53 protein-coding genes (1 of these 53 cut by a window edge) are annotated in these 56329 nt (G+C 66.7%); 36 read left to right on the top strand and 17 right to left on the bottom strand.

The window, feature by feature from the left end; all coding sequences use genetic code 11:
• From argJ to HG262_RS18195, 4 genes are all read right to left on the bottom strand, one after another.
• Positions 1–840 carry the 5' portion of a bifunctional glutamate N-acetyltransferase/amino-acid acetyltransferase ArgJ gene (argJ, locus tag HG262_RS18210; protein WP_169272346.1) on the bottom strand. Its footprint begins 387 nt before the window's first position, so only the first 840 of its 1227 coding nucleotides appear in the window; the start codon lies at positions 838–840; the stop codon falls past the left edge of the window.
• Between the two features lie 110 nt (positions 841–950).
• Positions 951–1991 (bottom strand): hypothetical protein, encoded by a 1041-nt coding sequence (locus HG262_RS18205; protein WP_169272345.1) that lies wholly within the window; start codon positions 1989–1991, stop codon positions 951–953.
• Between the two features lie 62 nt (positions 1992–2053).
• Positions 2054–2548 carry a MarR family transcriptional regulator gene (locus HG262_RS18200; protein ID WP_169272344.1) on the bottom strand — a complete coding sequence of 165 codons (495 nt, stop codon included), beginning with the start codon at positions 2546–2548 and terminating at the stop codon, positions 2054–2056.
• The gene (locus HG262_RS18195; protein ID WP_169272343.1) at positions 2541–3461 is read right to left on the bottom strand and encodes an alpha/beta hydrolase; all 921 of its coding nucleotides are present in this window, start codon (positions 3459–3461) and stop codon (positions 2541–2543) included. Before HG262_RS18195 ends, HG262_RS18200 begins: the two co-directional genes overlap by 8 nt.
• Before the next feature lie 375 nt (positions 3462–3836).
• On the opposite strand from HG262_RS18195, the gene HG262_RS18190 reads away from it, so the two are divergent.
• The 17 genes from HG262_RS18190 (at position 3837) to HG262_RS18110 (ending at position 24092) form a co-directional block, all read left to right on the top strand.
• Positions 3837–5000 carry an ABC transporter substrate-binding protein gene (locus tag HG262_RS18190; protein WP_169272342.1) on the top strand — a complete coding sequence of 388 codons (1164 nt, stop codon included), beginning with the start codon at positions 3837–3839 and terminating at the stop codon, positions 4998–5000.
• 203 nt (positions 5001–5203) lie between these two features.
• Positions 5204–6124, top strand: coding sequence for a branched-chain amino acid ABC transporter permease (locus HG262_RS18185; protein ID WP_105560344.1), 921 nt, complete (start codon positions 5204–5206; stop codon positions 6122–6124).
• A 2-nt stretch (positions 6125–6126) separates the two neighbouring features.
• A complete protein-coding gene (locus HG262_RS18180) occupies positions 6127–7089 on the top strand; it encodes a branched-chain amino acid ABC transporter permease (RefSeq protein ID WP_169272341.1) in 963 nt (320 codons plus the stop codon).
• Positions 7086–7862, top strand: coding sequence for an ABC transporter ATP-binding protein (locus HG262_RS18175; RefSeq protein WP_169272340.1), 777 nt, complete (start codon positions 7086–7088; stop codon positions 7860–7862). The genes HG262_RS18180 and HG262_RS18175 overlap by 4 nt, the downstream gene beginning before the upstream one ends.
• Complete coding sequence (locus tag HG262_RS18170) at positions 7862–8566, top strand: ABC transporter ATP-binding protein (RefSeq protein ID WP_169272339.1); 705 nt, start codon at positions 7862–7864, stop codon at positions 8564–8566. The genes HG262_RS18175 and HG262_RS18170 overlap by 1 nt, the downstream gene beginning before the upstream one ends.
• Positions 8567–8795: 229 nt before the next feature.
• Positions 8796–10784: a biofilm regulation protein phosphatase SiaA gene (gene siaA, locus HG262_RS18165; RefSeq protein ID WP_211187483.1), complete on the top strand. Its 1989-nt coding sequence runs from the start codon at positions 8796–8798 to the stop codon at positions 10782–10784.
• A gap of 23 nt (positions 10785–10807) precedes the next feature.
• Complete coding sequence (siaB, locus tag HG262_RS18160) at positions 10808–11347, top strand: biofilm regulation protein kinase SiaB (RefSeq protein WP_169272338.1); 540 nt, start codon at positions 10808–10810, stop codon at positions 11345–11347.
• A 40-nt stretch (positions 11348–11387) separates the two neighbouring features.
• Positions 11388–11765, top strand: coding sequence for a biofilm regulation phosphoprotein SiaC (gene siaC, locus HG262_RS18155; RefSeq protein ID WP_169272337.1), 378 nt, complete (start codon positions 11388–11390; stop codon positions 11763–11765).
• On the top strand, positions 11762–12559 hold the full coding sequence (gene siaD, locus HG262_RS18150) for a biofilm regulation diguanylate cyclase SiaD (protein WP_169272336.1): 798 nt from the start codon (positions 11762–11764) through the stop codon (positions 12557–12559). The genes siaC and siaD overlap by 4 nt, the downstream gene beginning before the upstream one ends.
• A gap of 39 nt (positions 12560–12598) precedes the next feature.
• Entirely contained in the window at positions 12599–15175 is a 2577-nt protein-coding gene (locus HG262_RS18145; RefSeq protein WP_169272335.1) for an EAL domain-containing protein, read from the top strand.
• Between the two features lie 1091 nt (positions 15176–16266).
• The gene (locus tag HG262_RS18140) at positions 16267–18618 is read left to right on the top strand and encodes a bifunctional salicylyl-CoA 5-hydroxylase/oxidoreductase (RefSeq protein WP_169272334.1); all 2352 of its coding nucleotides are present in this window, start codon (positions 16267–16269) and stop codon (positions 18616–18618) included.
• Positions 18615–19406: an SDR family NAD(P)-dependent oxidoreductase gene (locus HG262_RS18135; protein WP_169272333.1), complete on the top strand. Its 792-nt coding sequence runs from the start codon at positions 18615–18617 to the stop codon at positions 19404–19406. Before HG262_RS18140 ends, HG262_RS18135 begins: the two co-directional genes overlap by 4 nt.
• Before the next feature lie 43 nt (positions 19407–19449).
• A complete protein-coding gene (locus tag HG262_RS18130; protein ID WP_169272332.1) occupies positions 19450–20307 on the top strand; it encodes an enoyl-CoA hydratase family protein in 858 nt (285 codons plus the stop codon).
• A gap of 2 nt (positions 20308–20309) precedes the next feature.
• Positions 20310–21479, top strand: a complete 1170-nt coding sequence (locus tag HG262_RS18125) for an acyl-CoA dehydrogenase family protein (RefSeq protein ID WP_169272369.1) — start codon at positions 20310–20312, stop codon at positions 21477–21479.
• A 66-nt stretch (positions 21480–21545) separates the two neighbouring features.
• Entirely contained in the window at positions 21546–23186 is a 1641-nt protein-coding gene (locus HG262_RS18120) for an AMP-binding protein (protein ID WP_169272331.1), read from the top strand.
• A 21-nt stretch (positions 23187–23207) separates the two neighbouring features.
• Entirely contained in the window at positions 23208–23633 is a 426-nt protein-coding gene (locus tag HG262_RS18115; RefSeq protein ID WP_169272330.1) for a thioesterase family protein, read from the top strand.
• A 51-nt stretch (positions 23634–23684) separates the two neighbouring features.
• Positions 23685–24092, top strand: a complete 408-nt coding sequence (locus HG262_RS18110) for a RidA family protein (protein WP_050447060.1) — start codon at positions 23685–23687, stop codon at positions 24090–24092.
• A gap of 131 nt (positions 24093–24223) precedes the next feature.
• Here the strand turns inward: HG262_RS18110 and HG262_RS18105 are convergent, their stop codons facing one another.
• Positions 24224–25204, bottom strand: coding sequence for an AraC family transcriptional regulator (locus HG262_RS18105; RefSeq protein WP_169272329.1), 981 nt, complete (start codon positions 25202–25204; stop codon positions 24224–24226).
• 229 nt (positions 25205–25433) lie between these two features.
• Between HG262_RS18105 and HG262_RS18100 the strand changes: the two genes are divergently transcribed.
• The 6 genes from HG262_RS18100 to HG262_RS18075 are packed head-to-tail and all read left to right on the top strand — an operon-like array spanning position 25434 to position 31209.
• Positions 25434–26612, top strand: a complete 1179-nt coding sequence (locus tag HG262_RS18100; RefSeq protein WP_169272328.1) for an ABC transporter substrate-binding protein — start codon at positions 25434–25436, stop codon at positions 26610–26612.
• Between the two features lie 47 nt (positions 26613–26659).
• Complete coding sequence (locus HG262_RS18095; RefSeq protein WP_169272327.1) at positions 26660–27904, top strand: dienelactone hydrolase family protein; 1245 nt, start codon at positions 26660–26662, stop codon at positions 27902–27904.
• A 9-nt stretch (positions 27905–27913) separates the two neighbouring features.
• Complete coding sequence (locus HG262_RS18090) at positions 27914–29257, top strand: aromatic ring-hydroxylating dioxygenase subunit alpha (RefSeq protein ID WP_169272326.1); 1344 nt, start codon at positions 27914–27916, stop codon at positions 29255–29257.
• Entirely contained in the window at positions 29248–29781 is a 534-nt protein-coding gene (locus tag HG262_RS18085; RefSeq protein ID WP_169272325.1) for an aromatic-ring-hydroxylating dioxygenase subunit beta, read from the top strand. Before HG262_RS18090 ends, HG262_RS18085 begins: the two co-directional genes overlap by 10 nt.
• Positions 29781–30389 carry an isochorismatase family cysteine hydrolase gene (locus tag HG262_RS18080; RefSeq protein ID WP_169272324.1) on the top strand — a complete coding sequence of 203 codons (609 nt, stop codon included), beginning with the start codon at positions 29781–29783 and terminating at the stop codon, positions 30387–30389. Before HG262_RS18085 ends, HG262_RS18080 begins: the two co-directional genes overlap by 1 nt.
• A 13-nt stretch (positions 30390–30402) precedes the next feature.
• Complete coding sequence (locus HG262_RS18075; RefSeq protein WP_169272323.1) at positions 30403–31209, top strand: SDR family oxidoreductase; 807 nt, start codon at positions 30403–30405, stop codon at positions 31207–31209.
• A 67-nt stretch (positions 31210–31276) separates the two neighbouring features.
• On the opposite strand, the gene HG262_RS18070 is transcribed toward HG262_RS18075, so the two are convergent.
• Positions 31277–33040, bottom strand: a complete 1764-nt coding sequence (locus HG262_RS18070; protein ID WP_169272322.1) for a FapA family protein — start codon at positions 33038–33040, stop codon at positions 31277–31279.
• A gap of 241 nt (positions 33041–33281) precedes the next feature.
• On the opposite strand from HG262_RS18070, the gene HG262_RS18065 reads away from it, so the two are divergent.
• Positions 33282–34034 carry a lytic transglycosylase domain-containing protein gene (locus tag HG262_RS18065; RefSeq protein WP_169272321.1) on the top strand — a complete coding sequence of 251 codons (753 nt, stop codon included), beginning with the start codon at positions 33282–33284 and terminating at the stop codon, positions 34032–34034.
• 57 nt (positions 34035–34091) lie between these two features.
• On the opposite strand, the gene hemL is transcribed toward HG262_RS18065, so the two are convergent.
• From hemL to HG262_RS18050, 3 genes are read right to left on the bottom strand one after another with little or no spacing between them, the layout of a single operon-like run.
• On the bottom strand, positions 34092–35369 hold the full coding sequence (gene hemL, locus HG262_RS18060; RefSeq protein ID WP_169272320.1) for a glutamate-1-semialdehyde 2,1-aminomutase: 1278 nt from the start codon (positions 35367–35369) through the stop codon (positions 34092–34094).
• Between the two features lie 5 nt (positions 35370–35374).
• Positions 35375–36040, bottom strand: a complete 666-nt coding sequence (gene thiE / locus HG262_RS18055) for a thiamine phosphate synthase (RefSeq protein ID WP_169272319.1) — start codon at positions 36038–36040, stop codon at positions 35375–35377.
• Positions 36037–36846 (bottom strand): hydroxymethylpyrimidine/phosphomethylpyrimidine kinase, encoded by an 810-nt coding sequence (locus HG262_RS18050; protein WP_348984402.1) that lies wholly within the window; start codon positions 36844–36846, stop codon positions 36037–36039. Before HG262_RS18050 ends, thiE begins: the two co-directional genes overlap by 4 nt.
• 156 nt (positions 36847–37002) lie before the next feature.
• Between HG262_RS18050 and HG262_RS18045 the strand changes: the two genes are divergently transcribed.
• The 6 genes from HG262_RS18045 to HG262_RS18020 all read left to right on the top strand — a co-directional run bounded on the left by HG262_RS18045 (position 37003) and on the right by HG262_RS18020 (position 41295).
• On the top strand, positions 37003–37167 hold the full coding sequence (locus HG262_RS18045) for a rubredoxin (protein ID WP_003814980.1): 165 nt from the start codon (positions 37003–37005) through the stop codon (positions 37165–37167).
• A 154-nt stretch (positions 37168–37321) separates the two neighbouring features.
• Complete coding sequence (locus HG262_RS18040; protein ID WP_006226628.1) at positions 37322–37909, top strand: YqgE/AlgH family protein; 588 nt, start codon at positions 37322–37324, stop codon at positions 37907–37909.
• Positions 37902–38303, top strand: coding sequence for a Holliday junction resolvase RuvX (gene ruvX / locus HG262_RS18035; RefSeq protein ID WP_105560434.1), 402 nt, complete (start codon positions 37902–37904; stop codon positions 38301–38303). Before HG262_RS18040 ends, ruvX begins: the two co-directional genes overlap by 8 nt.
• A 21-nt stretch (positions 38304–38324) precedes the next feature.
• Positions 38325–39248 (top strand): aspartate carbamoyltransferase, encoded by a 924-nt coding sequence (locus tag HG262_RS18030; protein ID WP_169272318.1) that lies wholly within the window; start codon positions 38325–38327, stop codon positions 39246–39248.
• On the top strand, positions 39245–40555 hold the full coding sequence (locus HG262_RS18025; RefSeq protein ID WP_169272317.1) for a dihydroorotase: 1311 nt from the start codon (positions 39245–39247) through the stop codon (positions 40553–40555). The genes HG262_RS18030 and HG262_RS18025 overlap by 4 nt, the downstream gene beginning before the upstream one ends.
• A complete protein-coding gene (locus HG262_RS18020) occupies positions 40552–41295 on the top strand; it encodes a lysophospholipid acyltransferase family protein (RefSeq protein ID WP_169272316.1) in 744 nt (247 codons plus the stop codon). The genes HG262_RS18025 and HG262_RS18020 overlap by 4 nt, the downstream gene beginning before the upstream one ends.
• A gap of 741 nt (positions 41296–42036) precedes the next feature.
• Here HG262_RS18020 and HG262_RS18015 read toward each other — a convergent pair.
• Positions 42037–42930, bottom strand: a complete 894-nt coding sequence (locus tag HG262_RS18015; protein ID WP_169272315.1) for a LysR family transcriptional regulator — start codon at positions 42928–42930, stop codon at positions 42037–42039.
• Positions 42931–43143: 213 nt separating this feature from the next.
• Here HG262_RS18015 and HG262_RS18010 point away from each other — a divergent pair, with 213 nt between their 5' ends.
• From HG262_RS18010 to HG262_RS17985, 6 genes are all read left to right on the top strand, one after another.
• The gene (locus HG262_RS18010) at positions 43144–43818 is read left to right on the top strand and encodes an RraA family protein (protein ID WP_169272314.1); all 675 of its coding nucleotides are present in this window, start codon (positions 43144–43146) and stop codon (positions 43816–43818) included.
• The gene (locus tag HG262_RS18005) at positions 43815–45032 is read left to right on the top strand and encodes an aminotransferase class I/II-fold pyridoxal phosphate-dependent enzyme (protein WP_169272313.1); all 1218 of its coding nucleotides are present in this window, start codon (positions 43815–43817) and stop codon (positions 45030–45032) included. The genes HG262_RS18010 and HG262_RS18005 overlap by 4 nt, the downstream gene beginning before the upstream one ends.
• Before the next feature lie 65 nt (positions 45033–45097).
• The gene (locus HG262_RS18000; protein WP_169272312.1) at positions 45098–45925 is read left to right on the top strand and encodes an ABC transporter substrate-binding protein; all 828 of its coding nucleotides are present in this window, start codon (positions 45098–45100) and stop codon (positions 45923–45925) included.
• Positions 45926–45953: 28 nt separating this feature from the next.
• Positions 45954–46655: an amino acid ABC transporter permease gene (locus tag HG262_RS17995; RefSeq protein ID WP_169272311.1), complete on the top strand. Its 702-nt coding sequence runs from the start codon at positions 45954–45956 to the stop codon at positions 46653–46655.
• Between the two features lies 1 nt (position 46656).
• The gene (locus HG262_RS17990) at positions 46657–47373 is read left to right on the top strand and encodes an amino acid ABC transporter permease (protein WP_169272310.1); all 717 of its coding nucleotides are present in this window, start codon (positions 46657–46659) and stop codon (positions 47371–47373) included.
• Positions 47370–48095: an amino acid ABC transporter ATP-binding protein gene (locus tag HG262_RS17985; RefSeq protein WP_169272309.1), complete on the top strand. Its 726-nt coding sequence runs from the start codon at positions 47370–47372 to the stop codon at positions 48093–48095. The genes HG262_RS17990 and HG262_RS17985 overlap by 4 nt, the downstream gene beginning before the upstream one ends.
• A gap of 593 nt (positions 48096–48688) precedes the next feature.
• Here HG262_RS17985 and HG262_RS17980 read toward each other — a convergent pair.
• The 7 genes from HG262_RS17980 to HG262_RS17950 all read right to left on the bottom strand — a co-directional run bounded on the left by HG262_RS17980 (position 48689) and on the right by HG262_RS17950 (position 56286).
• On the bottom strand, positions 48689–49522 hold the full coding sequence (locus tag HG262_RS17980; RefSeq protein ID WP_169272308.1) for a symmetrical bis(5'-nucleosyl)-tetraphosphatase: 834 nt from the start codon (positions 49520–49522) through the stop codon (positions 48689–48691).
• Entirely contained in the window at positions 49519–50697 is a 1179-nt protein-coding gene (gene lptG / locus HG262_RS17975; protein ID WP_169272307.1) for an LPS export ABC transporter permease LptG, read from the bottom strand. Before lptG ends, HG262_RS17980 begins: the two co-directional genes overlap by 4 nt.
• Positions 50698–50788: 91 nt before the next feature.
• Positions 50789–51511 (bottom strand): monofunctional biosynthetic peptidoglycan transglycosylase, encoded by a 723-nt coding sequence (gene mtgA, locus HG262_RS17970; RefSeq protein ID WP_169272306.1) that lies wholly within the window; start codon positions 51509–51511, stop codon positions 50789–50791.
• Positions 51512–51516: 5 nt separating this feature from the next.
• Positions 51517–52380, bottom strand: coding sequence for a shikimate dehydrogenase (gene aroE, locus HG262_RS17965; RefSeq protein ID WP_169272305.1), 864 nt, complete (start codon positions 52378–52380; stop codon positions 51517–51519).
• Positions 52377–53309 carry a TonB family protein gene (locus tag HG262_RS17960; RefSeq protein WP_211187492.1) on the bottom strand — a complete coding sequence of 311 codons (933 nt, stop codon included), beginning with the start codon at positions 53307–53309 and terminating at the stop codon, positions 52377–52379. The genes aroE and HG262_RS17960 overlap by 4 nt, the downstream gene beginning before the upstream one ends.
• A 117-nt stretch (positions 53310–53426) precedes the next feature.
• Positions 53427–54515, bottom strand: coding sequence for an ABC transporter ATP-binding protein (locus tag HG262_RS17955; RefSeq protein ID WP_169272304.1), 1089 nt, complete (start codon positions 54513–54515; stop codon positions 53427–53429).
• Entirely contained in the window at positions 54508–56286 is a 1779-nt protein-coding gene (locus tag HG262_RS17950) for an iron ABC transporter permease (protein ID WP_169272303.1), read from the bottom strand. The genes HG262_RS17955 and HG262_RS17950 overlap by 8 nt, the downstream gene beginning before the upstream one ends.
• Positions 56287–56329: the final 43 nt, after the last annotated feature.

The raw sequence follows: 56329 nt of genomic DNA, 5'->3' as shown, positions 1-56329 counted from the left end.
GCCTTCGGCGTCGCGCACGATCTTCGTGGCCAGCTCCAGCGCGGCGGCGGTGAGCGCCGCGCGCACGGCGGCGTAGGCGGCGTCGGATTCGCTGTCGACGTTCACGCCCGACTTGCCGGTGGCCGCGATGATGAAGGAGTCATTGGTGGAGGTGTCGCCGTCGACCGTGATGCGGTTGAACGACGCATCCGCGATTTCCACGGCCAGGCGGCGCAGCAGCGGCTGGGCGATGCCGGCGTCGGTGGCCAGGAAGCTGAGCATCGTGGCCATGTTGGGGCGGATCATGCCCGCGCCCTTGCTGATGCCGGTGAAGGTGACGGTCTTGCCGTCGATCTGCACTTTGGCCGACGAGATCTTCGGCAGCGTGTCGGTCGTCATGATGCCGTGGGCGGCGCTGGACCAGTGGTCGGCGGCCAGGTCGGCGATGGCGCCCGGAAGGCCCGCGACCAGGCGGTCCAGCGGCAGCGGCTCCAGGATGACGCCGGTGGAGAACGGCAGGATCTGCGAGGCCGGCACGCCCAGCAGACGGCCCAGCGCGGCGCAGGTGTCGTTGGCTTTCTTCAGGCCTTCTTCGCCGGTGCCGGCGTTGGCGTTACCGGTGTTGATGACCAGCGCGCTGATGGGGCCGCCAGCGGCCAGGTGGGCCTGGCAGACCTGAACGGGCGCGGCGCAGAAGCGGTTGCGTGTGAACACGCCGGCCACGCTTGTGCCTTCGGCCAGGCGGAAGACGGTCAGGTCGCGCCGGTTGGCTTTGCGGATGCCGGCCTCGGTGACGCCGATTTCAATGCCGGCAACAGGAAAAATTTCGGACTCGGAGGGGATCTGCAAATTAACGGCCATGACTTCGTCTCTTGAATGGGCAGGACGGAATCGCCGCCAGGCAAGGCGGCGCGCGGGGGAAAGCTTCGTATTATCCCACCGGTTTGCGGCAGGCGCCTGTCAGGCGCCGGTCAGGGGGCCATCCGCATGGCGGCCACGTCCAGCACCCCGGCGTCGCGGTTGCTGAGCACGCTGCGCACCGTGCCGTCGGGGGCTTGCAGCACCGATTGCCCGGCCGCGACGTCTTCGCCGCCGTTGCGGCGCGCCGAGCGGCCGCGCGACGGTGAAAACAACAGGTCGCCCGGTTGGGCGCCGGGCAGGCGCGGGTTCGCGGCCAGCACGCGAGTGCCGGGCGGGTAGGTCATGGCGCCCAGCACGGTCTCGCGCGCCAGCAGGCCTTCGAAATCCAGCAGCCGGCGCTGGCCGTCCAGGCGCATGTCCACCTTCAACAGCGGCATCTGGCGCAGGGTCATCGCCTCGCTGCCTTCGGTGCGCAGCAGCCAGCGCGCCGTGGATCCGGCCGCGTCCAGCGCCGTGCCGCGCGCCGCCTCGTCGACCTTCAGCCAGGCGCCCGGCGGCACGGGCTGGTGGTCCAGCGTGTTGCCGATGGCCAGGTGACAACTGGCGAAACGGGGCTGGCCGCCCTGCATCGCGAATTCGATCCGGTGGCCATGCGCGCATAGCCAGCCTTCCAGCGCCTGGTCGCGCGCGATTTCCGCCGACAGGGTCTCGGGTTGCTTGGGCGTGGCGGCATAGCGGAACAGATGCGTCGCGGCCACCCCCTGGACGGGGGCGGGCTGGCTCTCGGGGAAGACGGCGCGGTCGAACGAGTCCAGCTCGCCGGGGCGGGTCAGGCTCAGCACGGTGCCCGCCGGCATGTCCACGCCCGCCAGCCGGGTGGCGTGGGCCAGCGTCGTCTTGCGGCCGGCGTCCGCCTGAGCGTCGCGCTGGGCCGAGAACCACAGGCTGAACTGCTGGTAGGGGAAGATGGCGCCGACCAGCGCCAGGAAGGCCATCAGGACGGTGCCGGTGCGCCGGTGGTCGCCCAGCCAGAGCCGGGCGCTGCGCGTGGTGGCCAGCACGGCCAGCCAGGTCAGCAACGTGGCCAGGCAGGCCAACGAGGCCGCCATCAGCACATAGAAATTACCGCCAGGAAGAGATACCGGAATCATGGCGGCAATTATGCGCCAAACCGGACTGGGATTTCAGCGCCCGCAGCCTCGGATGGCGCGCGCTAGCCCTTGGCGGATTCGGAGCGGGTGGCCACCACCTGAAGCTTGAGTTCGCCCAAGGCCTGGAACAGCGCGTTGCGCGTGGATTCGGGCAGGTCGCCGAACATGGACTTGACCCAGGACTCGTGGGCGCGCGCCATCCGGGCGAAGGTCTTCTTGCCCTGCGGCGTCAGCTTGATCAGCGAGCTGCGGCGGTCGGACTCCACTTTGGTGCGCACCACCAGGCCTTCCTTTTCCAGCTGGTCGGTGATGCCGGTGATGTTGCCGTTGGTGACCATCATGTGACGCGACAGGTCGCCCATCTTCATGCCCTTGGGGGCGCGCTGCAGTTGCGCCATCAGGTCGAAGCGGGGCAGCGTCGTGTCGAACTCGTTGCGCAGGCGGCTGCGGATCTCGCCTTCGATGAGATTGGCGCAGGTCAGCATGCGCAGCCACAGCCGAAGCGCGTGGTGGTCGTCGGGCGCGGCGCGGGATTCCAGGTCGGGAGCGTCAGTCATGGCTAGGGAGGATACCGGGAATGCGTGGGGAAGCGGGCGCCAGGCCCATCTGTTCAAAGATGGCGCGCGTCAGCGGGCTGGCGGGATCGTTGAGCGTCAACACGATGTCGTAATGGTTGGTGCCGGGCATCGGCACATAGCGTCCGGGAAAGCCGCGTTGCTGCCAGGCGGCCAGATAGTCGTCGCTTTGGCGCTTGAATTCGTCGGTTTCGGATTCGCCGTAGCTGATGACCAGCGGGCAGCCCGTGGGCGGCAGGTGCAGGGCGGGGCTGTTGCGGATGGCGTCGGCTTCGCTCATGCGCATCCATTCGTTGATATGGGTATGCACCAGCGGGCGCAGGTCGAACAGGCCGGACAGCGGCGCGGCCCCGCGGATCACGTCGGGAGGCACTTCGTAGCTGGCGTGCCAGCCGCCTGCCAGCAACGCGCCCACCAGGTGCCCGCCCGCGGAACTGCCGCAGACGTGGATGCGCCGGGGGTCGCCGCCGTAATCGGCGATGTGGCGGTGGATCCAGGCCAGCGCGCGCCGGTTCTGGTCCACGATGCGGTCCAGTGTCACGGCAGGCGCCAGTGAATAGTTCACCGACACGACCACCGCGCCCGCTTGCGTGAAGGCGGGCGCCATGCTGCTGGAATCGTTCTTGGACAAGAGGCGCCAGTAGCCGCCGTGGATGAACACGAACACGGGTGCGCCCGCGCCGCTGGACGCCTCCGGCGCGGGGCGGAAGATGTCCAGCAGCTCGTCGGGATGGTCGCCGAACGGCACGTCCAGCCCGCAATCCAGCGACTGGCGCGCCGCAGCGCTGTCTTCGGCGTATTTCTTGAGTATCGGACCGATGTCGGGTACTGTCGCGCGAGCGTTGTACTGGACATCCAGGCCTGCGCGGTCATAGTGGCGGTAGAGGGTGACCATGGCGGTAGATTGTCGGAAAACCCTATTGGAAAACCCGTTAGTAAGAAAAACCCGTTAGTCAGGAAAACCCGTTAGTAAAAAACCCGTTGGTAATCCTTGGGTAATTCTTGGGTAATTCTTGGGCATTGGTCCCTGGTAATAACCCTTTGGTAAAAACCCTAGTCTTGTTTTGACGAATACTTTAAACCTAAACTATGAACCACGCCAGTATTCCCTATGCTCTCACAACGGGATCCTGACGTAGCAAGCAATATCTTTGCAAGCGCCAGTTTGACGGCGGCGCAATGGCGCCGGCAGGCCGGGCACAGAAGTCATTCGAATCGCACCCTCAATAAGAACACCCTCTGCGCGGGCTCGCGCACGGAGCACACCACCATGCGTTTGATCACTTCCCTTATCGCCGTCGCCGCGCTGGTGCCGGCCGTGGCCATGGCAGATGCCGTCAAGGTCGGCATCGCCAACGACATCTCCGGCCCGTTCTCGGCGTTGGGCGCCGAAGCCCGTGACGGCTTCAACCTGGCCATCAAGCAATTGGGCAGCAAGCTGGGCGGGCAGCCCGCCGAATTCGTGCAGACCGACATGGGCGGCAACCCCGACCAGGCCCGCCAGTTGGTCACCCGCTACATCCAGCGCGACAAGATCGATTTCTTCACCGGCCCCATCGGCTCGAACGTGGCGCTGGCCGTCGGCCCCGCGCTGTTCGCGGCCAAGGTGCCCTACCTGTCGAACAATCCGGGCCCCAGCCAATTCGCCGGCGCCCAATGCAACAACTACTGGTTCGGCACGTCTTACCAGAACGACGCCTTCCACGAAGCGGCCGGCAAGGTCGCGGCGGACCGCGGCTTCAAGAAGATGTTCATCATGGCCCCGGACTACCCGGCCGGCAAGGATGCGCTGACCGGCTTCAAGCGCGGCTACAAGACCGCGCCGGGCGACGAGGTCTACACCAAGCTTGGCCAGATCGACTACGCCGCAGAGATCGCCCAGATCCGCGCCGCCAAGCCGGACGCCGTCTACATCTTCCTGCCGGGCGGCATGGGCATCAACTTCGTCAAGCAGTTCGTGTCGGCCGGCCTGTCGCAAAGCGTCAAGCTGATCGGCCCGGGTTTCTCGGCTGACGAAGACGTGATCCAGGCGGTGGGCGAGCCCATGCTGGGCATGTACAACACGGCGCAGTGGGCGCATGACCTGGACGTGCCGCAGAACAAGATCTTCGTGGACGCCTTCCGCAAGGAATACAACGGCCGCTACCCGTCCGTGTACGCCGCCCAGGCCTATGACGTCATCATGGCCATGGATGCCGCCGTCAAGCAGGCCGGCGGCAAGGCTTCCGACCGCGAGGCGGTCATCCGCGCCCTGGAAAAGGCCGACTACCCGTCGGTGCGTGGCAGCTTCACCTACGGCAAGAACCACTACCCCATCCAGTCCTACTACCTGCGCGTGGTCGACAAGGATGGCAGCGGCCGCATTACCAACAAGCTGGTGGGCAAGGTGTTCGACAAGTATCAGGACGTCTACGTCGGCGATTGCAAGCTATAGGTAAGGCCCACCCCCGACGCGCTGCGCGCTTCCCCCTCAAGGGGGCGTCGCTGCGGACCGGCGAAGCCGGCTCCGCGCGACCGCGCTCGGGCGGGCAGGTTTCGTGGGCTGCGCAGGGTGGGCCGCGTGAGGCATAACCAGGTGGTTTTGATGATTTGGCCGCGAGCGACGCCATCGGCGATTCGCGGCAAGGGGAAGTGTTCATGACGTTTACGCTGATCGTCGAGCAATTGCTGAACGGTCTCCAGTTTGGGTTGATGTTGTTTTTGATCGCGGCCGGGCTGACCCTGGTGTTCGGCATCATGGACATCATGAATCTGGCTCACGGCTCGCTCTACATGGCCGGCGCCTACGTCGCCGCCGAAACCATGCAGCGCACGGGTTCATTCACCGCCGCCGTCCTGGTGGCGGCCGTCGCGACCGGCCTGGTCGGCGTGGCGCTGGAACTGACGCTGATCCGCCGCCTGGCGCTGCGCGACCACCTGGCCCAGGTGCTGGGCACCTACGCCGTCATCCTGATCGCCAACGATCTCGTCAAGATGATCTGGGGCCCCGCGCCTGTCATGCTCAATATGCCGGCCGTGCTGTCCGGTCCGGTGCGGCTGCTGCCGGACCTGCTGTATCCCGCCTACCGCCTGATGATCATCGTGTTCGGCGTGGCCGCCGCCGCGGGCCTGTATTGGTTCGTGACGCGCACCCGCGCCGGTGTGCTGGTGCGGGCGGGCGCCTCCAACCGCCAGATGGCCACGCTGATGGGCGTGCGCGTGCCGCTGCTGTTCCTGGGCGTGTTCGTGCTGGGCGCGATGCTGGCCGCGGTGGCCGGCGCCCTGCTGGGGCCGATCACGTCGGTGCAGGTGGGCATGGGCGAAGAAATCCTGATCCTGGTGCTGGTGTGCATCGTGATCGGCGGCATCGGATCGATCCGCGGCGCCTTCGTGGGCGCCTTGCTGGTGGGCATGGTGGACACGGCGGGGCGGGCGTTCCTGCCGATGCTGCTGCGCCAGGTCTTTTCTCCGGCCGTGGCCTCCAGCGTCGGTCCGACGCTGGCCGCCATCGCCATTTACGTATTGATGGCGGCTGTGCTGGTGTTCCGGCCCTCCGGCCTGTTTCCGGCGCGGGGTTGACGATGAGAACCACAATCTGGACCGTGGTCCTCCTGGCGGCGCTGGCGGTGTTCCCGCTGGTGGCGCCGGCGCTGGGCCTGGACTTCTATATTTCCTTCGTGCGGCGCGTGCTGATCTACGCGCTGGCGGCGACCAGCCTGAACCTGATCCTGGGCTACGGCGGCATGGTGGCGCTGGGGCACGCGGCGTTCTTCGGCGCCGGCGCCTATGCGGTGGGCATCCTGGCGATGTCGGGCGTAACCTCGGCGTTGATCGTCTGGCCGGTGGCCATGCTGCTGGCGGGCGTGCTGGCCTGCATCACGGGGGCGATCTCGCTGCGCACCCGCGGCGTGTACTTCATCATGATCACGCTGGCATTCGCGCAGATGCTGTTCTACATCTTTATTTCGCTGCGCCAGTACGGCGGCGAAGACGGGCTGAACCTGCCCGGCTATTCCACGCTGCCGGGCATCGACCTGTCCCATGACGTCAGCTTCTATTACCTGGTGCTGGTGTTGTTCGCGCTGGTCATGTGGGGGTTCAGCCGGGTGGTGTCCTCGCGCTTCGGCACGGCCTTGCAGGGCATCCGCGAGAACGAGTCGCGCATGGAGTCCATGGGCTACCCGGTCTATCGCATCAAACTGGCGGCCTTCACGCTAAGCGGCGCGGCAGCCGGCCTGGCCGGCGCGCTGCTGGCCAACCACAACCTGTTCATCTCGCCCAGCCTGATGCATTGGACGCAATCGGCCAACCTGCTGATCATGGTGCTGGTGGGCGGCATCGGCCTGCGCTGGGGCGGCGTGGCCGGTGCGGTGGTGATGCTGACGCTGGAAGAAGTGCTGCGTCTGTGGACCGAATATTGGCACCTGCCCCTGGGGGTGCTGCTGCTGTGCGTGGTGTTCGGCGCGCCGCGCGGCCTGGTCGGCCTGTTCGGCCCGTTGTTCGGCGGACGCGCCACGCCCCAATCCGGCAAGGTGGGATCATGAATCCGTCTATCAACGCCACCGCGCCTGCCTTGCAGGCCTCCGGGCTGGTCCGCCGCTTCGGCGCGCTGGTCGCCACCGATAACGTGTCGCTGACCCTGAACCCGGGCGAAATCCACGCCCTGATCGGTCCCAACGGCGCGGGCAAGTCCACGCTGATCCACCTGCTGTCCGGCACGTTGGCGGCGGATTCCGGCACGTTGACGGTGGGCGGGCGCGACGTCACGAGCATGAACGCGCACCAGCGCGTGTCGGCCGGGCTGTCGCGGTCTTACCAGATCACCAATATCTTCAAGCAGTCCAGCGTGCTGGACAACCTGGTGCTGGCGGTGCAGGCCCATGCGGGCAGCAGTTTCCGGTTCTGGAAGCCGCGCGCCGCCGAATCCGCGCTGTATGAACAGGCGCGCGAGCTGGCCCGGGAATGCGCCATCGACGCGGCCCTGCTGGACCGGCCGGCGGGCACCTTGCCGCACGGCGAACAACGCAAAGTGGAGTTCGCGCTGGCGCTGGCCGCCCGGCCCAGCGTGCTGCTGCTGGACGAGCCCATGGCCGGCATGGGCCCCGACGAGACCGTCCGCCTGACCGAATTGATCGAAACCCTGCGGGGACGGGCCGCCATGCTGCTGGTCGAACACGATATGCAGGCGGTGTTCCGCCTGGCCGACCGTCTGTCGGTGCTGGTGTATGGCCGCGTCATCGCGACCGGCACCCCCGACGAGATCCGCGCCAACCCGGAAGTACGGCAAGCCTATCTGGGCGACGAGGAGACCGCGTGATGCTGACCATCGAATCGGCCCAGAGCGGCTACGGCGCCAGCCAGGTACTGTTCGGCGTGGACCTGCAGATCGGCGCCGGGCAGGTCGTGACCTTGCTGGGCCGCAACGGCATGGGCAAGACCACGCTGCTGCGCACCCTGTTCGGCCAGTTGCCGCTGCGGGGCGGCAAGATCCAGTTCGCGGGGCAGGACATCAGCGGCTGGAGCCCGGACCGCATTGCCCGGGCGGGCGTGGCCATCGTCCCCGAAGGACGCCAGTGCTTTCCGAATCTGACGGTGCGCGAACACCTGACCGCCTTCGTCGCCGCGCGTAATCCCGAAATCGGCGAGCCCTGGACGCCCGAACGCGTATTCGACCTGTTCCCCCGGCTGGCCGAACGCGCCCGCAACATGGGCAACCAGCTCTCGGGCGGCGAACAGCAGATGCTGGCCATCGGCCGGGCGCTGGTCACCAATCCCCGGTTGCTGATCCTGGACGAGGCCACGGAGGGCCTGGCGCCCAAGATCCGCGAGGAAATCTGGAATTGCCTGTCGCGGTTGCGCCAGGCGGGGCAGACCATCCTCGTCATCGATAAATATGTCGAAAGGTTGCTGAGCCTGGCGGACCAGCACGTCATCCTGGAGCGTGGCAAGGTCGTGTGGACGGGCGACTCGCGCGCGCTGGACGCCGACCGCGGCCTATGGGAACGCTATCTGGGCGTGTAGTAATAAAGCCGCATCGCCTGCGGGGGCGCTCGTAAAAAATACGATATAAAACGCAATAAACCCGCATTTACATTGCTGGGCTGAAACTTAAGGTGTCTGGAACGCATCCAGACGTTTGCGCCTGTTTCATTTGACCCCGCTGTTCTCTACACTTAGCGCGCCTGACCCTATCGTGCCTTCAGGGCGGGTACGCACGTCACGTCTTATCAAGTTGTCAGGATGACTTCGCATGGCGAAATGGGGTTTGCGCAAAAAATCATTGATGGCGCTGCTGTTGGCATGCGTGATCGCCTTGGCGTCCGCCGCCGTGATCGGTTGGCTGGTGCTGGATGGGGTCAGGGACCACTTCGGACGCGCCTTCGCCGATAACTTCACGCAACTCAACCGGCAACGCATCCTGGCGCCGGTGTCGCGCGAACTGGCCTTGTCGCTGCGACTGGCCGATAGCGAAGTCACCCGGCGCTGGCTGCGCAACGAAGGCGATCCGGCTGCCCGCGAGCTCTTCTTCCGCGAAGCCGACGGCTACCGCCGCGATCTGCTGGGCCGCGCCTACTTCATCGCCAGCGCCGCAAGCGGCCACTACTACTTCAACGACGACAAGCCGTTGTCCGAGGCGCCGCGCTATACGCTCAGCCCCGGCGCGGCGGACGACGGCTGGTTCTACGCCACGCTGAAGTCGCCGGCCAAGTACAACATCAACGTTAATCCCGACCTGAAGCTCCAGACTACGAAGGTGTGGATCAACGTCCAGGTGCGCGACGGCGACCGCGTCGTGGCCCTGACCGGCGCCGGCCTGGACGTGGGCGGCTTCCTGCGCGATTTCGTCAACAGCGGCCAGCCCGGCGTCACGCCCATCATCGTCGACGAGGAAGGCGCCATCCAGGCGCATATGGACGCCACCCTGATCGCCTACAACTCCGGCGCGGGCGGCGCCGCCGGCGGCCGGGGCAGGGTGTTCAACCTGCTGGACGACGGGCCGGGCCGGGACGAATTGCGGGCAGCCATGCGCGCGGCCCAGGCCGATCCGCAATCGGTGCAATCCGCCTGGGTGAAGATCGACGGCGCGCGCCAGTTGATGTCCGTGGCCTATATGCCCGAGTTGCATTGGCACGTGCTGACGGTTGTGGACCTGGGCGCCGCGCGCGTGCTGGATACCGGTTGGCTGTGGCCGGCGGCGATCGGCCTGGCGGTGCTGTTCGCCGCCATGCTGCTGGGCTTCGGCTACGCCATCGAGCGGCTGATGCTGCGTCCGCTGCGTCGCCTGCAGCAATCGGCCCGCGCCATCGCGGACGGCAGCTACGACGTGCGCCTGCCCCCGGGCGGGCAGGACGAGATCGGCGACCTGAGCCGCGCCTTCGGTGTCATGGCCGACAAGGTCCGCCAGCACACGGCCGAACTGGAGTCCAAGGTGCGCGAACGCACGTCCGAGTTGGAGGACGCCAACCGGGCCATGGCCGCCGCGCACAAGAAGATCGGCGACTCCATCGACTACGCCAGCCTGATCCAGCGCGCCATCCTGCCGGACCGCCAGCTGACGCAGTCCCTGGGCGCGCACCACTTCGTGCTGTGGAAGCCGCGCGACGTGGTGGGCGGCGATTTCTACGTCTTCCGATCGGACGGCGCCAACTGCCTGCTGGGTATCATGGACTGCGCGGGCCACGGCGTGCCGGGCGCGCTGATGACGATGCTGGCGCGTGCCGCCATCGATCTGGCGATCACCGAGGTCGGCCCCGGCGATCCTGCCGGGATCCTGACGCGCACCGACATGGCCATCCGCGCCATGCTTGCGGATGCGCAACTGCCCCGGGCGCTGGCCACCAATACCGATGCGGGCCTGGTATATATTGACCGCCAGACGGGACGGCTGCGGTATGCCGGCGCGAAGATCAGCCTGTACGCCAGCGATGGCGAGACCTTGCGCGAGATCCCCGGCGGCAGGCGCGCGTTGGGCGACAAGCGCACCGGGGTCTACGCGAATATCGATCTGCAGATGGAACCGGGCTGGACCTATTACCTGGCGACAGACGGGTTCCTGGACCAGGCGGGCGGCGAGCACGGGTTCGGGTTCGGCAACACGCGTTTCGCGGAAATGCTCAAGAGACACGCGCGGCAGCCGTTAACTGAACAGGCCGTCGCGTTTACGCAAGCGCTGGCCGAATACCAGGGTGGCCGTCCCCAGCGTGACGACATCACCTTGCTGTCTTTCCGTTTCGAATAATCGTTATCAGGGCGGTAACCGCTATGAATGCCTCCGATCTCTATGCGTTGGGTGAACGGTTCAATCAGAACCGCACCCTGCTGTGCTTTAACGGGCCGATCTCCCGCAGCTTGATCGAGGAAATCGGCAACGCGCTCAAGAATTACCTGAACGCGGAACATGTGCGGCCGGCTGAAGCGATGGACGTTTTCTCGGTGTACATCGAGATGATCCAGAACATTCGCCAGTACGCCGCCGCTCACGGCGACGCCGAGGCGTCGGCGACCGTCGTGATCGGCCGCCGCGACGAAAGCCGCTACGTGGTGTCGGCGGGCAACCTCGTCAAGTCCGACGACGGCCATGCCCTGGTCGCGCGGATCCGCGAACTGGCCGCGCTGGACAAGGCGGCCCTGAAGGCGGAATACAAGACGCAGCTTCACAAGCCGCGCACCCAAGGCGTGGCCTCGGGCGCGGGTCTGGGGTTGATCGATATCGCACGCCGCGCCGGCGCCCCGCTGGAAGCCAGCCTGACGCCCGCCGCCCAGGAAGGGCAGGCGTTCTTCAGCCTGAGCGTCGTGATCTGAAGGCTCCGCGCGCATCCAAGAATTATTTTCGGAGTATTTGATGAAAGATTTGAACATTCCCGGGACGCAGTCCACGCCCGCCATCACCGCTGATGCGGCTGCCGGCGTGCTGGCGATGCGCGGCGACTCCTACCCCGAGAATTCCTTTGAACTGTTCGGCCCGGTGATCGAATGGGTCGAGGCTTACCTGCTGGGCTCATCCGCCCCGTTGAGCCTGGAACTGGAACTGCTGTATCTCAACACCAGCAGCATCAAGTCCGTCATGGACATCTTCGACGTGATCGAAGCCGCGCACGGCAAGGGCCGACAGGTCAGCGTGACCTGGTTCTACGACAAACGCAATGAACGCGTCGGCGAGCTGGCCGAGGAATTCAAGGAAGACTGCACCTTTCCGTTTTCGGTGGTTGGCCGCGAATGAAACCCGGCGCCGCCGAACTGGATCGACGCATCACCGAACTGCTGGCAGACCCGGCCTATGACGGCCACCCTCTGCGCGACGCGCTTGAGGCGCTTTGGCAGCATACGGCCGAGCAGATGGCCCGCATCGAGCGCGTGACCCAGTTGTCGGACGCCTACCAATCCATGGCGCACGAGCGCGAACTGGGCCTGTGCGACCAATTCGACCGGCAGTTGCGCCGGTTGACGCGCATTGCGCGAATTTCCGACCACTACCAGAACATGATGCGCGACCTGAACGCCGCGCTGGAAGAGACCTCCAGCCGCGATCCGTTGACCAGCCTGCTGAACCGGCGCGCCCTGATGGAAATGATCAAGCAGGAAGTCGAGCGCGCCTCGCGCATCGGCGAGAGCCTTGTCGTGGCCATGCTGGACGTGGACCACTTCAAGTCGGTCAATGACCGCTACGGGCACGAAACCGGGGACCGCGCGCTGGTCGAGCTTGCCGGCGTAATGCGCGAAAGCCTGCGCGAGTACGACTTGTGCGGACGCTGGGGAGGCGAAGAATTCCTGGTGCTGCTGCCCAACACGCAGCCAGACGCCGCCCAAGGCGTCATGGACCGGCTGGTCGGCGCGGTGCGCGGGCTTGCGGTGGCGGCGGGCGAGGACGTATTGAGGTTGACGGTCAGTATCGGCATGGCGCATCACCAGTTGGGAGAGACCTTCTCGGAAACGCTCAGTCGCGCGGACCAGGCGCTGTACCTGGCCAAGCAGGACGGACGAGACCGCGTCGCGCTTGGCTTTCCAAAGCGCTGAATGAAACCGGAACAGCTGTATTCCGGTATGGAGCCCCTTATGCTTGATACTCATGTAGGCGTTTCGAGCGCGGGCCCCCAGGGCGCCGCGTGGCATGCGGGCAATTACCTGACGTCGATGGATCGGGCGCTGCTGCTGTTCGATTTCGACGCGAGCGGTTCGCTGACGAACGCCAACCCCAATTTCCTGGCCGCCTCGGGGTACTCCCTGGAGGAGGCCTTGACGCTGCGCCACGACATGCTGTGCGACAGCATGGACGAAGGCAAGGGCATCGCCAGCGGAGAGCGGATCTGGGCCCGCCTGCGCCAGGGCGATTATTTTTCGGGCACCTGCCGCTACCGTAAGAAAGATGGCGGTTCGCTCTGGATCGAGGCCACTTACCTGCCATTGAAGGATGATGACGGTGAGGTCGCGCGCATTTCGGTCATCTCGCGCAAGTCGATTGCGGATGCCGAGCGCCAGGAAGAGATCCGCCTGCTGCTGCTGGGCATCAACGAAACCGGCAACGCCGTCGCGGTGTCCGGCAGCGATGGCCGCATCGTCTATGTGAACGACGGCTTCCAGCGCATGCTGGGTTTCGGTCGGGGCGATGCCGTGCACCAGGAACTGGGCGAATTGCTGGCCGGCGGCCGGCCCGACGGCGGCACCCGTGAAGAGCTGGACCGCCGTATCGCCTGCCGCGAGGGCTACCACAAGGATGTGCTGGTCTATGACCGCTGCGGCAAGCCCCTATGGGTATCCGTCATGGCCAACTCGGTCTTCGACGACCGTGGAACGCTCGTCAATATCGTGGACGTGCTGACCGACATCACCCCCACCAAGGTGCACGAAGTGCTGCAGCGCCGCGTGCTGCAGGCGATGGTGAACGAGGCCTCGGTGGTCGAGGTCATGAACATGGTGTGCCGCGAGGTCGAGCGCTTGGCGCCGGAAGTGGCCGCCACCGTGCTGCGCGTGGACGACACCGGCCACCTGCGGCCGCTGGCGGCCCCGAGCATGCCGCCCGCCTACTCCGACGCGCTGGACGGCGTGAAGATCGGCCCGCAAGCGGGCGCGTGCGGCACCTCCGCGTTCCTGGGCCGTCCCGTCATCGTGCCCGACATCGCCACTGATCCCCTGTGGGACGATTACCGCCACCTGCCGCTGCCGGACGACATCAAGGCGTGCTGGTCGTCGCCCATCAAGTCCAGCGACGGCCGTGTGATCGGCACCTTCGGGTTCTACTTCCGCGAACGCCGTCTGCCCGACGATTTCCATCACCGCCTGGTGGACGTGTGCGTCTACCTGTGCGCGCTGGCGCTCGAGCGCGAAGAAGCCCGCGCCCGCATCCGCCAACTGGCGTTCTACGACGAACTGACCGGCCTGCCGAACCGCAACCTGCTGCTGGCCCAAGCCGAGCAGGCCCTGGCGCGCGCCGAACCGGAACGCAAGCGCGTGGCGGTGCTGTTCCTGGACCTGGACCGCTTCAAGCAGGTCAACGACACCCTGGGTCATCCTATCGGCGACGCCTTGCTGCGCGACGTGGCCCAGCGCCTGCGCCGCCTGGCGCGGGCGACCGACATTGTCGGACGGCTGTCCGGCGACGAGTTCGTGATGATGATGCCGGACTTCGAGCACGGCCGCCTGACCGCTGCCGCCGAACACATCCTGGTGGCGCTGGCCCAGCCGTTCTCGGTGGGCGGTATCACGCTGAATCCGTCGGTCAGCATCGGCATCAGCGTGTTCCCGGAAAACGGGCGCGACATGGATACGTTGCTGCGCCACGCCGACATGGCGATGTACCAGGCCAAGACCGCGGGCCGCAACCGGATCTCTTTCTTCAGTGCGGAAATGAACCGCCAGGCGCAAGAACGCCTGGCGCTCGAAGCCGCCTTGCGCGACGCGCTGGAAGCCAAGGCGCTGCGCCTGCACTACCAGCCGCAGGTGGGCCTTAAGAACGGCAGCCTGTACGGCGTGGAAGCGCTGGCCCGCTGGCGCCACCCGACGCTGGGCGACATTTCGCCCGTGCGTTTCGTGCCGTTGGCCGAAGAGTGCGGCCTGATCGGCGACCTGGGCGACTGGGCGCTGCGCGAGGCGTGCTCGCAATTGGCGACGTGGCGCAGCAACGGATTGAAGGTGCCGTCGGTATCGGTGAACCTGTCGGCCACGAACTTCCACAACCTGAACCTGCCCCGGATGATCGCGGCCACGCTGGCCGAATTCGGCCTGGCGCCCGCCGACCTGATGCTGGAGATCACCGAAGGCGTGGTCCTGGACGCCACCGCCGGCACGCTGCGGACGATCGCCGAATTGCATCGCCTGGGCGTGCGCTTGTCGATGGACGACTTCGGCACGGGGTATTCCAGCCTGGGGCACTTGCGGCGTCTGATCGTGGATGAACTGAAGCTGGATCGAAGCTTTGTCCAGGGATTGGAAAGCGACGACGCAGCGCGGGCGTTGACGAGCGCCGTGATCCGGATCGGAGAGAGCCTGAGCTTGCCGGTGGTAGCCGAAGGCGTCGAAAACGAGGAACAGCGGCGGTTCCTGATCGAACAGGGGTGCGCGGCGGGGCAGGGCTTTCTGTTTTCGCCACCGTTGCCGGCCAGGGAGTTAGAGGAGTGGCTTCGGGGGAGAGCTTGACGGCATTTTTTGTTGTCGCGGGAGGGGGTTCTTAAGACGCCCGCCATGTCGGTGGCCTGCGGGGCGCGGGTCAACGATTGCGGTCCGGAGCCTTCGCTCCGGACTGCCCCGTCGTCATCTTCGTCACTGCCTGCGGCAGCTCCTTCAGATTCCCTCGGGCTTATCGACTCCCCGCGCCCCGCAGGCCACCGACACGACGGGCTCTGTCAGTTGGACCCTGCCGTCAACTGGGGAGAACGGTTTTCTTGGGGCTCTCTCCACCGGTGTTGGGCTAGCGGATGATTTTGCGGGGCCCGCTCCCGGCCGGCCGCGCGGGCGGCCTTTGGGAGCTTACGCGCCGTCTTGCGATCCCCAATGCCGCTGCGCGCCTACGAAGCGAGCAACCCTCGCAATGCCGCAAATTTCAGCCGACGCTCGCAACAATCACCGCCCTCCCTTTTAGACGGGTGGCGCGCGTCCAGGTACGAAGAAGCAAGCCGCTATCCGCCGCGCGCCACCCGTCGCTCCACCTCCCCCCTGACGGCGGGGCGCAATAGAAAACCAATCACTATCAGCGCGCAAGCGCTCACCGCCTCGACGTCTCACAACGCGTATGCCGAATGCGGCCGCCCGCGCGGGCGCATGAGGCGGGCCCCGAAAATCTCGTCAGTAAACCGCGCTCTAGCAGCGCGCGAACCAAGACGGCGCAGCTCGTCGCCGGGGTCGGGTGGGTGGCGCGCAACCTTGATGCGCCCGAGGGAATCTGAAGGCCGCGGCCGCAGGCCGCAACGAAGATGACGAGAGGGCAGTCCGGAGCGAAGGCTCCGGACCGCAATCGCGGGCGCGCGCCACCCACCCGACCCCGGTGACGAGCGTCCCAAGAAAACTAAGGCCTCCCCAAGAAGACCAAGGCCTCCCCAAGAAGCACTCCCCCCACTCCGCCGTGCCCTAATACCGTCCCCATTTCCCCAAAGACCTAATAGATTTCCCCCATTTGCGATCCCCCCACTTCAGGTATATATTTCAAGCCTAAACTATCCAGACCTAAATATCCGCGGCGCCCCGCTCCCGATAAACGAGCGACTGTCGCGTACCTCGGAGCGTATACGGCAATGAAAATAGTCTGCATCGGCGGCGGTCCCGCCGGCCTGTATTTCGGTCTGCTGATGAAATTGCAGAATCCCGCGAACGAGATCACCGTCATCGAACGCAACCGGCCCTACGATACGTTTGGCTGGGGCGTGGTGTTTTCGGACGCCACCATGCAGAACCTGCGCGAAGCAGACCCCGTTTCCGCCCAGACCATCGGTGACGCGTTCAACCATTGGGACGACATCGACATCCACTTCAAGGGCCGCAGCATCCGCAGCAGCGGGCACGGCTTCATCGGCATCGGGCGCAAGAAACTGCTGAACATCCTGCAGGCGCGTTGCGAAGACGTCGGCGTCAAACTGGTGTTCGAGAACTTCGTCCAGGACGACCAGGCCATCGCTCGAGAGTACGACGCCGACCTCGTCATCGCCTCCGACGGCATCAACAGCCAGATCCGTACCCGTTACGCCGACACCTTCCATCCCGACATCGACCAGCGCCGCTGCCGCTTCGTCTGGCTGGGCACCAAAAAAGTGTTCGACGCCTTCACCTTCGCCTTCGTGCAGACTGAGCACGGCTGGTTCCAGGCCCACGCCTATCGCTACGAAGACGGCATGTCCACCTTCATCGTGGAAACGCCCGAAGAGACCTGGCAGGCCGCCGGCATCGAGCAGATGAGCCAGGAAGAGGGCATTGCCTATTGCGAAAAGCTGTTCGCGCCCTGGCTGGACGGCAATGCGCTGATCAGCAACGCCTCGCACTTGCGCGGCTCGGCCATCTGGATCCGCTTCCCGCGCGTCATCTGCAACACCTGGGTCCACTGGAACACGCTGGAAACCGCCCGCGGCCAGCGCCGCGTGCCCGTCGTACTGATGGGCGACGCCGCCCACACCGCCCACTTCTCTATCGGCTCTGGCACCAAATTGGCGCTGGAAGACTCCATCGAGCTTGCGCGTTGCTTGAGCGGCGCGGAAGGCAGCGTGGAAGCCGGCCTGAAGCACTACGAGGAAGTCCGCAGCGTGGAAGTGCTGAAGATCCAGAACGCTGCCCGCAACTCTACCGAATGGTTCGAGAACGTCGAACGCTACGCGGAACTGGAACCCGAGCAATTCGCCTATTCACTGCTGACCCGTTCGCAGCGCATCTCGCACGAGAACCTGCGCCTGCGCGACCCCGCCTGGCTGGAAGGCTTCGAACGCTGGATCGCGGAGCGCGCTGGCGCGCCGGCGGCGGCCGGCAAGCGTCCCGCCATCCCGATGTTGACGCCCTACCAGGTGCGCGGCGTGCGGCTGAAGAACCGCATCCTGGTGTCGCCGATGGCCATGTACTCCTGCGCGGACGGCGTGCCGGGCGACTTCCATCTGGTCCACCTGGGCGCGCGCGCCATGGGCGGGGCCGGCCTGGTCATGGTTGAAATGACCTGCGTGTCGCCCGATGGCCGCATCACCCCGGGCTGCCCGGGCCTGTGGAACGACGAGCAGACCCAGGCCTTCGCCCGCATCGTCAATTTTGTGCATGGCAACAGCGACGCCCGCATCGGCGTGCAGTTGGGCCACGCCGGCCGCAAGGGGTCCACCCAGCTCGGCTGGCAGAAGATCGACCACCCCTTGACCGAAGGCAACTGGCCGCTGCTGTCGGCCTCCGCCTTGCCCTACATCGACGGCGTGTCGCAGACGCCACGTGCCATGACGCGCGACGACATGGACCAGGTGCGCGACAACTTCGTCGCCGCCGCCCGCCGCGCCACCGAAGCCGGCTTCGACTGGCTGGAACTGCACTGCGCGCACGGCTACCTGCTGTCCAGCTTCATTTCGCCGCTGACCAACCACCGTGAAGACGAATACGGCGGCAGCCTTGAGAACCGCCTGCGCTTCCCGCTGGAGGTCTTCCACGCCGTGCGCGCCGTGTGGCCCGAAGACAAGCCGATGTCCGTGCGGATTTCCGCCAGCGACTGGGTCGAAGGCGGCATTACCGCCGACGATGCGGTGGAGATCGCGCGCCACTTCAAGGCTGCCGGCGCCGACATGATCGATTGCTCCTCGGGCCAGGTCAGCAAGGAAGAAAAGCCCGTCTACGGCCGCATGTTCCAGACCCCGTTCGCCGACCGCGTGCGCAACGAAGCCGGCATCCCCACCATCGCGGTGGGCGCCATCTTCGAGGCCGACCACGCCAACGGCATCATTGCTTCGGGCCGCGCCGACCTGTGCGCCCTGGCGCGTCCCCATCTGGCCGACGCCTCCTGGACGCTGCGCGAAGCGGCGCGAGTGGGCTACACCGACGTGGCATGGCCCAGCCAGTATTTCGCCGGCAAGCGCCAGCTGGAAACCAACTTTGAACGCGCCGCCGCGATGGCGCAACTGGATATCAAATGACGACAACCCCGCAACCCCTCGCCGGACGCCACGCGCTGGTGACGGGCGGCGCCCGCGGTATTGGCCTGGCCAGCGCGCGCGCGCTCTTGGCGCGCGGCGCGCGCGTCACGCTGCTGGGCCGCGACGGCGCGTCGCTGGACGCCGCCGCCGACAGCCTGGCCAGCCTGGGCCAGGTGCAGACCGTCAGCGCGGACATCGCCGACGAAGCATCGGTGCGCGCGGCCTTCGCGCAAGCCGAAGTGGAATTCGGCCCGGTGCTGGTGTTGGTGAACAACGCCGGCCAGGCCGTGAGCCAGCGTTTCGATCGCACCGATTCCGCGCTGTGGCAGCAGATGATCGCCGTCAACCTGACCGGCACCTTCCACTGCATCCAGGCGGCGTTGCCCGGCATGCTGCAGGAAAAGTGGGGGCGGGTGATCAACGTGGCCAGCACGGCGGGGCTGATCGGGTACGGCTATGTCAGCGCCTATTGCGCCGCCAAGCACGGCGTGATCGGGTTGACCCGGTCGCTGGCGCTGGAAACCGCGCAAAAGGGCGTCACCGTGAATGCGGTGTGCCCCGGCTACACCGAAACCGACATCGTGCGCGGCGCGGTGACGAACATTGTGGACAAGACCGGCATGACGCCGGAAGCCGCCCGGGCCAAGCTGGCCGAGCGCAACCCGCAGGGCCGCCTGGTGCAGCCCGAGGAAGTGGCCGAGACGGTGGCCTGGCTGGCGCTGCCGGCGTCCGCCTCCATCAACGGCCAGGCCATCGCCGTGGACGGCGGCGAAGTGATGACCGGCTGAGGCCGGCGCGTCCCACCCACCCAGGATAACGAACGGAGACACCATGAGCACCCAGTCCGAAGAGCACACCATGAAGCACCACAAGCGTCCGCTGGCCGGCTATCAGGCCAAGACGTTCCTGTGGCAGGTGTCGGCCGATGGCAAGATCGGAACGGTCACCTTGAACCGGCCGGAACGCAAGAACCCGTTGACGTTCGATTCCTACGCCGAACTGCGCGACCTGTTCCGTTCGCTGGTGTATGCCACCGACGTCAAGGTCGTGGTGGTGACGGGCGCGGGCGGCAACTTCTGCTCGGGCGGCGATGTACACGAGATCATCGGCCCCCTGACCAAGATGACCATGCCCGAACTGCTGGACTTCACCCGCATGACGGGCGATCTGGTCAAGGCCATGCGCGCCTGCCCGCAGCCCATCGTGGCCGCGGTGGACGGCGTTTGCGCCGGCGCCGGCGCGATGGTGGCGCTGGCCGCCGACATGCGCCTGGGCACACCGGCCGCGCGTACCGCCTTCCTGTTCACGCGGGTGGGCCTGGCGGGCGCCGACATGGGCGCGTGCACTTTGCTGCCGCGCATGATCGGCCAGGGACGCGCGTCCGAACTGCTGTACACCGGCCGCGCCATGACGGCCGACGAGGGCGCCAGCTGGGGCTTTTTCAATGCCCTGCACGACGCCGACAAGCTGGGCGAAGCCGCGCAGACACTGGCCGCGCAACTGGCCGCGGGCCCGACGTTCGCGCACGGCGTCACCAAGAAGCTGCTGCATCAGGAATGGAACATGGGCGTGGACGAAGCCATCGAGGCCGAAGCCGAGGCGCAGGCCATCTGCATGCAGACGCGCGACTTCCACCGCGCCTACGAGGCCTTCGTGGCCAAGCAGAAGCCGGTCTTCGAGGGGAACTGATGATGCGTGACGCTAGCTGGCTCGACTGGCCCTTTTTCGACGACGCGCACCGCAAGCTGGCCCGTGACGTCGACGCCTGGTGCGAAAAGTCGCTGGGCGACGTGGATCATCACGACGCGGATGCGGCGTGCAAGAAGCTGGTCAAGGCCATGGGCCAGGCCGGCTGGCTGCGCTACGCGGTCGCGGGCGGTCCCGGCGGCGCCTGGGGCGGCGCGTTGCCGGAGGTGGATTCCCGCGCCGTCTGCATCCTGCGCGAAACGTTTGCCCGCCATGAAGGGCTGGCCGATTTCGCGTTTGCGATGCAGGGCCTGGGCAGTGGTGCCATCTCGCTGATGGGCACAGACGAATTGCGTCAACGCTACCTGCCGCGCGTGGCAAGCGGCGAGAAGATCGCCGCCTTTGCGCTGTCCGAACCCGACGCCGGGTCGGACGTCGCCGCGTTGGCTTGCGAAGCGAAGCTGGACGGCGACCACTATGTGCTGAACGGCGCCAAGACCTGGATTTCCAACGGCGGCATCGCCGATTTCTACGTCGTCTTCGCCCGCACCGGCGAGGCGCCGGGCGCGCGCGGCATCAGTGCCTTCGTCGTGGATGCCGACACGCCGGGCTTCGAGGTCAGCGAACGCATCGAACTGATCGCGCCGCATCCGCTGGCCACGATCACGTTCGACAACTGCCGCATCCCGGTGTCGCATCGCCTGGGCGACGCGGGCCAGGGTTTCAAGCTGGCCATGATGACGCTGGATATTTTCCGCGCATCGGTGGCGGCGGCCGCGCTGGGTTTTGCCCGCCGGGCGCTGGATGAAGGTTTGGCGCGCGCCAAGTCGCGCCGCATGTTCGGCCAGACGCTGGCCGACCTGCAACTGACGCAAGCCGCGCTGGGCGACATGGCGACCGCCATCGACGCCTCGGCGCTGTTGACGTACCGCGCCGCGTGGATGCGCGACGTGCAAAAGCTGCGCACCACGCGTGAAGCGGCGATGGCCAAGATGATGGCCACGGAATCGGCGCAGACCGTGATCGACCGCGCGCTCCAGATGTTCGGGGGCGCGGGGGTGGTGTCGGGGATGCCGGTGGAGAAGCTTTACAGGGAAATCAGAGCGCTGCGTATCTACGAAGGCGCCACCGAAGTGCAGAAGTTGATCATCGCCCGTGAATTGCTGAAGGCATAAGGGGCCATCGAGCCCTGGCCATTTTGCAACGCCAACCACACCGCACCGCATCGCAAGGGGAATTACATGGAAAGCTCCGCCCACATCGACACTTTCGCCCGGGACAATCTGCCCCCGGGCGACCAATGGCCAGAATTCCTGCTGGACGGCCCCGACGTGGCCTATCCGAAGCGGTTCAATTGCGCCGTCGAACTCGTCGACGCCATGGTCGACCGCGGCTTCGGCGAGCGTGTCGCGCTGCGCTGGCGCCAGGACGGCAAGCCGGCCACGATGACCTACCGGGAACTGGCCGCGTTGACGAACCGCATCGCGCGCGTGCTGACCGAGGACATGAAGCTTGTCGCCGGCAACCGTCTGCTGTTGCGCGGGCCGAACAACCCGATGATGGCGGCATCCTGGCTGGCGGCGATCAAGGCGGGCCTGGTGACGGTGCCCACGATGCCGCTGCTGCGTGCCAAAGAGCTCAAGCAGATCATCGAGAAGGCGGAGATCCAGGCGGTGCTGTGCGATGCCCGTCTGAAGGACGAGGCCCTGTTCTGCGCGCAGCCTGGCCACGAGCACCATTGCGCCGGCTTGTCGCAGATCATGGTTTTCAATGACGCGGCGCCGGATGCGCTGGACGCGCTGGCCGCGGCCAAGCCGGACGATTACGCGGCCTGCGATACGGCGGCCGACGACGTGTGCCTGATTGCGTTCACCAGCGGCACGACGGGTTCGCCCAAGGGCTGCATGCACTTCCACCGCGATGTGCTGGCGATGTGCGACCTGTTCCCCAAGCACGTCATCAAGCCGGGGCCGGACGACATTTTCTGCGGCACGCCGCCGCTGGCTTTCACGTTTGGCCTGGGCGGCTTGCTGTGCTTCCCGCTGCGCGTGGGCGCCAGCACGGTGCTGGCCGAAAAACTGACGCCGGAAAGCCTGTTGGAACTGATCCAGGACTTTCGCGCCACCATCGTCTTCACCGCGCCCACGTTCTACCGCCAGATGGCGGCGCTGGTCGGCAAGTTCGACCTGTCGTCGTTGAAGAAAAGCGTGTCGGCCGGGGAAGCCTTGCCGGACGCCACCCGCCAACTGTGGAAGCAGGCCAGCGGCATCGAGATGATCGACGGCATTGGCGGCACGGAAATGATCCACGTGTTCGTGTCCAGCCCGCCGGAGTCGGTCAAACGGGGTGCCATTGGAAAGGTCGTCCCGGGCTATGTGGCGCAGGTGGTGGACGACGAGATGAATCCGGTGCCCAACGGCACGGTGGGCCGGCTGGCCGTCAAGGGGCCGACCGGCTGCCGCTACCTGGCCGACGAGCGCCAGCGCCGCTTCGTGCAGAGCGGCTGGAACCTGCCAGGCGACACCTTCATGCAGGACGACGAAGGCTATCTGTTCTACCAGGCGCGCAATGACGACATGATCGTGTCGGCGGGCTACAACATTGCCGGTCCGGAAGTCGAGGACGCGCTGCTGCGCCACGAGGCCGTGGCGGAGTGCGGCGTGGTGGGCGCGCCGTGCGACGAGCGCGGACAGCTGGTCAAGGCGTTTGTCGTGCTGAAACCGGGCTATGCGCCCAGCGATGAACTCGTGGCGGCGATGCAGACTTTCGTGAAGGCCAGCATCGCGCCTTACAAATACCCGCGCGCGATCGAATTCGTGGCGGCGCTGCCCCGTACCGAAACGGGCAAGCTGCAACGTTTCGCGCTGCGCAAGATGGCTTGAACTGGCAACCGGGAAATCATCATGGCCGCTCCTTTCATCAGCCAGGTAGAAGTCCGCTTCCGTCATTGTGACCCGGCGGGCATTGTCTTCTACCCGCGCTATTTCGAGATGATCAACGACTTTGTCGAAGAATGGTTCGACAAGGGCATGGGGCTGCCGTTCCACGCGCTGCATGTGGATCGTCACATCGGCACGCCGATGGCGTCGGTGACGTGCGATTTCAGTGCGCCCAGCCGCTGGCACGAACGCTTGCGCCAGACGCTGGAGGTGCAGCGCATCGGCGGGGCGTCGTTCAAGGCGCTGGTGCGTTTCGAAGGGCCTGACGGCCAGTTGCGGTTGTCGGCGACGCTGACGATCGTGACAGTGGATTTGCGGACGATGAAGTCGATGCCGCTGCCTGCGGACTTGCGGGAACGCATGCAGGATTATCTGGCCGGCGCGGCGTAAGCGGCGCGGGCCACCCTGTAGTTTGTTTTCTTAAAAATAGGATGAGACGTTATGAAGATTCTGCAACCGCCGGATTGGATGGCGCCCCGGGGCTATTCGAATGGCGTGCTGACCGAAATGACGGTGGGCAGCAAGCTCGTGTTCGTGGGCGGGCAGGTGGGGTGGAATGGCCAGCAGCAGTTCGAATCGGATGACTTGGCGGACCAGGTCCGCCAGACGCTGTCGAACATCGTGGCCATCCTGGCCGAGGGCGGCGCCAAGCCTGAGCATATCGTGCGGATGACTTGGTATGTCACGGACAAGGACGCGTACGTGGCGGCGTATCCGGCGATCGGAAAACACTACCGCGAGTTCATCGGCCGGCATTTTCCGGCGATGACGGCGGTGGAAGTGGCGGATCTGGTTGAGGATCGGGCCAAGGTGGAGATTGAAGTGACGGCTGTGGTGCCGGCGGCTTGATGCTTTGACGGGAGGCGGGGGGCGGGTTCTTTTGACGCCCGGCGCGGGGGCGGCCTCGTGGCGCTTACGCATCGTCTTGCGTCGTGGCGTTACGGGTCCGTCGTACGTGGCACCCCCGTACGGCGACCCCATCAACCGCGTCGCGTCTCCCTCGGCAATTCGCCGAAGCGTTCCCGGTAATACTCCGAAAACCTTCCCAGATGTCCAAACCCGACGCCCAGCGCAACCTCGGTCACGCTGGCGGTGGCGTTTGTCTTCAGCTTTTGCCTTGCCGTGTCCAGCCGCAGCGCGCGTAGCGCGTTCATGGGGGTGGTGTCGCGGTGTTCCTGGAACAGGCGGGTCAGGGCGGTGGCGCTGGCGCCGGCGTGGCGGGCGATGTCGGTCAGAGTGAGGGGGGCGGCCAGGTGGTCGCGCATGTAGGTTTCGGCCAGCGTCAGGCGGCGCGGGATGGCCGGGGTTTGGCCGGACTGGGTCTGCCAGGTGTTGGGCTGGTTGTAGAGCAGGTGCAGGATCAGGCTGTCTTCCATGTGTTCCAGCCACGCGGCGGGCGGGCGAGGGGCGCCGTCGTCCAGGGTGGGCAAGAGATGAATAAGGGCGCTCATCATGCTGCGCCAGACGGCGCCGATAGGGGTGTCCAGGCGTAGCGCGGGGCTGAAGTCCAGCGGGCGGGTGGCGGCGTCGCCGAAGGCGTGCCGGCCGATGGCTTCCAGTTTGCCGCGGGGGATCTTCAGCAGCAGTTGTTCGCAGCCTGCTTCCCAGTGCAGCCGCAGCGGGCGGTTGGGGGCGATGACGGCGGCGCAATCGGGGTTGGCGTTCACGCGCTCGTCGCCGCAGTCGATGCAGGCGCGGCCGCGCAGCGGCACTTGCACCAGCATGAAGTCCTGCAGGCGGTCGGGTTCGATGTGGACTTCGGCGCCGTAGCGCAACGTACAGACCGTCAAGGAGCCGAAGCGGCCCCGGTTCAGTTCGGCGTCCACGCGGCCGCCCTTCCAGGTCAGTCGGTGTTCCTTCAATGCTTCGGACACGAGCGTGCGGGTCTCGTCCTGCTGGGTGGAGCTGAACACGCGCCGTTTGAGCAAGGGCGCAAGCGTGAGTCGGGACCAGCCGTGCATGGATGCCTCCGGGACGGGAACGCTCCCGTATCTGCGGCCAGAGTAATTTAATCGTCCCGGCTTGGGAATTAAGTGAATCCCGGATAAAACCGACCATATTCGGATAGAGCGGAGCGCCTTGGCGGCATACGCTGGGAGGCGACGTGGATCGGCAGCACGCATGAACCGACGGCAGACGGGATCTGTCAGCTTTCCGCCAGCGCGGCTGGCGGTGGAAACGGGGTGGCTCATGAATCGAAATCTCTGGAGCCGGCGCGCGCTGGCCGCGTTGGTCTGCATGGCGGCGGCGGCGGGGGCCTCGGCGGCCGACAAGGTCAAGGTGGGGTTGCTGACCACGCTGTCCGGGCCGGGCTCGGCGCTGGGCAACGAGATCCGCGACGGCTTCAATCTGGCGCTGCAGCATACGGGCGGCAAGCTGGGCGGGCTGCCGGCGGAAGTGGTGGTGGCCGACGACCAGCAGAAGGCGGATACCGGCCGCCAGGCCGTAGAGCGCCTGCTCAAGCGCGACCGCGTGGACATCATGACGGGCATTGTGTTTTCGAACGTGCTGTTGCCGGTGATGCCGGCCATCCTGCAGTCGGGGACGATCTATCTCAGCACCAATACCGGGCCGGAAAACTATGCGGGCGCGGGCTGTAATCCGAATTTCTTCGCGGTGGCGTGGCAGAACGAGGACATTCCCGCCGCCATGGGCAAGTACGCCGCCGACCAAGGCTACAAAAGCGTGGCCCTGATCGCGCCCGACTATCCCGGTGGCCGCGAATCGTTGAACGGCTTCAAGCGCCTGTACAAGGGCGGCCTGTCTGAAGAGATCTACACCCAGCTCGGCCAATTGGACTACGGGGTCGAGATCACGCGGCTGCGCGCCAGCAAGCCGGACGCGGTGTTCTTCTTCCTGCCCGGCGGCATGGGCGTGAATTTCATCAAACAGTTCAACGGCGCGGGCCTGTCAAAGGACATCGCGCTGCTGGCGCCCGGCTTTTCGGGTGACGAGGACACGATCGCGGCGGTGGGTGCGCCCATCCAGGGGTTGCGCAATACCTCGCAGTGGGCCGTCGACCTGGACAACCCGGCCAACCGCAAGTTCGTCGAAGACTTCAAGAAGACCTATAACCGCAGCCCGACGCTGTATGCCTCGCAAGGCTACGACGCGGCCATGCTGCTGGACAGCGCCGTGCGCCAGACCGGCGGCAAACTGGAGGCGGACGCGTTGCGCCCGGCCTTGCGGCGTGCGGACTTCAAGTCGGTGCGAGGCGACTTCAAGTTCAACCGCAATCAGTATCCGATCCAGAACTACTACCTGCGCGTCGTCGAGGCGGGCGCGGATGGCAAGCTGGCCAACAAGCTGACGGGCACGGTGCTGACGCAGTACCAGGACCCCTTCGCCGCTTCGTGCCAGATGAAGTAGGCCGGCCCGATTCACGCGATACGCATCACGCCTTACAGGAGAACCGCATGACCCTGAACATCACGACGCGCGAGATCACGATCCCCTCGCACGATGGCAAGTCCTTCGGCGCCTACGTGGCCGTGCCGGCTGCGGGCCACGGCCCCGGCCTGGTGCTGTGCCAGGAGATCTTCGGCGTCAACGATTTCATGCGCCGCGCGGCGCAGTTGCTGGCGGAAGAGGGTTACGTGGTGGTGGTGCCCGACCTGTTCTGGCGCCAGCAGCCCGGCATCCAGCTCACCGATGGTCCGGCCGACATGCCGCGCGCGTTCGAGCTCTACCAGGGCTTTGACGTGGAGCTGGGCTTGAAAGACATCGCGTCCGCGATCGCCGTGCTGCGCGGCTTGCCCGAGCAGCAGGGCGGGGTGGGCGTGCTGGGCTATTGCCTGGGCGGCAAGCTGGCCTATCTGGCCGCCTGCCGCACCGATGTGGACGTGGCGGTGGGCTACTACGGCGTGGGCATCGAAAGCAGCCTGGAAGAAGCCGCCAACTTGCGCGGCCGCCTGGTGCTGCACATCGCCGAGCAGGACGGCTTCTGTCCGCCCGAGGCGCGCCAGCGCATCCTCGCGGCGCTGGGCGGCAAGCCGGGCGTGGAACTCTACGTGTACCCCGGCATGGATCACGCGTTCGCGCGCACCGGCGGCGACCACTACGACAAGCCGTCCGCCTTGATGGCGCATCAGCGCAGCATGGCGGCCCTGCAGCGCGCCATCGGTCCCGAGTTCGATTATTCGGCCTTGTGGGACAAGCACTGCGAATATGAATTCGGCACGCGCGATGTGGCGGCCACCATGGCCACGATGGTGGCCGAACCGTACGTGAACCATATCCCGACGATGACGGGCGGCGTGGGCCACAAGGAGCTGTCGCGCTTCTACCAGCACCATTTCGTCAACAGCAACCCGCCCGACACGCGGCTGGTGCCGCTGTCGCGCACGGTGGGCGCGACCCAGATCGTGGACGAACTGCTGTTCTGCTTCACGCACACGACCGAGATTGACTGGTTGCTGCCGGGCGTGGCGCCCACGGGCCGGCCGGTGGAGATCCCGCTGATCGCCATCGTGAAGTTCCGGGGCGACAAGCTCTATCACGAGCACATCTACTGGGACCAGGCCAGCGTGCTGGTGCAGGTGGGCCTGCTGGACCCCAAGGGCCTGCCCGTGGCGGGTCGTGAAACGGCGGCGAAGCTGCTGGACGAGACCTTGCCGTCCAACACGCTGATGGCGCGTTGGAAAGATAGCGAGAACAAGTAGGAGGCCGACATGTCTTATTCGCAAGAACAATTGGCCGCGATGGTGCGCGGCGACAGCGTGCACCGCGCCGTCTATACCGATCCGGCCATCTTCGACCTGGAGATGCAACGGATCTACGGCCACGCCTGGATCTACGTGGGCCACGAAAGCCAGGTGCCCAAGACGGGCGACTACCACACCACCCGGCTGGGCGACCAGGACGTGCTGATGGTGCGCGCCTCAGACGGCAATGTGCATGTGCTGTACAACCGCTGCCCGCACAAAGGCGCGAAGATCGTGGCCGACGGCGAGGGCTGCGTAGGCAAGTTCTTCCGCTGCCCCTACCACGCCTGGACCTTCAAGCTGGACGGCGGCCATCTGGGCGTGCCGCTCAAGCAGGGCCTGGAAGGCACGTCCTACGACCCGAAGGATCCGACGTTCTCGATGCGCCGGCTGGCCCGCGTGGAAAGCTACCGCGGCTTCGTCTTCGCCAGCCAGGCGAAGGACGGGCCGGCGCTGACGGACTTCCTGGGCGGCGTGCGCTCGTCCATCGACAACCTGTGCGATCGTTCGCCGGTGGGCGAGGTCGAAGTCGCGGGCGGCATCTTCCGAGTGATGCAGCGGTCGAACTGGAAGGTGTTCTACGAGAACCTGCACGACACGATGCATGCCCGCGTGACGCATGAATCGTCCTATGCCGCGGCCCGCGACGAGGCCAAGGAAATGGGCGAAATGCCGCTGGAGCTGCACATCATGGACGGCAACGGCGAGCCCTACGAGTTCTGGGAGAAGCTGGAGCTGCGCGCCTACGACAACGGCCACGGCTATATGGAAGGCATCTTCAACCCGGGCGCCGCCGAGCGCGATCCGGTGTCGCGCGCGCACTTCGAGACGCTGACGGCCGCTTACGGCGAGGAGCGCGCCCGCGAGATCCTGGGCATGAACCGCCACAACACGGTGATCTACGGCAGCGGTTCGCCGCATACGGTGTTCCAGCAGTTCCGCGTGATCCGTCCGGTCGCCGTGGACCGCACGCTGATCGAGATCCAGACCTTCCGTTGCAAGGGCGCGCCTGACGGAGTGTTCAAGCGCGCCATGCTGTATGCCAACGTCATCAACTCGCCGTCGTCCAACGTGATGCCGGACGATATCGAACTCTACAACCGCTGCCAGGAAGGTAACGCCACGCGCGGCGGCGAATGGGTCAGCATGCACCGCTACCACGGCAGCGACCGCAGCGACGCCGATGGCCTGGTGTCCGTCAACGGCACCAGCGAATTGCCCATGCGCAACCAGTTTCGCGCCTGGAAGACCTATATGGAAGCCGGCGCGGCGTCGACCGCGCCCGCCACGGGAGAAGGCGCATGTTGCTAGACCTGGATTTCGACGTCGCCACCACCGGCCTGGCGCCGGCCGACGTGCCGGCGGACGCCTACCACCGCATCGCCCAGTTCCTCTACCGCGAGGCGCGGCTGCTGGACGAACGGCGCTACGACGACTGGCAGTCGCTGTGGACGCCGGACGGCATGTACTGGATGCCGCGGGTGCCGGGCCAGCAAAGCCCGTACGATCACATTTCGCTGTTCTGGGAAGACCGGATGCTGCGCGACGTGCGCATCCGCCGGCTGGAGCACCCCCGCAACTGGTCGCAGCAGCCGCCTACGCGCAGCGTGCGGCTGGTGGGCGGCGTGCAGGTTGAAGGCGTGGACGCGGGTGGCAACCTGGTGGTGCATTCGGCGTTCCAGATGACGGAATGGCGCAAGCGCCAGCCGCGCCAGCTGGCGGGCCGGTACACCCACAAGCTGGCCGCCGAAGGCGACGGCTGGCGCATCCGCATGAAACGCGTGGATCTCGTCAACTGCGACGACGCGCACGACGTGTTCGAGGTGTTCGTGTGATGGGGGTTGACGCCGCGGTGCTGGCGCTGCACTACCAGAACGACGTGCTGCATCCCGACGGCAAGATCCGCGTCGGGCTGGACGCCGACCGCGGCGCGCGCCAGCGCCTGCTGGACAGCGCCGCCGCGTTGCTGGACGGCGCGCGGGCGCAGGCGCTGCCTATCGTGCACGTGCGCATCGCCTTCCGGCCCGACTACGCCGACCTGCTGCCCAACTGCGCGATCTTCCGCAATGTGGCGACGATCGGCGCGGTGCCCGAAGGGCAGTGGGGCAGCGCCTTCTACGAGGGCTTGCAACCGTTGGCCGGCAGCCCCCGCGAATTCATCGTGAAGCACACCCGCATCAGCGCGTTCTACGGCACCCCGCTGGAGGAAACGCTGCGGGTGATCGGCGCGCGCCGCCTGGTGGTGGCCGGCGTGGCGACGCATTCGGTCGTGGAGGGAACGGTGCGCCATGCCGCCGACATCGGCTTCGACGTGATGGTGGCCGAAGACGCGTGCGCCTCGGCCGACGAGGCCGTGCACCGGGCGTCGCTGGCCAGCATGCGGCTGATTGCGCAAACCGGCTCGGTGGCGGATGCTGTGCGCTGGGCCGCCGCGCCGCATTGATCAAGGACTATCCATGGATTTTTCAGGCTTTCCCGGCTTGGCCGGCAAGACCGCCATCGTCACGGGCAGCACGCAAGGCTTGGGCGCCGACATCGCGCGCGGCCTGGCCGCGGCAGGCGTGAACGTGGTGCTGGTCGGGCGCAACGCCCAGGCGGGCCAGGCGATGGCCCGGGAACTGGACGACCGGGCGTTGTTCTGCGAGACCGACATCGGACAAGACAGCCAGATCCAGCACGCGATCGACGCCGCGCTGGCGCGCTTCGGCCGGCTGGACATCCTGGTCAACAACGCCTGCCAGTACGCGGACCGCGGCCTGGCGTCCTCGCGAGAGGAGTGGCACAGCACTCTGGACACCAACCTGGTGTCGGCCGCGATCTTCACGCAGTTTGCGGCGCCGCACCTGCCGCGCGGCGGCGTGGTGGTGAACCTGGGCAGCACGGGCGGCAAGTTCGGCGCGGCCGGGCGCGCCCTGTACCCCGCCTCCAAGGCGGCGCTGCTGCAGATCACCAAGAATTTCGCGGTGGAACTGGCGCCGGCCGGCGTGCGCGTGTTGGCGGTGTCGCCGGCCTGGACGTGGTCGCCGTCGGTGGAACAGTTGTCGGGTGGTTCGCGCGAGGCGGCTGACGCGGTGGGGGCGCACTTCCACCCGCTGGGCCGCGTGGGTTCGGGTAGCGAGATCGCTGCCGCTGTTTGCTTCGCGTGTTCGGATGCCGCGTCCTGGATGACGGGTGTAGATATCCCGGTGGACGGCGGGTTCTCCATCCTGGGGCCAGACCGCGGCATTTCACCGCGAGTCTGGTTCAAGGAACTGGCGCCCTGATCCGGGCCGGGGCGCGCCTGCCCCGGTGCCTTCACCGGCGCCGTGGCTGGCGCTGCTGGCGTCTGCGTCAGCGGATGACGATCTCGCCTTCTTCCAGCCCGGCTTTGCCGCCGACCTGGTCTTCCAGGAACTCCTGCATCTTGTTGCCCAACTGGATCTTCGTGCCGCTGCAAAAGCGCCGCGTCGCCGTGATGACGGCGGTGTGCAGCGGCAGCAGGTCGCGGACCAACTGCGCTTCTTCCGCGTCCAGCGCCAGCAGTTCGCCGCTGAGCTTGCCGTGGGTGTTGCGGGCGCGTTCCACCACGTCGCCGGGGGCGCGCTGAGGGTTGGCCTTCAGGAACATCAGCAACTGTTCCAGCTTGGCCTTTTCCTCGTTCATTTTCAGGCGCTTGCGCGTCAGCGCCGAACGTTTGATGTCCGCATGCGGATCCAGCCCGGCCTGCACCATCGTGGGGATGCCCGACGGCGAGCCGATGGTGCCCGCGCGCACGGCATTCAGCGCGCGGGTCTGACCGCCGGTGATGGCGCTTTGCTGCGTGTTCGGCGGGCCGACCAGCACGCTGCCGCCGGCGGCGATGCTGCTCTGCCGGATCTCGCGCTCCACTTCCACATCCTGCCCGGCGCTGATGATCGCGTTTTCGATGAACTTCGCTTTCAGCGCGCCGCCACAGACGATATGGGCGGTGCGGGCGGTGGCCGCGGCGTCCTGCAGGGCCTCGGCCATGCCGATGATGCCGCCCTTGACGGTCACGCTGCCGCCCGCTTCCACCAGCGCGGCTTCGATGGTGCCGTTCACGACCACGTCGCCCGTCACGCGGACTTCCATGGTGGCCGCGATGTCGCCGCGCACCTGCAGCGACCCCTCAAAGGTGATGTTGCCCGTGGACAGGTTGACGGCGTCGACCTCGACCATCGGATTGACCTGCACGCCCTGGCTGATCAGCTTGGGTGTGCCGGCGATCGTGGCGCGCAGCAGCAACGGGTCTTCCGGGTCTACCTCCACGCCCGAGATGTCCCGGGAGAAGGGGGTATCGGGCATTTCGTCCGGCAGGACGGGTTCGCCCAGCACGTTGGTGCCGTCCACGCCGGGCAGCGGCGGCACGCGGCGCATCAGCGGCGTGCCGGGCGAGACCAGCAGCAGGCTGCCCAGGTCGCGGTAATCCACCTGGGCCAGTTCGTCGATTTCCTGCGCGCGCGGCTTCAGGCGGTCCAGCAGGCTTTCAAAGCGGGTCGGCGTGCCGCGCGTGGGCGGCGTGCCCTGGGCGATCATCACGGTGGCGGCGCGGCCCTGCTCAATGGCTTCGGCCATGGCCTGTTGCAGCACGCCATGCACGATGCCGCGGTCGGCCACGGCGTGGCGCAGTGCGTCCAGGGTGACAGGCTGGCCGCCCTTAGGCGGATGCAGCGTCAGCAGCGCGGCCATCCGGCTGGGGTCGAGTTCCAGCTCGAACGAGCCGTCCACCACCTGCCCGACGGGGAATTGCACCGGCTCGACGGCGCTGCGGCACTGGTCGATGAACGCCAGCACGGCATGGTTGTCCAGCGCCTCGGTGGTCCAGCCTTGCGCGACGACGGCGGCGGTCAGCGTGTCCCAGGTGGGCAGGTCAAGGTTGACGACGGGGGCGGCATCCACGGCGACGTCGGTGTCGGCGTCCAGTTCGGGGGAGGCCTCGCCGCTGGCCGTGTCGGCCGTCTCGGCCACTTGGGCTGCTTGGGTACCCCCATCATCGTCCTCGTGCGCAGCGACAGGGCGCGGAGGCGGCGTATAGATGGCCGTCAGGACGTTGGTATTGGCATCCAGCACTAGCTGGAGCGTGTTTTCTGCGTCCATCTCAGCCTCTCCTGCCTGGCGCGCGACGGCGGTCAGGTTCATTCATTTGGTAAATAAACGAAATATTGCGACATATTCTATAGTAATCGTCCGACGTATGCCGTAGTTTTGGCCCTGTTTTACACAGGGAAATCGAGCAGCGGCGCCGGACTAGGGCGTAGGGGCGAGCGACAAACCGGGTGCATCGCCGCAGCATAGGGGCTCGCCAACCCGTCTTCGGACGCCGCCTCCGCCCCGCCCCATGCGCCGACATCCCCTTTCTCTCCTGCCAGCCTTGCGCGCCTTCGCGGCGCGGGCCGGGGGCATGGCGGCAATGGCGGCCTTGGCGGCGGGTGCGCTGGCGCTGGCGCCCGCCGGCTCTGCCCAAGCCAGCGAGATCTATCGATACAAAGATCCGTACGGCGTCTGGCGCGCCATGAAGGTGCCCACGGGCTACGCCAAGTATTACAAGCGCGCGCAAGCCCGGACCACCTGGCGGGGCAACGGCATTAAAGCCTGCCTGGACTGCCCCCCACAGGCTGGCGATGGCGCGCGGTTGACCGCGATGGCGCCGACCTCGCGGGCCTTGCGTTGGGGCGACGCCAAACCGTCCACCGCCCATGACGGGCTGATTGCCCGCGCGGCGCAGGATTCGGGCGTGGATGGGGCCTTGCTGACCGCCGTCATCGCGATCGAATCGGGCTTCCGCAGCGATGCGCGGTCGCCCAAGGGGGCGCTGGGCCTGATGCAGCTGATGCCGGCAACGGCGGCGTCGGTGCTGTCGGTGGACGATATCGAGCGCGCGCTGGTGGACCCGGCGACGAACGTGCGGGCGGGGTCGCGCCACCTGCGCCGGCTGATCGACCAGTACCCGGGCCGTCTGGACCTGGCGCTGGCCGCCTACAACGCGGGGGAAGGCGCGGTGCGCAAGTACGATGCCGTGCCGCCCTACGCGGAAACCCAAGCCTATGTCAGGGACGTGACCGCCCTGTACGAGCGCTACAAGACGCCCTGAGCCAGAACGCGCCGGCCGGACGCCCGGTCAGGCGACTCAAGCCGGCCGCTCCGCCGCTTACATTGCGGCGAAGACCTTTTCGGCAATGTCCAGCGTGGAGGCGATCACGGCGTCATCGTGCGTGGCCGAGACGAAGCCCGCTTCGAACGCGGACGGCGCGAAATGCACGCCGTGGTCCAGCATGGCATGGAAGAAGCGGTTGAATGCCGCCGTGTCGCACGTCGAGACTTCCGCGAACGAGGTCGGGACCTGGTCGCTGAAGTAGATGCCGAACATGCCGCCCACGGAATCGGCCGAGAAGGCCAATCCGGCGGCGCGGGCGCGTTCTTGCAGGCCCTGGGCCAGCTTGGCGGTCTGGGCGGACAGCTTGTCGTAGAAGCCGGGCGCCGCGATCAGGCGCAGCGTGGCCAGACCGGCCGCGACTGCCACCGGGTTGCCCGACAGCGTGCCGGCCTGGTAAACCCCGCCCAGCGGGGCGATGTGCTTCATGATTTCAGCGCTGCCGCCGAAGGCGCCCACCGGCATGCCGCCGCCGATCACCTTGGCCAGCGTGGTGATGTCCGGCTTGACGCCGGTCAGGCCCTGCACGCCCTGGGGGCCGACGCGGAAGCCTGTCATCACTTCGTCGAAAATCAGCAGCGCGCCATGTTGCGTGCAGACCTCGCGCAGGCCTTCCAGGAAGCCCGCCGCCGGCTTGATCAGGTTCATGTTGCCGGCGACCGGCTCGACGATGATGCAGGCGATGTCGGCGCCATGCTGGGCGAAGGCCTGGCGCACGGCATCCAGGTTGTTGAATTCAAGCGTCAGCGTGTGCGACACGAATTCCGGCGGCACGCCCGCCGAACTGGGGTTGCCGAAGGTCAAGAGGCCCGAACCGGCCTTGACCAGCAGGCTGTCCGAATGGCCGTGGTAGCAGCCTTCGAACTTCACGATCTTGGCGCGGCCGGTGGCGCCGCGCGCCAGGCGGATTGCCGTCATGGTGGCTTCGGTGCCCGAGCTGACCAGGCGCACCTGCTCCAGCGAGGGCAGGCGCGAAATCAGCACTTCGGCCAGTTCGATCTCGGCTTCGGTGGGGGCGCCGAACGACAGGCCGTTGACGGCGGCTTCCTGCACCGCGCGCACCACTTCAGGGTGCGAATGGCCCAGGATGGCCGGGCCCCAGGAGCCCACGTAATCGATGTACTGCTTGTCGTCCGCGTCCCACACGTACGGGCCTTGCGCGCGCTTGATGAACCGCGGCGTGCCGCCGACGGAGCGGAAAGCGCGCACGGGCGAATTGACGCCGCCGGGGATGCTGCGGCAGGCGCGTTCGAAAAGCTGTTCGTTACGGGACATGGCGTTCAAGGCTTGCGGTTGGGGTTGACGGTAAAGGGCGCCGAGCAGGCCGCGGCGGCGGCCCGGATGCTGGGCGCTTCGAAAAGTCCGGTGATGACGGCGACAGCATCGGCGCCCGCCTGGGCCACCAGCAGCGCGTTGTCGGGCGTGATGCCGCCGATGGCGACGACCGCGGGCCGGGGCGCATCGCGCTCTTCGACCAGGCGGCGGGCTTCGGTCAGCACCGACAGCGGCGCGCGCACGGTGTCCGGCTTGACGGTCGAGGCGAACATCGCGCCGAAGGCGATGTAGTCGGCGCCGGCGTCCAGCAGGTCGCGGGCACGGGACAGGTCGTCGTAGCTGGAGCCGCCCAGGATCAGGTCGGGGCCGGCTTCGGCGCGGATGCGCGCCAGGCTTTCGTCTTCGCGGCCGACGTGGGCGCCGTCGGCGCCCACCTCCAGCGCCAGGCGCCAGTCGTCATTGATCAGGAACACGATGCCCAGCTCGCGGCACAGCGGGGCCAGCGCACGGGCCTGTTCGGCGCGCACCGCATCGGGCACGTTCTTGCGGCGCAGCTGCAGCGACCGCATGCCGCCGCTGGCGGCTATGCGCACGGCCTGCATCAGGCGGTCGGTATCGTCCCATTCAGGGGTGACGCCATACAGGCCGGCGGGAAAACGCAGCGGTTTCATTGCGGTTGGATCCGGTTGGGGATGCGCCGGCCCATGCCCGGCAGGAAGCTGGCGGCCACCGAGGCGTCGGCGTGCGCCAGGCCCTGGCGCACGGCTTCAGGCATTTCCAGCCCGCGCGCCAGCATGGCGGTGATGGCGGTGGCGGCCAGGCCGCCGGCGTCGCCGTTGCGGTCCGGGGGCGCCTGCCATGGCCAGGTGTGCGTCTGCCCGCTGGGGCCCAACAGCACGTTGGCGTAGTGGCCGGGCCGTTGCGGGCTGCCCAGCACCAGCACCCACTCCGCCCCGGCCGCCACCAGCGCGTGCATGGGTGTCGGTGCGTCCCCGATATCGATGTCGCCGTCGGCGTGCCACTGCGCCAGGCGCAGGTGTTCGATGACCAGCAGATCGGTTTGCGGCAGCACCAGTTCCAGCGTGGCGGCCAGCAGGTCGTCGGCGTCGTCCTCGTCGGCGGCGTCCGCCGGCAAGGGTGCTCGCTGGCCCAGGTGCAGCACGAGCGGGACCTGGCTGTAGTCGGCGGCGACCTGTGCGGCCACGCTTGCCGTTTCAGCGGTGTATAGTCCGCCCACCTTGATCGCCTGCACGGACATGTCTTCCAGCAGGCAACGGGCCTGATCGTCCAGCAAATCGGGCGAAACAGGGTGGATTTCTTCGATGCCGGCAGTGTCCTGCACGGTCAGCGCGGTAACGGCCGCCAGGCCGTGACAGCCCAGGCGGGCGCAGGTGACGGCATCCGCAGGCAAACCGTCGGATCCCGAGGGATCGAGCGGGCCGAAGACCAAAACGAGAGGGGGAGTAACGGGGGCCACGTGGACAGCGCTTGAGTGAGGGTGCCCGGACTCATTTTGAGGTGAATCAGGGGAACCCCTATTGGGTTTCGGTAAGATTGTCCCCATTCTAATGGAAGCCCCCCACCTTTGCCCCGCCATGGGGATCAAGGCCGGGAATTGATGTAAGAGAGAACTATGCGTACTTGGATGTGTCTGATTTGTGGCTGGGTCTATGACGAAGAGGCCGGCCTGCCCGACGAGGGCATTGCCCCCGGCACCCGCTGGGAAGATGTGCCGCCGAACTGGGTCTGTCCCGAATGCGGCGCCCGCAAAGAGGACTTTGAATTGATGGAAATCTGAACCCGATCCGCTGACCTATTCCGCCAGGGCTCGTACGATGGGGCAAGCCCCATCCCTCGTAACCGCAGGACGGTCTGCCGCCAGGCAAGCATGGCCGCCGCGCGCAAGCGCGCCCCGTCCTCGGTTCTTTCAGACTACCCATTAAGGGGTTGCCATGACGGAAAAACACCACGAAGCCGCCTCGACGCAGGCGGCGAACTTTGCCAACCAGTTCCTGATCGCCATGCCGGGCATGGTCGAGGGCAGCCTGGCCGGTTCTGTCATCTACGTATGCGAACACACCGAGCGTGGCGCGCTGGGCCTGGTCATCAACCGGCCTACCGACCTGACGCTGGGCACCCTGTTCGAACGCATTGAGCTGACGCTTGAGATCGGCCCCGTCAAGGACACGCTGGTTTTCTTCGGCGGCCCGGTGCAGACCGACCGCGGCTTTGTGCTGCATGCGCCCGCGGGCGACTACAGCTCCAGCATCAAGATGGGCGCGATGGCGCTGACGACTTCCCGCGACGTGCTGCAAGCCGTGGCCGATGGCAACGGGCCCGCCCGGATGCTGGTCACGCTGGGGTACGCGGGTTGGGGCGCAGGCCAACTGGAAAGCGAAATGGGCCAGAACGCCTGGCTTAGCGTCGGCGCCGACGATCACATCATTTTCGATGTGCCTCCCGAAGACCGTTACCCGGCCGCCTTGAAGCTGCTGGGCATCGATCCGGTCATGCTGGCGGGCGACGCGGGCCATGCCTGAAGAAACCCTGCTTGGCTTTGATTTCGGCGAAAAGAAGATCGGCATCGCCATCGGCAACACGCTGACGCGCCAGGCGCGTCCGCTGGAAATCATCTTCAGCGAAATCCGCGATGCGCGTTTCGGCCGCATCGCGGCGCTGCTGCAGGAATGGCAGCCCCACCGCGTGATCGTCGGCCTGGCGCTGGACGCCGATGGCGGCGAACAACCCGCCACGGCGCGTTGCCGGCGTTTCGCCAACCAGTTGCACGGCCGTTTCGGCATTGCCGTCGAACTGGTCGACGAACGCGGCTCCAGCATGGAGGCCCAGCGCCTGCTGGGTACCCACGCGGCCGACGACGCGATGGCGGCGGCTGTTATCCTGCAACGATACCTCGACACCCTGCCTGCGTCCTGAAGCACGCGGCCCGGCCTGCCTATGCTCAATCCGCAACTTGATCGCCGCGGCGAACTCATTCATCTGCTGACAACGGAAGGGTTGCCGCGGCGCCATGTCGAGCGCCTGCTCGAGGCGGCTCGCGCACGGGCTGCGGGCGAGACGCCGGCCGCCACGCCGCAGCCCGTGTTCCTTTTCCTGCCCGACGACCCAGCCTGCCGCGACGCCTACGCGGACGCAGCCACGCGCCTGTCCCTGCTGCCTGTCGTCCTGGATGCGCAAGACGCCGGTTCCGAGCCGGGCGATGGGCTGGCCCAGACCGTATCCGGCCTGGCGCCCGGCATCCTGGTGCTGCGTCATGCGGCAAGCGGTGCGGCCCATTGCGCGGCGAAGCATGCCGCGCCGGGGCTGCGCGTCGTCAATGCCGGCGACGGCCGGCATGCGGACCCGCTGCCGGCGCTGGCGCTGGTGCAGGCGATGCAGGACATCAAGCAAGACCTGACGAATCTGGCCGTGACGCTGGTGGGCGATATCCGTCATTCGCCGGTAGCGCGCTCGGTGATCCACGCGATGACCACGCTGGGCGTGCCCGAAGTGCGTGCCGTTGCGCCGCGCACGCTCTTGCCGGACAACCTGCCGCAGCTGGGCGTACGCGCGTGCGCCACGCTGCAGGAAGGCTTGCAAGATGCCGATGTGGTCATCGTGCTGCCTCTGGACGTCGAACGGATCAGCGGCGCGCTGCTGCCGTCCGCGCGGGAATATGCCCAGTTTTACGGCGTGACGCCTGCCGCGCTGGCGGCGGCCAAGCCCGACGCGCTGCTGCTGCCCGCCGGCGCGCTGACGCCGGGCGTGGAAGTGGATGGCGACGTGGCCGCCAGCCTGCCGCCCATCGAGGCGCAATTGGCCGGGCTGCTCCAGCCCTTGCGTCTGGCCGCCCTCCACGTATTGGCCGGAGACGCGCCATGAGGCTGCACATTGCCAACGGCCGGCTGATCGACCCCGCCAACGGGGTGGATGGGCGGTATGACATTTATACGGCCGATGGCCGCGTAGTGGCCGTGGGCGCGGCGCCGGACGGCTTTCAGGCCGACCGCGTGCTGGATGCCGGCAGCCTGGCCGTGCTGCCGGGCCTGGTCGACCTGTCCGCCCGGGTCTTGCAGCCCGCGGGGGCGGGCAGCGTGGCCACGGGTTCCGCGTTTGCGCCCGCCGAGTTGCGCGCGGCGCTGGCCGGGGGCGTGACCCGTCTGGTGCTGCCGCCCGGGCCCGACGCCGCGCTGGACGAACCGGGCAAGGTCGACGCGCTGATGCGTCAGGCCGAAGCGGGCACGGTCCGCGTTCACCCGCTGGGCGCGATGACCGTGGGGCTGGCCGGCGAGACGCTGGCGGAAATGGGCCTGCTCGCGCAGGCGGGCTGTATCGCCTTCGCGCAGGGCGAGCACGGCATTGCCGACACGCGCGTGCTGTGGGGCGCGATGCGCTATGCCAGTGGCATGGGCCGCACGTTGTGGCTGCGTCCGCAAGATCCCTGGCTGGCGCGCGGCGCGGTGGCCGCCAGCGGCGCCTACGCCGAGCGCCTGGGGCTGGAAGGTCTGCCGCCCCAAGCGGAAACCGTGGCGCTGCAAACGATCTTCGAGCTTTCCCGCGCGACCGGCGCCCGCGTGCACCTGACCCGGCTGTCCACGGCGGCGGGGCTGGAACTGCTGCGCGCGGCCAAGCGGGAAGGGCTGCCTGTCACCGCCGATGTGTCGGCCCACAACTTGCACCTGACCGACGTCGACATCGGCTTTTTCGATACGAATTTCCATTTGTCGCCGCCGCTGCGCGGCCAACGCGACCGCGACGCCATTCACGCGGCGCTGGCGGAGGGGCTGGTCGACGCCTTGTGCTCCGACCACACGCCGGTTGATGCTCGGGCCAAGGCGGCGCCGTTCCCGGCGTCGGCCCCCGGCGCAACGGCGCTGGAATTGCTGCTGTCGCTGACGCTGAAATGGGTGCGCGACCGCCGCCAGCCGCTGATCGATGCGTTGGCCCGCGTGACGTCGGGCCCGGGCGCCGTGCTCGGCCGGATGACGCCCGACGCGGCGCTGGCGGGCCAGTTGGGCGTGGGCGCGCCAGCGGATCTGTGCCTGGCAGACCTGGACGCCGAATGGCTGGTGATGCCGGCTTCGCTGCAAAGCCGCAGCGCCAGCACTCCGTTCGCGGGTATGATGCTGCCCGGTCGGGTACGCGCCACCGTGGTCGGTGGCCGGCTGGCCTGGGAGACTTCCGTTTGAAGCTGCTGCGCTTTGTCCTACGGCTGGCACTGGTGCTGCCTTTGATCGTTTTCGGCCTGTTTTGCGTGGGAGCGGTCTATCCCTTCCTTCGGCCACAATCCCGTGCATGGCTGAACCGCACCTGGTCCCGGGCGTTGATGGCGGCCTGTGGGTTGCGGGTCGTCTTCAAGGGCGAACCGCGCATGACAGGGCCCGTGCTGCTGGTGGCGAACCACGTTTCCTGGATCGACATCTTCGTCCTGAATTCCGCGCGTGCGACGTCGTTCGTGGCCAAGAGCGAAATCCGCAGCTGGCCGGTGATCGGCTGGCTGGTGGCGGGGGCGGGCACGCTGTTCATCGAACGCGGCCAACGCCACGCGGTGCATGCCATGGGGGAGTCGATGCAAGCCCGCTTCAAGCAGGGCGATGCAGTGGGATTGTTCCCCGAAGGCACGACGACCGAAGGTTTCGACCTGCTTCCTTTCCACGCCAGCCTGTTCGAACCGGCGCGGTCGGCTGCGGTGGAAATCCAACCGGTGGCGTTGCGTTTCCTGCGTGACGGCAAGCGCGATGGATTCGCCGCGTTCGTCGGCGAAGAAAGCCTGGTGGCGAATCTTTGGCGGGTAATGGGGACGACGGGGCTGTCTGTCGAGGTGGTGTTCTTGCCTGTGTTGGCGGCAAGACATCCTGATGGGAGTTTGCCGACCCGGCTGGAGTTGTCGCATCAGGCTCGGGATGCGATTCTTGGGGTGCTTGCTTAGTTTTTTTGGCGGTTTGTTGTTCTTCGTAGGTCGCCCGTCGGCGCTATCGCCATGACGGCGCGCGCCCACGATTGCGGTCCGGAGCCTTCGCTCCGGACGTTCCCGTCGTCATCCTCGTCCGCCTTCGGCTCCCTTCGGATTCCCTCGGGCGCATCAAGGTTGCGCGTCGTCATGGCAATAGCGCCGACGGGCTGCCTGTGTTGGGGCTTGGGGCGCTGTCAGGTTCCCGATTAATGACGAGTGCTGCGGGGCCCGCCGAATTGCAGCCGCGCGGGCGGCTGCAATTGGCATACGCATCGTGTGTCGTTGGTGCGATGACCGCTTGCGCGCAATCCATCATGGGTCATACAACGGCGATAGGTCACACGCGGGATGCAACCAGCATCCTCACGACGCAAGACGACGCGTAAGCTCCCAAAGGCCGCCTGCGCGGCCGGCCGGGAGCGGGCCCCGCAAGATCCTCCACCATTCCCCCATGCTGGCGAGAACCCTAAGCAAACCGTTCTGCCCGGCTGACGTCAAATTGCATCTGACCGAGCCCGTCGCGGCGGTCCCCCGGGGCGTGCGGGGAGTCGATAAGCCCGAGGGAATCTGAAGGCAGTTGCCGTAGGCAACAACGAAGATGACAACGGGGCAGTCCGGAGCGAAGGCTCCGGACCGCAATCGTTGACCCGCACGCCCCGGGGGACCGCCGTGACGGGCGTCTCAAGAACCCAACCCCCAAGCCACCCAAACACCCCCCTACTGCCACCCCCCCGAAAACTCACAACAACTCTTCGCCAGTTCCGCCACGCTTTCACAAAACGCCACGTCTGCGTCTCGGCGGAACATTGCGCTGTAGACCGATTGGGGCGGCGCCGTGCTGGTCCGCGCAATCACCAGCTGCCGCTTGCTCACCATGTCCGCGAAGTAATCCCGCGGCAGGCAACTCACCCCGAAGCCCGCTGCGGTCAGGCCCGCCATGGCGATCAGGCTGTTGATCGTGAAGATGTTGCTGGCCGGCGTATGCGGGCGCAGCCAGCCGTCGTAGATCATGTTCAGGCCGGACTCGCGGCTTTGGCGCAGCAGCGGCAGGTGGGCGATGTCGGCGGGGGTATAGATTCGGCTGGCATCGATCATGTCGGGGCTGCCCATCCACGCGAATTCCAGGCGTTGCAGCGCCACCACCTGCAAGTTCGGTTCGGCGAATTCGCCGTGCAGGAACGCCATGTCCAATTGGCCCGCCTGCAGGCGCTTGAGCAGGTCGGCGCCCAGGTCGATGTGCGGCTCCAGCGTGATGCGGGGGTAATGCGCGCGCAGCAGGCGGATCAGGGCGGGCAGCCAGGTCATCGCCGTGATCTCGGTGATGCCGAAACGGAAGGTACCGGTCAGCGTGTGCTGCCCCTTCAGGCGGACCAGCAAGCGGTCGCGGTGGCCCAGCATCTCTTCGGCCAGGGCATACACCTCGTGGCCGCGCGCGGTCAGTTCCGCGCGGTGGCCGGAGCGGTCGAAGAGGGCCACGTCGAAGTCCGCCTCCAGCTCCTGGATGCGCTTGGTGATGGCCGATTGCGTGGTGTGCAACTTCTGCGCCGACGCCGAAAACGTGCCCAGGCGGACGGTCCAGTACAGGGCTTCGATTTGTTTGAAAGTCAGCATGCGGCGGGGCTGCCCAGGGTGAGGTTCATTCCGAAATTTCGCTAAGGGCTAACCCTTATATTCCTAAAAGCGATTGGGTTCGTGGAAATTTAATCCCTTTTTCCGAAACCGAAAAGCTCGCACCATGCGATCTGATTCATTTCCCGGCTGGCCGGGGCCGGGAAAGCGTTCCGGGCCTGCGGCGGCCTTCGACTCAGGAATTTGCAGATCGTCATGGCCACTATCCTTACCGGCGCACGCCAATTGCCGGCTTCCCCCGTCGCTCCCGCCGCTATTCTTGAAGCGCTGGCCGGCATCGTCACGCCCCACCTCAGCGACAATCTGGCGCGCCGCGAGGGCATTTCGGGCCTGCGCCGCTACAACGGGCGCGGCAAGCTGGTGGGCACCGCGTTGACGGTCAAGACCCGTCCCGGCGACAACCTGATGATCTACAAGGCGATGATGCAGATCCAGCCCGGCCACGTGCTGGTGGTGGACGCGGGCGGCGACCTGTCCAACGCCGTGCTGGGCGAAATCATGAAGCGCTATCTGCAGATCCACGGCTGCGCCGGCGTGGTTGTGGACGGCGCGATCCGTGACGTGGCTGCGTTCGAAGCCGACAGCTTCCCTTGCTACGCGCGCGGCCATATCCACCGCGGTCCCTACAAGGACGGCCCGGGCGAGGTCAATGTGCCCGTGTCCATCGGCGGCCAGGTGATCCTTCCCGGCGACATCCTGGTGGGCGACGAAGACGGCCTGGTCAGCTTTCCCGCCAGCGAGGCGGAAAGCCTGATCGCCGCGGCGCACGCGCATGCCGCCAAGGAAGAACGCATCATGGCCGAGATCGCGGGCGGCGACCGGACGCAAAGCTGGATGCAGGCCGCTTTTGCCGCCAAGGGGCTGGCATGAGCGGCGTCGACACCCTGTTCCTGGCCGACCGGGCGCGCGCCATCAAGCCATCGCCCAGCATGGCGGCCAAGACGCGCGTCGACCAGTTGCGCGCCCAGGGGCGCGACATCATCGACTTCACCGTCGGCGAACCCGACCTGCCCACGCCCGCCCACATCGTGCAGGCCGGCATCGATGCGTTGAACAGCGGCGATATCCGCTATACCGCGTCCGCCGGCGCCAGGCCGCTGCTGGAAGCCGTGCGTGCCAAATTCCAGCGCGAGAACAGCCTGGACTACGGGCTGGACGAACTGATCGTCGGCGTGGGCGCCAAGCAGCTGATCTTCACCGCGCTGGCCGCCACCGTGCAGGCCGGCGACGAAGTCATCATCCCCGCGCCGTACTGGGTGTCGTACCCGGACATGGTGCTGGTCAACGACGGCACGCCCGTGGTGCTGGCCTGCCCGGAAGCGGACGGCTTCAAGCTTACGCCGCAGGCGCTGGAAGCCGCGATCACGCCGCGCACGAAGTGGGTGCTGTTGAACACGCCCAGCAATCCGACCGGCGCGATGTACGGCGCGGACGAGCTGCGGGCGCTGGGCGAGGTGCTGGCGCGCCATCCGCACGTCTGGCTGATGACCGACGAGATCTATGAACACCTGGCCTATGGCCAGGCGCGTCACGCATCGCCCGCCGCGGTGGTGCCCGCGTTGGCGGCGCGCACCCTCACCATCAATGGCGTCTCCAAGGCGTACGCGATGACGGGCTGGCGGCTGGGCTATGCGGGCGGCCCCAAGCCGCTGATCAAGGCGATGGCCACGCTGATTTCTCAAAGCACCAGCTGCGTCAGCGCCATCAGCCAGTCGGCTGCGCGCGTGGCGCTGACCGCCGACCAGCGTTGCGTCAGCGAGGCGGCGGCCGTGTTCCACCTGCGCCGCGACCGCATCGTCGCGCTGCTGAACGCCGTGCCGGGCATCCGTTGTCCGCAGCCGCAGGGCGCGTTCTACGTCTATCCGTCCGTTGATGGCCTGCTGGGCAAGCGTACGCCGGCCGGACGCGTGCTTGAGACCGATCTGGACGTGGTGATGTACCTGTTGGACGAAGCCGGCGTCGCGGTGCTGGACGGCGCGGCCTACGGCCTGTCGCCCTATCTGCGCCTGAGCTTCGCCACGTCCATGGAAAACATCGAAGAAGGCTGCCGCCGCATCCGCGAGGCATGCGCGGCCTTGCGTTGAACGCCCGCTTGTTGAAAGTCCATTTCGTCCGCCGTACCCATACCTATATTCCAAGGGGAAACACCATGAAGACCACCATCGCCACTTTTGTCGCCGCCATCGGCCTGGCCGCCACGCTGGCGCCCGCCGCGCATGCGGACACCGTGCAGGACATCAAGGCGCGCGGCAAGTTCATCTGCGGCACGATGGGCACGGCCGAGCCCTTCAGCTTCCAAGACCCCAAGACCCGCGCCATCGTGGGGTACGAGGTCGATATGTGCCAGGCCGTCGCCGACAGCCTGGGCGTGCCGCTGGAACTGAAGCTGATCGCCGTGGAAGCCCGCATCCCCGAGCTGATCGCAGGCCGCGTCGACGTCGTGGCCGCCAACCTGGGTTGGAGCCCGGAGCGCGCGCAGCAGATCGATTATTCGCACCAGCATTTCGTGAGCCTGCAGAAAATCCTGGCGCGCGATTCGGAAAAAGACTTGAAGGCGCCCGCCGACCTGGCCGGCAAGCGCGTCAGCGCCGTGCGCGGATCGTCGTCGGAGCAGGGCGCGCGCAAGAACATCCCCAATGTCGATCCCGTGACTTTCAAAGATCCCAGCGGCGCCTTCCTGGCCTTGCAGCAGGGCAAGGTCAGCGGTTTCGTCGGGTCTGAGCTGATGCTGGTGAAGCTGCAGCATCAGGCGTCGAGCAGCGCCGTGCCGGTCAAGATCCTGGAACCCGCGCTGTTCGTCGAACCCTGGGGCATGGGCGTGCGTAAAGGCGACACCGCCATGCTGGCCCAGGTGAACAAGGTGCTGGACGGCATGGAAGCGTCGGGCCAGGCCACGAAGATTTTCGACAAGTGGTTCGGCACCGGCACGCAGTTCAACATGAAGCGCGACTTCCGCATCGAAGCCATCAAGGGTTGACGCGCCGCGCGCGCTGGAGCCTTTCTCGATGCATTACGTTTTCGACTTCAACGCCATTTTTCAGGGCGAGTATCCGGCATGGCTGTTCAGGGGGTTCATCACCACCCTGGCGCTGGCCGGGCTGGCCTGGATTCTGGCGTTCTTCGTGGGCAGCCTGCTGGCGGTGATCCGCCTGACGGGCTCGCCCGTGGCCAACGGCGTGATCGCGGTGTACGTCGCGTTCCACCGCAACGTGCCCATGCTGGTGCACATCCTGTTCTGGTACTTCGGCGTGCCGGCGCTGCTGCCGCAATTCGCCACCGACTGGCTCAACAGCCACGGCAGCGAATTCATCATGTCGTGCATCGCGATTTCGCTGGTGATGTCCGCCTATATCTGTGAAGACCTGCGCAGCGCCGTGCGTGGCATCCCGCCGGGCCAGGTCGAGGCGTCGCGGGCGCTGGGCCTGGGTTTTCTGCAGACCATGCGCAAAGTCATCTTGCCGCAGGCCTTCCGCATCGCGATCCCGCCGCTGCTGAACCAGACGCTGCTGCTGTTGAAGAACACCAGCCTGGCGATGGCGATCGGCGTGACGGAACTGACCGCCGCCGGACGCGAAGTCGAGAACTACACGTTCCGCACCTTCGAGGCTTATGCGGTGGTGACGGTCATCTACCTGGTGCTGTCGTTCATCATCATGGGCGGCGGCGCGCTACTGCAACGACGCTACCGTCCGCTGGGGGCGCGCTGACATGTGGGACATACTGAAAGACAACTGGCTGCTACTGCTGATCGGGCAGTACCCGCACGGACCGGTGGGCGGCCTGGTCGCCACCTTGGGCCTGGCCGCGATCAGCCTGGCCCTGGCGCTGCCCTGCGGCGTGCTGCTGGCGCTGGGCCGCATCAGCCCCTACCGCATCTTCTACTGGCCGTCCTCGGCCGTGGTCTATCTGGTGCGCGGCCTGCCGCTACTGATGTTCATCTTCTGGGCGTATTTCTTCGTGCCGCTCATCATCGGCCGGCCCGTCGCGGGCACCACGACGATGGTGGTGGCGCTGGTCTGCTACGAAAGCGCCTATCTGGCCGAGATCATCCGCGCCGGCATTCAGGCGCTGCCTTCCGGCCAGCAGGAAGCCAGCCGCGCGTTGGGGCTGTCCTATATGCAGACGATGCGGCGCGTGATCCTGCCGCAGGCGCTCTACAACATGCTGCCCAGCATGCTGAGCCAATTCGTGTCGACGGTGAAGGAAACATCACTGGCCTATGTGATCAGCGTGCAGGAACTGACCTACGCCGCGAACCAGATCAACAGCGTGCTGCTGACCAAGCCGTTCGAAGTGTTCGGGTTGCTGGCGATGACCTATTTCATCCTGAATTTTGGCCTGAGTTCATTGGTGCACCTGACCGAACGACGTATCGGCAGACGGCGCGCCGGGCTCACGGCTGCCCCTAAAGTGGTGCCGACATGATTCGATTTTCCCAAGTGCAGAAGTGGTACGGCGATTACCAGGCGCTGGCCGATGTGACCGAGCAAGTGACGCAAGGCGAGGTCGTGGTGGTGTGCGGCCCGTCCGGCTCCGGCAAGTCCACCCTGATCCGCACCGTGAACCGGCTGGAGCCGATCCAGAAGGGCGTCATCGAGGTGAACGGGCAGGACATCTACGGCCCCAAGGTCCACCTGGACCAATTGCGCAGCCACATCGGTTTCGTATTCCAGCAGTTCAACCTGTTCCCGCACCTGTCGGTGCTGGAAAACCTGATGCTCGCCCCGCTGCAACTCAAGCGCGCCCGCCGCCCCGAAGCCCGCGACCGCGCGCTGCAATTGCTGGAACGCGTCGGCCTGGCGCACAAGGCGGACGCCTATCCTGCCCAGCTGTCAGGCGGCCAGCAGCAACGCGTGGCCATCGCGCGCGCCCTGGCGATGAACCCGCCAGTGATGCTGTTCGACGAGCCGACCAGCGCGCTGGACCCGGAGATGGTGGGCGAGGTGCTTCAGGTGATGAAGGGCTTGGCGAAAGACGGCATGACGATGGTGTGCGTGACCCACGAAATGGGATTCGCGAGAGAAGTCGCGGATCGGGTGTGGTTCATGGATGCCGGGAGGATTGTGGAGACGGGGACCCCGGAGGGGTTCTTCAGTCGACCGGCGACGGTGCGAGCGCAGAAGTTCTTGGCCGAGATTCGGCATTAAGGGGTGGTCTTTTTTGCGGGCGGCTGAGGGTTCTTAAGACGCCTGTCGCCGGGGAAAGTCGAGTTTTTTAGGTTCTGCTCTCCGGAGGTGAGGGATAGGAAGATCTTGCGGTGCCCGCTCCCGGCCGGCCGCGCGGGCGGCCTTTGGGAGCTTACGCGTTGTCTTGCGTCGGGGTGTTGGCGTCGTAGGATGGGTGGAGTGCGTAGACAACAACTCCCTGCAAGCGCGCAAGCGACCACACCCCCGACGCCCCACATCACGTATGCCGATTGCAGCCGCCTGCGCGGCTGCAACTCGGCGGGCAACGCAGCACTCGTCACTAATCGAGGATCTAGCAGCGCCCCAGCCCCAGACGGCGGTAGCCCGTCGGCGGTGTCGCCCTGACGGCGCGCAACCTTGATGCGCCCGAGGGAATCCGAAGGGAGCCGAAGGCGGACGAGGATGGCAACGGGGCAGTCCGGAGCGAAGGCTCCGGGCCGCAATCATGGGCGCGCGCCGTCAGGGCGACAGCGACGATGGGCGACCTACGAAGCGCCAAGACTCGCCAGAAAAACGAGCCAGAAAAACGAGCCACTAAAACAGCAGAATCCCAATCACTCAGACAACGGATTCTGAAACTGCGAACACTTCACCTGCACCAGTTTCCGATCCTGCAACCGTAACGCCGTCAACGCTCCCCCCCACACGCATCCGGTGTCCAGGCAGATCACGTCCGGCCGCTGCAATAACCCCAGCGTCGACCAGTGCCCGAAAACCGTCGTGATGTCCCGGGTGGCCCGGTTCGGGACGTCGAACCATGGCACCAGGCCCGGGGGCCAGGCGCCCGGGGCGACCTTGGTTGCGAATTCCATGTGGCCGTTCGGCGTGCACAGGCGGATCCGCGTCAGCGCATTGATGATCACCCGCATCCGCTTGCCGCCCTTGTGGTCTTCCTTCCACGTGGCCGGCTCGTTGCCGTACATCTTTTGCAGCGCCTTTTGCCAGTTCGGGCCGCGCAGCGCGTCTTGCACCTCGGCGGCCAGGGACAGCGTTTTGGCGACGTCCCATTTTGCCAGCGTGCCCGCGTGTACCAGCAGGTGGCCTTGCTCGAAATGGGCCAGCGGACGGAACCGCAGCCAGTTGATCAGGTCAGCCGCGTCCGGCGCGCGAAGGATGTCTTCGAGCGTGTCCGATTTCGACGGCTTGCGCACCCCGGCCGCGGCGGCCAGCAGGTGCAGGTCATGATTGCCCAGCACCGACGTCGCGCGGTCGCCCAGGTCGATGATGCGACGCAGGGTCTCCAGCGACTGCGGGCCGCGGTTGACCAGGTCCCCGGCGAACCAGAAGCGCGACTGCGGGTCGCCGACCAGATCGGGGTGGGACAGCAAGCGATCCAGCGGCGAGCAGCACCCCTGCACGTCGCCGATCATCCAGATACTGCCGTTCATGCGGGACTTTTGCTCCAAGGCCAGCGTTGTTGGACGAACCGGGTAAAGGTGTGGCGGTATTCCATGTAGCTCATGGCGCCCAGCGCCAGCGCCATGGCCCCGATGTTCGGGCCCAGGGCGGTCAGCCAGGGCGGCCACTTGCCCAGCATGCCTACGTTCAACGCCAGCTGGTTCAGCATGAAGAAGCCCACGCCCAGCAGGATGCCGATGAAGACCTTGGCGCCGACGCCGCCGCGGCGGGTCTGCATCAGGCCGATCGGCGCGGCAATCGTGATCATCACCAGCAACGTGAACGGATAGGCCAGTTTGCGCCACAGGGCGACCACCTGTCGACCATATTGCAGCTGGTTGTCGCGCAAATACTCCACATAGTCCAGCAAGGTGACGATGGACATGCGTTCAGGGGTCAGCACGCGGGCCAGCAGGCGTTCGGGGCTGAGCGTCGTGTCGACCGTGCGTTCGGGCACCTTCACCACGTTGGCAGGCGGGTTCTTGGGCGGGCGGGCGTTGGCCAGCGCTTCGGAGGCGTCATTGTCCAGCCGGGTTTCGGCCACGTCCTTCAACACCAGGTCGCCGTGGGCGAACAGGCCGGTGGGCGCCGTGGACAAGACGGAAAGCGTCAGGTCTTTCTTGAATTCGTACAGGGTGATGTTGGCCACCTGGCCGTCGCCCTTGAGTTCGCCGATGTTGATGATGCGGGTGCCGCCGTTGGCCGTGGGTTCCTTGAACCAGTAACCGCTCTTCAAACGGTCGCCGCCGGCCTTGCCGCGGAACAGCAGGTTGGCTTCGCCGCTCTTGATCTCGGCCCATGGGGTGACGTATTCGGACAGCAGGGCCGCGCCGATCATCAGGGGGATGGTGACGACCCACAGCATGCGCAGCAGCCGCATGCCGCTGACGCCCGAGACGCGCAGGATGACGAGCTCATTGCGCTGCGCAAGGCCGGCCAGCGCCAGGATCGCGCCGATCAGCAGCCCGATGGGCAGCAGGTCGTACAAGCGGGTGGGAATGGCCAGCGCCTGCATGTAGAGCAGGGCCATCATGGAGAACTTGTCGCCCACGTTGTCCAGGTCGTCCACCAGCGCGAAGAACGTGAAAAGGCCTAGCAGGGCCATAAGGACCACTGCGCAAGAGCGATAGATCTCGCGGGCCAGGTAGCGACGTGCGGTACGCATGAAAAGGATAGGGAGCGCGTAAACGTGAAAGCTTAACAAATCCCGCCGCTAAGGGTGGGGAATGCCGGGCGCAACGGCGGGCTTTCGGGTATCAGGGGATGTCGACCATCTGCATCCGCCGCGTCAGGACGCCCACGCGGGAGTTCAGGTAGTTGGAATTGCGGCGGCTGTCATAGAAGCGGGGGTTGGGCAGCATGGCGGCCAGCCGGGCGGCCTGGCTGGCGCCCAGGTTGGCCGCCGTGGTGTTGAAGTAGTGCTTGGAGGCCGCCTGCGCCCCGAACACGCCCACGCCCCATTCGGCCACGTTCAGATACAGTTCCAGAATCCGTTCCTTGGTCATGACGTGTTCGATCATATAGGTCAGGACCAGTTCCTGGCCCTTGCGGATATAGCTGCGCGAACTGGACAGGAACAGGTTCTTGGCCAACTGCTGGGTGATGGTGGAGCCCCCGCGCATCTTGCTGCGGCCCGCCTCTTCCTGGCGCTGGTTGTACTCCCAGGCTTTGCGGATGGCGTCCCATTCGATGCCGTCGTGCCCGGTGAAGTTGGAGTCCTCCGAGGCCACCACCGCGCGCTTGAGGTTGCGGTTGATCTTGTCGTAGGGCACCCATTCGTATTGCAGCTTGAAATCCGGGTTGCCTTCGCGCAGGCGGGACAGCTCTTCGCGCATGATCGCGCTGCTGCCGGGGTCGCGGTAGTTGTACCAGACCACTTGGGCGAAGAGCCAGAATTGGTACAGCAGGATCAGGCACACCAGCGCCATCAGGACGCCGGTTGTGATCCGGAACCACGATCGGCCCTTGCGCGTCGCCATGCTGCTCAGTGTCCCGCCATGAGCGCCTCGCGCAGCGCCGCCAGCACGGGGGCCGGGTCGGGGCGCACGCCATGCCAGATGAAGAAACTCTCGGCGGCCTGGCCCACCAGCATGCCCAGGCCGTCGGCCGTCAGCGCGGCGCCGTCGGCCCGTGCCTGTTTCATGAAGGCGGTCGGTTGGGCGCCGTACATCATGTCGTAGCCCGCCGCGCCGTCGGCGTACAGGCCGGCCGGCAAGTCGGGCGCGGCATCCTGCAGGCCGCTCGCGGTGGCGTTGACGACCAGGTTCCAGCCGCCCGGCAAGGCGGTGTCGGCCAGCCCGCCAGCGGTGACCCGGGTCTGCGGCGACACCCCGGAACTGCGCCAGGCGTCGGCCAGTTCCAGCGCCTTGGCGGCCGTGCGGTTGACGATGTGCAGGCGGGCGCAGCCGGCTTCTGCCAGGGGCTGCAGCACGCCGCGGGCGGCGCCGCCCGCGCCCACCAGCAGCACCGACGCGCCGTTCAGGCGCACGCCCAGGCGCAGCAGGTCGGATACCAGGCCCACGCCGTCCGTGTTGCAGCCGTGCCAGGCGCCCTCACGCCAGGACAGGGTGTTGACCGCGCCGGCCAGCCGGGCGCGGGAGGACAAGCGGCCCGCGGCCAGCGCGTAGGCGTCCAGCTTGAAGGGCACGGTGACATTCAGGCCCAGCCCGCCTTCGGCCACGAATGCGGCGGCAGCTTCGGCAAAGCCGTCCACCGGTGCCAGCAGGCGCTCATAGCGCAGCGGCTTGCCCGTCTGCCGGGCAAACAGGTCGTGGATTTGGGGCGAGCGGCTGTGCGCGATGGGATTGCCGATGACGGCGTAGCGGGCAAGAGGGGGCGCCTCGGTCATGGGGCTTGTGTTTCCAGGGTGTCGTTGACGAAATGCCAGGTGCGGGTGATGACCAGCACGTCGGTGTCGCGGGCGATATCGGGTGGGAACGGGGGGAAGGGGGCGGCCAGTTGGACGATGCGGCGGGCCGCCTGGTTCAGCACGGCGTGCGGCGACGGCTGGTCGATCTCGACATTGGCGATGCTGCCGTCGCTGCGGACCGATACCGTAATGCGCAGCGAGCCGTAGATGCGCCCGCGCGCCTCGTCCGGGTAGTGCTGGGTGCCGACCGCCTCGATCCGGGTGCGCCAGGCGTCCAGATACGCGGCGTAGCGGGAGGCCTCGGCCGACGGGGCCACAAACTGCTTGCGGGGCTCGGCGCTGTATTGCTGCACCCGGGCGGCCAGGGCGGCGACCTGGGCGTTCTGGATCACGCTGGCCTGGTCCTGGGAATCCTGCCCCAGGTCGGTCCCGTCCGGCCAGGGGTTGACGGCCTGCCGCTCGGCGCCGGCTTTCTCCGGCGAGCGCAGCTGGGTCATCAGGCGGGTCTGTTCGGCTTCCAGCTGCACTTGCCGGCGGCGCATGGCTTCCAGCACGATCGTTTCGGCGGAGGCGCCCGTCTGGGGCAGCGGGGTGGTGGTCATGCCGCGGTCGGCGTTGCCGCCGCCGCTCATCTGGTTTTGCGCCTGGGCCCGGGGCGTGTCCGGCGGCGTTTCGCTGCGGGCGTTCAGCAGCACGACTTCCAGGCTGGTCACGGGGGGGCGGGTAAAGGCGGGCGCGCCGAAGCGCCACGCCAGCGCGCCGGCGTGCACCAACAGCGATATCGCGATGCCGATCCGCAGGTAGTGCTGGGCGGGAGCGCCCAGCCACCGCAGGTAACGGCTTAGCGGGGAGGGGGAGTCAGGGCGTTGCACGGACGCATTGTAAGTCGAGTCCACCTTGCCCGGCATGCGGGCCAACGGCTTGTAACAGCTATTGGACGGCAAGCCGGGGGGCCGTCCGCGTGCAGGACGGGTCCGGCCGCGTGCGCCAGGGGCGGGCCCCCGCGTGCAGGCGGCCGGGGGGGGTCACGCCGTCTTGCGCGGGAAGACCCAGACCTTGCTGGCGGGCAGCGCCAAGCGGCAGGGGCCGGGTTCGCGGCCTTCCGGGCCGTAGGCGCGCAGGGCCAGCGTGTTGGCGGGATCCGCGTCCGGGGTGCGGAACAGGTATTCCCACCGGTCGCCCAGGTACATGCTGGTCAAGAGCGGCATGTCCAGGTGGTTGCCGTCCGGATCGTCCGCCAGGCGCACCTGTTCCACCCGGATCACCGCTGTGCCGTCCTGGCCTTGGGTCACGCCTTCGCCGGCCTTGCCCCAGAGGGCCCAGCCGCGACCCTCGATGCGGGCCTGGCCGTCGCGCACTTCCGTGACCTTGCCTTCCAGCCGGTTGTTGCTTCCCATGAATTCGGCGGTGAAGAGCGTGGAGGGCGAGCCGTACATTTCCTGCGGCGTGCCCTGCTGTTCGATCTTGCCGTTGTTCAGCAGCAGGATGCGATCGGAAATCGCCATGGCCTCGCTTTGGTCATGGGTCACCATCAGGGCCGACAGCCCCAGGCGGATGATCAGTTCGCGCAGGAAGGCGCGGGCCTCTTCGCGCAGCTTGGCGTCCAGGTTGGACAGCGGCTCGTCCAGCAGGATGACGGGCGGGCTGTACACCAGTGCGCGGCCGATGGCCACGCGCTGCTGCTGGCCGCCGGACAGCGCGTGCGGATGGCGCTGGCCCAGCTTGCCCAGGCCCAGTTGGTCCAGCACGGCCTGCACGCGGTCGCGTACCTCGGCCGAGGGCACCTTGCGCAGCTTGAGCGGATAGGCCACGTTTTCGAACACGGTCTTGTGCGGCCACAGCGCGTAGGACTGGAATACCAGGCCCAGGTTGCGCTCTTCGGCGGGAATCTCTTGGCGGGCGCCGCCGTCGTAGACGATGCGCTCGCCGATGGTGATGCGCCCGCGCTTGGGGCCTTCCAGGCCGGCCACGGCGCGTAGCAAGGTCGTCTTGCCGCTGCCCGAGGGCCCCAGCAGGGACACCACTTCGCCCTGGCGCAGTTGCATCGACACGCCCTTGAGCACCGGGTTGTCGCCGTAGTCCAGGTGCAGGTCTTCTACAGAAAGCTCAATCATGAAGTTTGACTCCGAATCGCAGGGCGATGCCCAGGCCGATCACGACCAGAACGATATTGATGAAGGAAAGCGCGGCCACGATGTCGATGGCGCCCGAGGCCCACAGCGACACCAGCATGGAACCGATGGTCTCCGTGCCGGGCGACAGCAGATACACGCCCGTGGAGTATTCACGCTCGAAGATCAGGAACATCAGCAGCCATGAACCGATCAGGCCGTACTTGGCCAACGGCACCGTGACGTGGCGCGTGACCTGGCCTCGGCGCGCGCCGGCGCTGCGGGCGGCCTCTTCAAGTTCTGGCCCCACCTGCAGCAGGGTCGATGAGATCAGGCGCAGGCCGTAGGCCATCCACACCACCGTGTAGGCTAGCCAGACGCTGAAAATGGTGCTGCGCATGGCGCGCAGCCATTCGATGAAGTTCTCGCGCAGCCATTCGGCGAACGGCAGGGCGGACAGCCAGCCGTTCTCGTCCACGTCCAGCGCGTTGTCCAGCCACATCGGCACGAACAGGAACACCCACAGGAACGCCAGGCCGGCCAGCAGGCCCGGCACGGCGCGCGGCACCAGCACGCTGTAGTCCATGAAGCGCGTGATGTTGTCGGGCTTGCGGTGCATGGCCAGGCCCACGAACATGTAGCACATCACCGCCAGCGCGCCGCCGAACACCCCGATGGCCACCGAGTTCACGATGGCGCGCATCAGGTTGGGCTGCGCGAACACGGTGCGGAAGGCGTCCAGCGACAACACGTCGAACAGCGACACGCCCATGCCCCAGTTGGACACGAAGGCCCGCAGCAGCACGCCCAGCAGCGGCACCACGATGGTGACCAGCAGCCAGAAGGCCACGACGGCGCCCGCTACCCAGCGCCACTTGCCCAGCGGCAGCGGACGGGCGCGCGAGGCCTTGCCCTTGACGGTGACGAAGCGGTTCGCGGTGCGCATCAGTCGGCGCTGCAGCATGACCAGCGGAATCGTCATGCAGATCAGGATCACGGCCACGGCCGCCATCAGGTGGTAGGACGGAATGCCCAGCTTGTTCGTCAGCTTGTACAGATAGGTGGCCAGCACCAGGTTGCCTTCCGGGTCGCCCAGCACCAGCACCAGGCCGAATACCTCCAGGCCCAGGAAGAACAGCAACACGGTGGCGTACAGCATGGCCGGGCGCACCATCGGCAGGCTGACCGACACCATCACGCGCAGCGGCGAGGCGCCGGTGACGCGGGCGGCCTCTTCCACGTCGGAACCCATGCTGCGCAGGGCCGACGAGATGTACAGGTAGGCGTGCGGCACATGCGTCAGGCCGGCGATGATGACGATGCTGGTCAGCGAATAGACGTTCCAGGGCACGAAGCCCAGGATGTTCTGCGCCCAGATCGAGAAGAAGCCCACCGGGCCGGCGGCCACGACGTAGCCGAAGCCCAGCACCATCGGCGACACGAACACCGGCACCAGGATCATCGGCTCGATCCAGCGGCGGCCAGGCAGGTCGGTGCGGATCATCAGGAAAGCCAGCATGCCGCCCAGCGGGATGGCGATGATGGCCAGCCCGAAGGCCAGGATGAAGCCGCTTTTCAGCGCCTTGTAGAAATCGGGGTCCGCGAAGATGAAGCGGAACGCGTCCAGGCTGAAGACCTTGGACGGGGCAAAGAAAGGCGCGGAGAGAAAGCTCTGGACGATGATGAAGGACAGCGGCACGTAGATGGCCAGTGCCGTGATCAACACCACCACGCCGCGCGGCAGGGACTGCCATTTTCTGCGCAATGACTGCATGGGGAAATCCTGTTGTCGAAAATGACGCGACGGTCGCGCCGCC

The sequence above is a fragment of the Achromobacter sp. Bel genome, from assembly GCF_012928505.1.
GTDB lineage: Bacteria > Pseudomonadota > Gammaproteobacteria > Burkholderiales > Burkholderiaceae_B > Achromobacter.
Note: the sequence above shows the minus strand (reverse complement) of the source record. Positions and strands in the feature narration are given on the sequence as shown.

Bases quoted from the DNA above. Each gene is read 5' to 3' on its own strand.
- HG262_RS18205 (WP_169272345.1), bottom strand. From the start codon at position 1,991: ATGATTCCGGTATCTCTTCCTGGCGGTAATTTCTATGTGCTGATGGCG.
- HG262_RS18200 (WP_169272344.1), bottom strand. From the start codon at position 2,548: ATGACTGACGCTCCCGACCTGGAATCCCGCGCCGCGCCCGACGACCAC.
- HG262_RS18195 (WP_169272343.1), bottom strand. From the start codon at position 3,461: ATGGTCACCCTCTACCGCCACTATGACCGCGCAGGCCTGGATGTCCAG.
- HG262_RS18190 (WP_169272342.1), top strand. From the start codon at position 3,837: ATGCGTTTGATCACTTCCCTTATCGCCGTCGCCGCGCTGGTGCCGGCC.
- HG262_RS18185 (WP_105560344.1), top strand. From the start codon at position 5,204: ATGACGTTTACGCTGATCGTCGAGCAATTGCTGAACGGTCTCCAGTTT.
- HG262_RS18180 (WP_169272341.1), top strand. From the start codon at position 6,127: ATGAGAACCACAATCTGGACCGTGGTCCTCCTGGCGGCGCTGGCGGTG.
- HG262_RS18175 (WP_169272340.1), top strand. From the start codon at position 7,086: ATGAATCCGTCTATCAACGCCACCGCGCCTGCCTTGCAGGCCTCCGGG.
- HG262_RS18170 (WP_169272339.1), top strand. From the start codon at position 7,862: ATGCTGACCATCGAATCGGCCCAGAGCGGCTACGGCGCCAGCCAGGTA.
- siaA (WP_211187483.1), top strand. From the start codon at position 8,796: ATGGCGAAATGGGGTTTGCGCAAAAAATCATTGATGGCGCTGCTGTTG.
- siaB (WP_169272338.1), top strand. From the start codon at position 10,808: ATGAATGCCTCCGATCTCTATGCGTTGGGTGAACGGTTCAATCAGAAC.
- siaC (WP_169272337.1), top strand. From the start codon at position 11,388: ATGAAAGATTTGAACATTCCCGGGACGCAGTCCACGCCCGCCATCACC.
- siaD (WP_169272336.1), top strand. From the start codon at position 11,762: ATGAAACCCGGCGCCGCCGAACTGGATCGACGCATCACCGAACTGCTG.
- HG262_RS18145 (WP_169272335.1), top strand. From the start codon at position 12,599: ATGCTTGATACTCATGTAGGCGTTTCGAGCGCGGGCCCCCAGGGCGCC.
- HG262_RS18140 (WP_169272334.1), top strand. From the start codon at position 16,267: ATGAAAATAGTCTGCATCGGCGGCGGTCCCGCCGGCCTGTATTTCGGT.
- HG262_RS18135 (WP_169272333.1), top strand. From the start codon at position 18,615: ATGACGACAACCCCGCAACCCCTCGCCGGACGCCACGCGCTGGTGACG.
- HG262_RS18130 (WP_169272332.1), top strand. From the start codon at position 19,450: ATGAGCACCCAGTCCGAAGAGCACACCATGAAGCACCACAAGCGTCCG.
- HG262_RS18125 (WP_169272369.1), top strand. From the start codon at position 20,310: ATGCGTGACGCTAGCTGGCTCGACTGGCCCTTTTTCGACGACGCGCAC.
- HG262_RS18120 (WP_169272331.1), top strand. From the start codon at position 21,546: ATGGAAAGCTCCGCCCACATCGACACTTTCGCCCGGGACAATCTGCCC.
- HG262_RS18115 (WP_169272330.1), top strand. From the start codon at position 23,208: ATGGCCGCTCCTTTCATCAGCCAGGTAGAAGTCCGCTTCCGTCATTGT.
- HG262_RS18110 (WP_050447060.1), top strand. From the start codon at position 23,685: ATGAAGATTCTGCAACCGCCGGATTGGATGGCGCCCCGGGGCTATTCG.
- HG262_RS18105 (WP_169272329.1), bottom strand. From the start codon at position 25,204: ATGCACGGCTGGTCCCGACTCACGCTTGCGCCCTTGCTCAAACGGCGC.
- HG262_RS18100 (WP_169272328.1), top strand. From the start codon at position 25,434: ATGAATCGAAATCTCTGGAGCCGGCGCGCGCTGGCCGCGTTGGTCTGC.
- HG262_RS18095 (WP_169272327.1), top strand. From the start codon at position 26,660: ATGACCCTGAACATCACGACGCGCGAGATCACGATCCCCTCGCACGAT.
- HG262_RS18090 (WP_169272326.1), top strand. From the start codon at position 27,914: ATGTCTTATTCGCAAGAACAATTGGCCGCGATGGTGCGCGGCGACAGC.
- HG262_RS18085 (WP_169272325.1), top strand. From the start codon at position 29,248: ATGTTGCTAGACCTGGATTTCGACGTCGCCACCACCGGCCTGGCGCCG.
- HG262_RS18080 (WP_169272324.1), top strand. From the start codon at position 29,781: ATGGGGGTTGACGCCGCGGTGCTGGCGCTGCACTACCAGAACGACGTG.
- HG262_RS18075 (WP_169272323.1), top strand. From the start codon at position 30,403: ATGGATTTTTCAGGCTTTCCCGGCTTGGCCGGCAAGACCGCCATCGTC.
- HG262_RS18070 (WP_169272322.1), bottom strand. From the start codon at position 33,040: ATGGACGCAGAAAACACGCTCCAGCTAGTGCTGGATGCCAATACCAAC.
- HG262_RS18065 (WP_169272321.1), top strand. From the start codon at position 33,282: ATGCGCCGACATCCCCTTTCTCTCCTGCCAGCCTTGCGCGCCTTCGCG.
- hemL (WP_169272320.1), bottom strand. From the start codon at position 35,369: ATGTCCCGTAACGAACAGCTTTTCGAACGCGCCTGCCGCAGCATCCCC.
- thiE (WP_169272319.1), bottom strand. From the start codon at position 36,040: ATGAAACCGCTGCGTTTTCCCGCCGGCCTGTATGGCGTCACCCCTGAA.
- HG262_RS18045 (WP_003814980.1), top strand. From the start codon at position 37,003: ATGCGTACTTGGATGTGTCTGATTTGTGGCTGGGTCTATGACGAAGAG.
- HG262_RS18040 (WP_006226628.1), top strand. From the start codon at position 37,322: ATGACGGAAAAACACCACGAAGCCGCCTCGACGCAGGCGGCGAACTTT.
- ruvX (WP_105560434.1), top strand. From the start codon at position 37,902: ATGCCTGAAGAAACCCTGCTTGGCTTTGATTTCGGCGAAAAGAAGATC.
- HG262_RS18030 (WP_169272318.1), top strand. From the start codon at position 38,325: ATGCTCAATCCGCAACTTGATCGCCGCGGCGAACTCATTCATCTGCTG.
- HG262_RS18025 (WP_169272317.1), top strand. From the start codon at position 39,245: ATGAGGCTGCACATTGCCAACGGCCGGCTGATCGACCCCGCCAACGGG.
- HG262_RS18015 (WP_169272315.1), bottom strand. From the start codon at position 42,930: ATGCTGACTTTCAAACAAATCGAAGCCCTGTACTGGACCGTCCGCCTG.
- HG262_RS18010 (WP_169272314.1), top strand. From the start codon at position 43,144: ATGGCCACTATCCTTACCGGCGCACGCCAATTGCCGGCTTCCCCCGTC.
- HG262_RS18005 (WP_169272313.1), top strand. From the start codon at position 43,815: ATGAGCGGCGTCGACACCCTGTTCCTGGCCGACCGGGCGCGCGCCATC.
- HG262_RS18000 (WP_169272312.1), top strand. From the start codon at position 45,098: ATGAAGACCACCATCGCCACTTTTGTCGCCGCCATCGGCCTGGCCGCC.
- HG262_RS17995 (WP_169272311.1), top strand. From the start codon at position 45,954: ATGCATTACGTTTTCGACTTCAACGCCATTTTTCAGGGCGAGTATCCG.
- HG262_RS17990 (WP_169272310.1), top strand. From the start codon at position 46,657: ATGTGGGACATACTGAAAGACAACTGGCTGCTACTGCTGATCGGGCAG.
- HG262_RS17985 (WP_169272309.1), top strand. From the start codon at position 47,370: ATGATTCGATTTTCCCAAGTGCAGAAGTGGTACGGCGATTACCAGGCG.
- HG262_RS17980 (WP_169272308.1), bottom strand. From the start codon at position 49,522: ATGAACGGCAGTATCTGGATGATCGGCGACGTGCAGGGGTGCTGCTCG.
- lptG (WP_169272307.1), bottom strand. From the start codon at position 50,697: ATGCGTACCGCACGTCGCTACCTGGCCCGCGAGATCTATCGCTCTTGC.
- mtgA (WP_169272306.1), bottom strand. From the start codon at position 51,511: ATGGCGACGCGCAAGGGCCGATCGTGGTTCCGGATCACAACCGGCGTC.
- aroE (WP_169272305.1), bottom strand. From the start codon at position 52,380: ATGACCGAGGCGCCCCCTCTTGCCCGCTACGCCGTCATCGGCAATCCC.
- HG262_RS17960 (WP_211187492.1), bottom strand. From the start codon at position 53,309: ATGCCGGGCAAGGTGGACTCGACTTACAATGCGTCCGTGCAACGCCCT.
- HG262_RS17955 (WP_169272304.1), bottom strand. From the start codon at position 54,515: ATGATTGAGCTTTCTGTAGAAGACCTGCACCTGGACTACGGCGACAAC.
- HG262_RS17950 (WP_169272303.1), bottom strand. From the start codon at position 56,286: ATGCAGTCATTGCGCAGAAAATGGCAGTCCCTGCCGCGCGGCGTGGTG.